This window comes from Sulfurovum aggregans (assembly GCF_055385215.1).
In genome coordinates, this window is sequence record NZ_AP042387.1 from 2,241,722 (window position 1) to 2,299,392 (window position 57,671).

Genomic DNA, 57,671 nt, shown 5'->3' on the forward strand with positions numbered 1-57,671 from the left:
CAGATGTTACACATCCTATATTACATGGAGCATACGATAAAGTACCCAATATTCCAGAAAAATATACCAAAGCAGTTTTTGCAAAAAATCATAGAAGATATTTGGATTGGTTAGACTGGATCAAGCCTGAAGCTTGGGAGTTTGAGCACAATATTATGCACCACTATCATTTAGGTGAACTTGATGACCCTGATAATGTAGAGCATAATGTCAAGTGGCTGACCGAGTCTAAAACACCTATGTGGCTTCGTTATGTCATCATGTATCTTTTTGCAGGGACTTGGAAGTTTACTTATTATGCACCCAATACGCTTAAAATTCTGGAAAATAAAGAGCGTAGAAAAGCCGGACTTGAGGAGATAGGTGGTCAAGTATGGAGTCCCAAGAAGAAGAATGGGCTTGTTTTATGGATGGATTATCTCTTACCGTATGCTATCATTAAATTCATTGCTATTCCTGCACTCTTTTTACCTTTGGGAACAGAAGCGGTATTCAATGCCTTTATCATTATACTTATGGCAGAATTCTTTGCCAATTTACACTCATTCCTGGTGATCGTACCCAACCACTCAGCAGAAGATATCTATATGTTCAATGAACCTCATAAGAGTACGGGAGAGTTTTATCTTAGACAGATCATGGGAAGTGTGAATTACAATACAGGCTCAGATTTTAAAGATTTTTTACATGGATTCTTAAATTACCAGATAGAACATCATCTTTTCCCTAATATGCCACATAGCTTTTATCAAAAGCTGCAGCCTATCGTCAAAGATATTTGTAAAAAGCATAATCTTGAGTATAGACAGGAGTCTGTGTTTAAACGTATAGGGATGTCAATAGACCTTATGGTAGGAAAAACCAAACTGCTTAGAGTGGATGGTATCTAGTTATACGTCTATCTTTGTTATAATCTCTTTATGTTAAATGATAAACGTATTCTAAGCATCAAGTGTTTTCAATATTTTTTTACCTTTTTTTATCTGTAGAGAGATGATCTCAAGTTCTTCTTTCAACTCTCTTCTCTCTTTTTTATCCAGTTTTTTCTTCGGTACTTTAGAGAGAATTTCTTTTCTCTCTTCCAGTTTTTTTAAAAGACGTTTAATGGCTTTCTTTTTTCCTGTTTGTTCAAACTTATCCAAGTTTAAAGATTTTTTTACACTCTCTATAAATTTTTGAATACTCATGAATGTTCCTTTTTATTTACAAGTAGATCGACTTCTTCCTCACTGATACCCATTTCTTCGTTCAGTCTTTTCAAGTCACTGTTGATGTCAATGAAAAGGATCTCAGCCATAGCAATAAGATTTTTACTGATACTGTAGGCATAATCACTGTCATTCATCAGAGAAGTTGCCATTTGATTGTTAATAAGACCTTTCCTGATCAATTTGTCCAGTGTACCGTTTGTGATGATGTCATAGCGTTGAGCATGTACTTTAGCTTTGGAAAGCAACAGGATAATGACATCTTCTTCCTCTGTTGTCGCGATGGTATTAAGTGTTCTCAACAGTTCAGCCAGTCCTTTTCTGATATCATTATACTGCTCTCTGATATGTTCATTTCTGCTGGAGGTATATTTGATCAGATTCTTTTGCAGATGTTTGGTTCCCTTGACTGCTTCAACGATATCCCGGCAGGCTAGTTTGAGTTTGTACAACTCTTCTATATATTCTGAAGGCATATTGGTCTGGGCCCTGGTAGTAAAATCAATAATCTCCCCATAGATCCCTTTGATCCAGTGACGATAAAAATCATCTATATCGATGGTTTTATAGGTATAGAGGTCTTTGACCACATCGTCAAGATCCATGGATGAAAGGATATTTTTCTTTTTCAGGTTCAATCCCCTTGCGATGATATCAAAGGCATTCTCATATAAATGTTTTGTCTCCATCATAATGGCTGCAAGTGCTGTGGAAGGAAGTACCAGAACAGAGTCATCCAAATATTTTACTTTACCTTTATTCTGCCCTTTGGATATGAATAAAGTATTTAGGAATTTTACTAAAACATTGGTAAAGGGGGAAACTGTCAAAACACCTATAACATTAAAAAGTGTATGGAACAGAGCAAGCTTCATGGCATAGTTCTCTATACCGATACCAAGAGTCACAGCCAAATGATCCACAAGCTCAGTAAGCTGATAAATAAAAGCAATAGCAATGATACCGGTAACAATATTGAATATAAAATGGGCAACAGCAAGCCGTTTGCCGTTTTCATTGGATTTCAAAGCTGCCAGGACAGCAGTGACCGTTGTACCGATATTGGCACCGATCGCCAGGGCCAGAGCATTTGCATAATCGATCTGCCCTGTGACCAATGCAGTAATAATGATCGCCATTGTGGTACTGCTTGACTGTATGATCACTGTAACCGCTATACCGACCAGGACGTAAACAAAAATACCGGAATATCCGGCCATTGCGTATTGGGAAAGGTCGATCCCTTCTTTTAGAGTTTCAAATCCCTCTTTCATATATCCGATACCAAGAAATATGATGCCCAGACCTATAAAGATGGAGGCAATACCTTTCCAACTGCTTTCTTTAAAGAAGAGAGGAATAAAGATACCGACAATAAGCATGGGCATAGCATAAACAGAGATCTTGACTTTTAGACCAAAAGTAGAAACCAGCCATGCTGTTGCAGTTGTACCGATATTTGAACCAAAGATGACTCCTATAGCAGAAGTCAAAGTGATCAGTTCTGCTGATAAAAAGGAGATGACAATAATAGAGATCAAACTTGAACTTTGAACAATAGCTGTAGCAAGAAAGCCGGTAGTGATCGCTTTGGGAGTGGTATCGGTGGATTTTTCCAATACTTTTTCAAGGAAGCCGCCACTGAATACTTTGAAACCGCCTTCCATATATTCCATACCAATAAGAAAGAGGGCAATGCCTCCGAAAATCGTACTGATATTGGAGTAGTGCCCCAAAAGAAATAATGCTCCGAGTAATAAGAGCAGGATAATAGGACTTAAAAAGTTCTTATAGCCATGAAGCATCATTGTCATAGAGTGCACTATGCCTCATCAAATGTATTATAGGATCGGTCACCTGCATCTCCCAGTCCGGGGAGAATGAATTTATCTTCATTCAGCTTTTCATCGATCTGTGCAATATAGAGTTCTATATCCGGATGTTTTTGTTTTACAATGGCAAGCCCTTCAGGAGAGCCGATAAGATTGAGAGAGAGGATCTTTTTCGGTGATTTTGCTTTGATGACTGCTATAGCATCACAGAGTGAGCCGCCGGTTGCCACCATGGGATCGACAATGATCACTGTTTTACCTTTGCATGGAGGTATACGGTCATAATAGAGTACACTCTGATGGGTCGTTTCATCACGTTTCATTGCTAAAAATCCGGAAGAGGCTTCTGGAAAAAGGGCTGTGACAGATTCTATCATGGGGAGTCCGGCACGCAGTATGGAGACAAAAAGGAGATCTTCTTCTTTGATAAATCCAAAGGAGTGTTCTCCCTGCCATGTTCTGATCTGTCGGGATTCAAGCGGTTCGGATTTCAGGGCTTCATAAGTAAGCAGACGCGCCAACTCCTGAACAATATGCCGAAATCTCAAGGCATCTGTTTCTGTCTCCCGCAAGTGGTTCAGTAACGTTTTTACAACAGGATTGGATAACTCATGTATCATTATGTACCTCTTTCAGATGGAATAGTTTATTATACCTAAACTCATAGAAGTAATTCATCATACAGATATACAAACGATACGCTATATGTCAGATTTGAGAGAAGGAGTTATGCTAGAATTAGATAAAGGTATCTCTAAAACCTCATAAAGGATAGATATGGCAACAAAAAATGTAAAAAATGCTCCCAAAATATATCAATCGAAGATCAGTTTTGATGATGTCGTTGGACATAAACAGATAAAAGAGCGTCTTAAAGCAATTATAAAGATCATAAAAAAACCGGAAATGCTTAAACGGTTTGATACAGCCATACCTAAAGGTTTACTTCTTTATGGGCCTGTAAGTGTAGGGAAAAGCATGCTTGCAAAGGCTTTTGCACATGAGGTAGGATTTCCCTATCTAGAGATATCCGGCTCTAAACTTTTTGAACTTTCTTATATTAAAGAGGTTTATGAAACGGCCTCCAAACATGCTCCCTGTATTGTGCTTTTGGAGGATATTGATATCAAAGGGATCCTGCAAGGTGCTATTACCAACGTTTCCTTTTCTGATATTTCAAAAGTATTGGAATCTACAGATGCAATGGTATTTACGATAGCAACATCTGAAACACTTGAGTCCGTTGACCCGGTCCTGACTGCTCCTCAAAAGCTTGATTTTTTATTGGAAGTCTCTAAATTGGATAAAGATGCCAGAAGGTTTTTTATTGAAAAGATCATGGAAAAACCGCATGATCCAAAGATAGACATTGAACGTATTGTTCGTTACATTACCGGTATGAGTGCTATGGAGCTTGAGAGACTTGGACGTATGGCTGTATTGAATGTTGTGGAAGAGGGAAAAAAGAGGATCACTGAAGAGATTCTGATAGAGCAGATCAATATTATCAAATACGGACACAAGGTCGATAAGGAGATGGTTAAAAACCTTGAAGAAGAACTTAAAATGACAGCCTATCATGAGGCTGCCCATGCGGTACTTTCCTCTCTTCTTTTACCGCATATCAAGATTGAGCAGGTCACTATTGCTCCAAGAAGCAGAACACTCGGTTTTGTGTCCTACAATGCAGAGGATCAGATGTCCAATGTTACAAAAAAAGAGCTTTTTTATGATGTTTGTGTATTGCTTGCCGGACGTATTTCAAAGATGAAAAAAGCAGGGAACGATCATATGGATAGTGGAGCGGTGGACGACCTTTCCCAGGCTTCATTTCAAGTCTATGCCGCGATCACCAACCTTGGTATGGACAGTGAACTGGGGTTGATCAATATTGATACGATATCTCCGATTAATGATACTTTTCTTAAAGACAAGATAGAAGAAAGATTTTTGTTTTGGTTGGATTCAGCTCGTAAGCATACGCAAAAACTTGTAGATCAGCATTGGAATATCATAGAAAAACTGGCTGCAAGACTTATAGATAAAGAGATCGTAGAGAGTGATGAGCTCTTGAAACTTGTGGGTAAGAAAAAGGCTGCTTTTAAGATACCCAAGACTCTGTAACAGTTGACTTTACTAATAAGTTACTTGTTATCTACCTCTTATTCCAATTTTTTATAGTTGGAATGAGGAATTTTTTTCATTTGCTTCCTCGTACTATAACGGCTGGACTAAGCTCTAGTAAGCCGGATTTCCGGAGGGTGGCACGTTCATTACCCAGTGCCCTGTTCGGCTTCCTTCTTGCGTATTCTTTCAATTGCTTCCTGCACTTCGGGCGTTTTCGAGGAAATCTGCGTTGCCGCTCCTTTCTTAAAGCGGAAATCGCAATGGTGACAGCCGTCGGCAAGCGTTTGCGTACGGATAAGGCCCCATCCCATGGCATCACTCAACACAATGTCTGACATGCATACATATGGGGCGAACTCGTCTCCTCCATGTCTTTTCAAAAAGGTAAGATGGCCGCACTGAAGGTAATTGACGCCAAAATCGAATTCGTCTCCCTCGCCAATGAGATACTCAACCTCAAAGTCGCCGAAACGGACCTTTTGCTGTCGCCGGGCTCGCCTCGCCACAACCTTCCTTACAAGGCGAGAAAACATGAAACGTTTCATGAGCCATCGCTTCCATTGCGGAATCTCCGCCATTCTGAGGCGAAGTGCCTCGTGGCATAATTCCCATGCCTCTTCAGGTGTCTTCCCGTGTTTCTGCATTGCTTTATAGGTCACGAGCTCTTGGGCGGTGATGAGAAGAAAGCTATTGAAGAGTCTTGCGCGAAACCCTTTAATATAAGGAATCTCCGGGATGAGTTTCTCATATTCCTGGCGGCTCTCTCTTTGCAGCGTACCGGCGAGTTCTTTGCCGTAGCGTGCGACAAGCGAAGCTTTCATCAGCGAAGAGGTATTGTCAAAGTCATTCAGGAGCTTCTCTTTGCTTGTGCTGTAGTACCCTATTATTTGACTTGACATTTCATCCACCTCGAATTTGTCGCGTCCCTTATGAGGATTGGCGAATCCTCCTTCTATCTTGGAAGCGAACTATTTATTCACTATATCACAAATACCCATAAAAAATCAAAATAAACGGATATATGTATAGCTGAATAGGGGGAGTATTCAGAGAAGTTTCTATTATGAAACTGCTTCTGTAACCCTCTTGCAAAAGAGTTCAAATGAAGGTAATTGAAGATCACTCTCTCTTTGTTTTGTTCCCCACATAGGTTCAGGAAAGAAAGAGTCTTCTTTAAAACGTGCCATAATGTGCCAGTGTACATGCGGTACATAGTTTCCAAAAGAGGCGATGTTGATCTTGGTAGGGGTGTAGTAGGCTATCATCTCTTTTTCTATGATATCCAGAAAATAGTAAATATCAAACTTTATATCGGCAGGTACTTCGCTCATCTCTCTGTAGGGATGCTGTGTAAAGATCTTCAACCAGGGGATCTCACTCTCTTCTGTTTCTATCCTGATATTTTCATTTTCATAGATAACTGGCATTAACGAATCCTTTTTATAGTGTAGTTTCCTAATTTATAGATGTTCGAAGCTTGTTTGCTCTCTTTGAGCGGTGTAACGATGACATCCGCAGTCTCTTTTGCAAATGCTTCATCATAAGGAGCATTGGAAAGGTTTGCAGAGGTTGTGTATGCCCATTTGAGACGATCCAAGAGTAGTAAGTGATGTTTGTCTCTTACCACACGGTAAGAGTGTCCATCCGGCATGATAAAGGTGGTTTTCTTAGCTCTTCTTACTCTGTTTTTATGGGAAGAGGGTACACGTGTAAATGTTTTAAGTGTTTGCAGTGAATTGACAGCTTTAATATAATATTTGTGAGGAGGACGTTGCTTTATTTGTGTGAGTTTCTGAGTATTTTGTGAAACAAAACCGATAGTAGTATCGGTCTGAGTAAGGAAGACTTTGTCTTTTAGCATTTTTCTCTTCTTATCTGTGGATTGATGTATCATTTTTTTATTTTAAACGTTAGTGAATTTTATCTAAGAGATGGTTATGTTTTTCTTGTAAGTTGCCATTCAATTGCTTGTTCTTTATTGTTAAATATTGCCATTGCTGTATTCATTTGATCAAATCCTATTTTTGAATAAAATTCTTCTTTTCCCGGATATGAATATAAAATTATTTTATTATATCCTTGTGAAAATTCAATAAGTTTTTTAACTATATCTTTTCCAATACCTTTATTTTGAAAATCTGGATGTATAGCTATATCACATATGTATGAACAATCTAATCCATCTGCTAATGCTCTTCCAGCACCAATTAACGTTTTGTCTGAATAGACAAAACATTTGTACATACTATTTGAAAAAACGGTTTTTAAATCATTTGGTTTTTTATCTCCAAGTGGTGCTATTTTATATAAATTTGATAATTCATCCCAATCAGTATTATCACAGTTGTATATCCATTGTAAATTCAATTTATTCCTTTCCTCGTCCCCAAGCTCCAGCTTGGTGATGCATACTTGATTCCTGCATCACCAAAACCTCTCTATTTCAAGTAATCCCTCAACACCTTCATAGTCCCTGGAAGAACTATATCTCCAATGCCCAGCTTCATCTACATACCCTCTTTTTACAGGGTTTTCATGTATATATTGTATCTTATTTATCATCATAGCATCTGTTTGCATCAGCTGAGGATGAAATCCTTCTTCCCATATCTGATAAGAGGTATGGTCTTTATGTGCTTTTTTGTAGAAAGCAAACTGATCCAACAATGTTTTTATATTTTGCTTTTCCAAGAGTTTAATAAGTTCATAGGCAGTAAAGGCTTTGAACTTTTGCATACTTTTAGATATATCATTACTTTGTGCTATTAGATGCAGATGGTTTTCCAGTATTACATAGGCGTATATTTTGAGATCATCACTCTTTTGCAGGTGGGTTAGGCTATCTAGGAGAATTTGAACACTTTTTTTGTTGGTAAATAGTGGTAGCCAATGCAAGACTGTGCATGTTAAGAAGTGTGGATGTGTTGGTTCGTATATCTTATATCTATTTCTTCCCATAGATGAAGTGTATCATTTTTTTATTTCATTATGAGCTTTTTTGGGATGCTTCAGTCACATATGCATCCCCAAGCTGGAGCTTGGGGACGAGGAAATTTATTCTTAGTGGCTAACGGGGGCGCGGGTGAGCAACACCCACGGAAGAAAGCTTGCTTTCAGGAGGGGGTGTTTGCTCCTCCCGCTTGTTGCCTGGCGCTTTGCGCCGGGCGACCAGCGGGTGTTCAGCCCGCGCCCCCGTTGCCTCGGTAAGCGAAGCGTCCGAGGCAACTATTTATTCAAGGAACAACGTGTCCTTTTATTACGATATTTAGGTATTGATAGTATATCAAAAATGTCTTATTAATGATAAAAATAAGCCAAACAAGGATGTTTGATAAAATTTTGGAGCATTATAATCTTTACTAATGTCCTTTTAGCCCGGAAATAACCGTTATTTGGACAAAGTGTTCCGTTTTCCTCGTTACTAAGCTCCAGCTTAGTAATGCATATCTTAGTTTAGCATTCTTTTTGAATTATTGATTTTTTTGAGTTGTATGAGTTGTATGAGTTAGGTATTGTATTCCCAAGCAGGAGCTTGGGAAGAAAGGGTGGTAGTATGGTGGGCTTATGCCAAATAATCCTGCAATGCTTTAGGCTCAAGCTCTCCACCTGCCGCTTTAAGCTCTTTAATGGCAAGTGCAGTTGCTTTAGCCGCAGCAAGAGTAGTGAAATAGGCAACATGGTTTGTAAGTACTGATTGACGGATGATCTTGGCATCACTTTTACTTGCTTTGTTGTCTGAAGTATTGATCGCAAGGGCTATCTCTTCATTTTTGATCATATCATCGATATTTGGACGACCCTCAGAGATCTTGAGTACTTTTGTTGAGGCTACACCTGCTGCTTCGAGTGCTGCATGTGTTCCTGAAGTGGCTACGATCTCAAAACCAAGGTCGGTGAACATTTTACCTACTTCACCAGCATTTGGTTTATCTGTTTCTGTAAGAGAGAGGAATACTTTACCTTCAAGCGGAATGTTGTTCTTAGAAGCGAACTGAGACTTGGCAAAAGACATACCGAAGTTGTCTGATATACCCATAACTTCACCTGTAGACTTCATCTCAGGCCCTAAGATAAGGTCTGAACCAGGTAACTTGTTGAATGGGAATACAGCCTCTTTCACGGCAACATGCCCTTTAAGGTTAGGCTCCATGATCTTCTTGTCAAAGTTCACTACTTTAAAGGTATCGTAGTACTTAAGTGCTTCTTTGAGGTCACCCTGTATCATGACTCTTGTAGCTACTTTTGCAAGAGGTACACCAGTTGCTTTACTAACAAATGGAACTGTTCTAGAGGCTCTAGGGTTTACTTCAATGAGGTAGATCTCGCCTTTATGGATGGCATATTGGATATTCATCAGACCAACTACACCTAAACCAAGGGCTATCTTGGCGGTTTGCTCTTTGACTTCTTCCTGAAGTTCAGTTGAGATGGACATAGGAGGAAGTGAACATGCAGAGTCACCAGAGTGGATACCTGCTTCTTCAATGTGTTGCATGACTGAACCGATGTAAACATCTTTACCGTCACAAATGGCATCCACATCAAGCTCTATGGCATTGTCAAGGAATTTGTCTATGAGTACCGGAGCATCATTCGATACACTTACAGCTTCATCCATATACTCTCTAAGTTCTGCATCGTTATAAACTGTTCTCATTCCACGACCACCCAATACGAAACTAGGGCGAACAAGTACAGGGTAGCCGATACGGTTGGCTACTACCATTGCTTCATCTTTAGAGAAAACTGTACCATTTGCCGGTTGTTTAAGTCCCAGCTCGTTAATGAATGTAGAGAAAAGTTCTCTGTCTTCTGCAAGGTCGATCACTTTTGCCGTGGTTCCGGAGATCTTCGCACCTATAGCTGTAAGATTTTTCGCCAGTTTCAATGGTGTTTGTCCACCAAAGTGAACGATGACACCGTCCGGTTTTTCAAGTTCGATGACATTTCTTACATGTTCAAAGTCAATAGGTTCAAAGTAGAGGATATCAGACGTATCATAGTCTGTAGAAACCGTCTCAGGGTTACAGTTATACATGATAGACTTGATACCCATATCTTCCAGTGCAAAAGCAGCATGAACACAACAGTAGTCAAACTCGATCCCCTGACCGATACGGTTAGGTCCTCCACCGATAACCAGTACTTTTCTGTCATTACTTTCTTCTCTTGGCGGTTGCGGCAGTTTAGTGATATTTGTTGTTGAGTACAAATAAGGTGTGAGTGCCTTGAACTCTGCTGCACAGGTATCTACTTCATTGTATTCAAGAGTGATACCGAGTTTCTCTCTTGCGTTATAGATGTCATTCTCTGTAAGGTTAAGACCCTCTTTAGCGTTGATCACTTCAGCGATCATCGCATCTGAGAAACCTTCAGATTTAACTTGGCGTAATCTTGTAGCATCTGAGAGCAGTGCAATGTCCATCTCTTTTTCTCTTTGTGCAAGTTCTTCAAGCTGATAGAGGAACCATCTGTCGATCTTACAAAGATCAAAGATGGCATCTACGGTCATACCGCGTCTCAACCCTTCAAATACATAGAGCATACGACTTTCATTTGGACGGCGTATTTCTCTTACGAGCGTCTCTCCGTCACATTTGACAGGGTTGAAACCTGTAAGACCGGTTTCAAGTGAACAGAGTGCTTTTTGGAATGACTCTTTGAAGGTCCGGCCTATGGACATCGCTTCACCTACAGATTTCATAGCTGTAGTGAGTGTAGAGTTCGCAAGAGGGAACTTCTCGAAAGTAAATCTTGGAAGCTTTGTTACAATGTAGTCGATAACAGGCTCAAATGATGCAGGTGTTCCGGTAATATCATTTGTGATCTCATCCAGTGTAAATCCGACAGCCAGAAGTGTTGCTACCTTAGCGATAGGGTAACCGGTTGCTTTTGATGCAAGTGCAGAAGATCGGCTTACTCTCGGGTTCATTTCGATGACGATCATACGGCCTGTTTCCGGGTTGATAGAGAATTGAACGTTCGATCCTCCGGTATCGACACCTACTTCACGCAGGATCTTGAAAGAGGCATCTCTCATGTTCTGGTACTCTTTGTCTGTGAGTGTAAGGGCAGGAGCTATGGTAATAGAGTCTCCCGTATGTACACCCATAGGGTCAAAGTTTTCGATGGAACATACGATGATACAGTTATCTGCTCTGTCACGGATCACTTCCATCTCGTACTCTTTCCAGCCAAGAAGAGATTCTTCAATGAGGATCTCTGAGATAGGAGAGGCTTCAAGACCACCTCTGACGATCTCTTTATACTCATCCATATTGTAAGCAACACCGGAACCCCCGCCTGCCATGGTAAATGATGCACGGATGATAAGTGGGAAACCGATCTTTTTCGCAGCATCAAGTGCTTCATCCATATTGTAGGCATATTGAGAGATAGGAAGATCCATGCCGATCTTGATCATCGCTTCTTTAAATTCCTGTCTATCTTCACCTTTTTTGATAGCGGCAGGATTTGCTCCCAAGAACTTTACATCTTTGAGCATACCGGCTTCGTGCATATCCATCGCTACATTGAGTGCTGTCTGTCCACCCATCGTCGGTAAGATAGCATCTACATTTTCTTTTTCAATGATCTTGGAGATCACTTCCGGAGTGATAGGTTCGACGTACGTTCTGTCTGCAAACTCAGGATCCGTCATGATTGTAGCAGGGTTGGAGTTGATCAACACTACTCTGTAACCAAGCTCTTTAAGTGTTTTTGCTGCTTGTGTACCGGAGTAGTCGAATTCACAGGCTTGACCGATAACGATAGGTCCTGAACCAATAAGTAAAATAGTTTTGATGTCTTCGCGTTTTGGCATGGAGAAATACCCTTAATTTTTAGTTTAAGATTATACTGTATCGGGGCAAAAAATGCCCTTAAAAAAGGGCAGGAAATTAAGGAGTATAGAGGAGTTTGTCCGACTTATGCCTGATCAGCTGTAAAATTCAATCTGATGTGTCGGGCAGACTCCTAGAAGAGATCCAAACTTTCAGGTTTGTATTTTTTCTTTTTAAATTTTTTTGACTTTTTGACTTTTTTAGGGGATTCCACTTTTTCCAGAGGTGTTTCCGGTTCAATGATATCTTCCTGGGTCTGGTCTATTCTGTTGGGGATACTTGAAATGATCGGCAGGGTCTGATTATGTTCCACTGCAGTGATATCAGATCGGTTATCTTCCCTGTTTTCTTCTATAGTAGAAGGAATGGCCAAATGTGTAGCATTGCTGTCAAAATCCTGGACAAGTGTTGCTTTTGCATCATTGATGAGGAAAAATGTTTTAGGATGAAAAATATCGCTGTATGTTTTGATATGTGCTACTTTATATGAGCTTTGAACTTCTACTTTGGTTACTATTCCTACCGGGATATCGGCAAAGAAAATATCATCCAATCCGGAAGTAACTACTTTGTCACCTACCTGTATTTTATGCCATTTCGGGATAAATTTGATGATCATTTTATTTTTTTCCATACCTATGGCAATACCGGGGGCTTTTTCTTTTCCCAGAAAAACAGAAAAACGGCATTTATTATCAGAGGTAAGGTAGCCATAGAGTTGATTATTGCGTATTTGTGCTATGCCTGCTACTATAGTTCCCTGTATAAGTCCATAAAGCTTGTTTTCAATGAGTGCTTTGGGCTTGGTAAGGATGATCTGTGAAAAGCTGTTAAGCTTTACATAAGAGATTGTTTCTGTGATCGAGATGTTGTGAACAGGCAGTCTGCTGAGTTTGGGAAGGACATCATAGATATTCTTTACCTGTTTGATATAGTGGGTTTGTTCAAGAAGACGTTTACGCAGAATGCGGTTTTCCCTGCTGAGTTTTTCAATAGATTCTTTCTGGAAGATATAACTATGACTTTTATCTTCTAGATTTTGTGTGATATTTTTATAGTTTTGTTTGATAGGGTTGATGATACCCAGAAGCGTATCGGTGATACGCTCATCATTTCTTGTTAATAATACTGTCAGGACCAATAACAGTATAACAATAATAATCAGTCTAGTCTTCATATGCCATTTGCTGGAGTATATCTATTTCATCCAGGGCTTTACCAGTACCTTTTGCTACTGCAAGTAATGGGTCTTCGGCAATATATACCGGTAGTTTTACAATATCCGAAATGATATTTGTCCAAACCTCTGATAAGTGCACCGCCGCCTGTAAGTACGATACCGTTCTCCACGATATCACCTGCAAGCTCCGGAGGAGTCTGTTCCAAAACATCTTTCAGTGCATCTGCGATCTCTTCAAGTGAATCTTTCATTGCAGATCTGATATGTTCAGAAGTGATCTCAATAGAAGCCAGACTTCCTTCTACCTGATCTCTACCGCGTACAGTAGTGATGAGTTCTTCTTCCAGAGGTACGGCAGTACCTATTTTGATCTTGAGCTCTTCTGCAATACGGTCACCGATAAGAAGATTGAAATTCTTTTTAACATAATCTACAATGGCCTGATCAATGTTGTCTCCGGCAATACGGATGGATTTGCTGATCACAAGTCCTCCAAGGGATGTTACACCGATCTCAGTAGTACCTCCACCGATATCTACTACAAGGTTACCGTTCGGATCTTTGACTGGTATACCGGCACCGATGGCAGCTGCCATCGGTTCTTCTATAAGATACACATATCTTGCTCCGGCATTTTCGGCAGAATCTTTCACGGCACGTCTCTCTACCTGTGTCAAGCCATAAGGTACACAGATAATGATGCGGGGAGAAAAGAATCCTTTTCGTTTGTGTGCCTTTTTCAATGAAATAACGGATCATCATTTCAGTAACTTCAAAGTCTGCGATAACACCGTCTTTCATAGGACGGATCGCTTTAATGTTCCCCGGTGTTTTACCCACCATGTCTTTTGCTTCCTGTCCTACAGCCAGGATACGTTGTTGACCATGTTTATCATATTGGATAGCAACAACAGATGGTTCATTGATACAGATACCTTGCCCTTTGACAAGAACAAGTGTATTTGCTGTTCCTAGGTCGATAGCCAAATCGTTGGAAAACATTCCTAATAATTTTTTAAACATCTATTTATCCTTTTCTGCTGATAGTGTAATTACGCAGTTTTTTTATTTTTTATATAAAGAGGTTTTGCCCCTGTTTCAACTACTTCATTGGTGATGATCACTTCATAACCTTCAAGTTCCGGTAACTCATACATGATATCAAGCAGTATATCTTCAAGTATGGAACGCAGTCCTCTTGCCCCGGTTTTTCTATCTATGGCCTTTTGTGCGATCGAAGAGAGTGCATCTTCTTCAAAACTGAGCTTCACATCATCTATCTCAAAAAGTTTCTGATACTGTCTGACCAATGAGTTCTTAGGTTCTATCAAAATACGTACCATATCTTCTTTACTTATTTCACCCAGTGTAGCAAGTATATGGAGGCGTCCTATAAGCTCGGGAATGAGACCAAAAGAGACCAGATCATCCGACTCTACAAGATGAAGAAGGTTCTCTTCCTCTTTTTTGCTGCGCTTGGTCTGACCAAATCCCAGGGTATTGCTCCCAAGTCTTCTTTTCAGTATACCATCAAGACCGTCAAAAGCTCCACCGCAGATGAAGAGAATATTGGATGTGTCTATCTGTATAAAGTCCTGGTTAGGATGTTTTCTTCCGCCTTTTGGCGGAATATTCACTACGGAACCTTCGATCAGTTTAAGCAGGGCCTGCTGTACACCTTCACCGGAAACATCCCGTGTGATGGAACGGTTCTCACCCATTCTGGCGATCTTGTCTATTTCATCTATAAAGACAATACCCTGTTCTGCACGTTTCGGGTCACCATCTGCAGCCATAAGCAGTTTTGTAAGGATGTTCTCTACATCTTCACCTACATATCCGGCTTCTGTAAGGTTAGTCGCATCTGCGATGGCAATAGGTACATTTAAAAATCTGGCGATCGTTTGAGCTAAGAGTGTTTTACCTGAACCTGTTGGACCTATAAGAAGTACATTTGACTTAGAGATTTGGGTATCATCTTCAACATTGTCTCTGAAAATACGTTTATAGTGATTGTAAACAGCAACGGAAAGTGTTTTTTTTGCATTTTCCTGACCAATGATATACTCATCAAGAAGGGCATTGATCTCTTTAGGTGTGTAAAGTGTTTGTGTTCCAAAGTCTGTTTCTGTCTCTTCTTGTTCTTCTTCTCCAAAGAGAATTTTATAGGCAGAGATCACACAGTTTGAACAGATGTATGCACTTTCTCCGGCAATGAGAGGATTCTCTTCACTCTCAGTGGCAGAACAAAAGCTACATTCTTTAATTGACATTTTTAATCCTCATATTTTTTCTATTTTTATTCTATTTTCTGGTAAAAGGGATGCCTCTTTTTGAGGTCTTTATGAATTCACAAAGTGATTTTACTTTTTCAGAAGTGGTTGTTTCAAAGAGTGTTTGAGCTACCTCTTGCAAAGGGTTGCCTTGCTCAAAGAGTTCTCTATAGGCAATTTTAAGTGCATTGATCTCTTCACGGTCTATCTGTCTTCTCAGTCCGGTAAGGTTCAAGCCGCGCAGACTTGCACGGTTTCCTTCAGCCAGACAGAAAGGAGGGATATCTTGTGCCAATGCACTGGCTCCGCCTATCATGGCATAGTCACCGATATGTACAAACTGATGCACAGGTGTAAGCCCGCCGATAACCACATGGTTACCCAATTCAACATGTCCAGCCAGTGTGGCTCCATTTGCCAAGATACAGTTATCTCCCATGATCACATCATGTCCTAAATGTACATACCCCATGAGAAGGTTCCCGTTACCTATTTTTGTAACAGAACCTCCACCTTTTGTACCAGGGTTGAGCAGGGTAAACTCTCTGATGATATTATTGTCACCAATGATAAGCTGTACATCTTCTCCATCATACTTTAGATCTTGAGGGATGGTTCCTATGGCTGTATGAGAGAAGATACGGTTATGTTTACCGATGGTTGTATCGCCCTCAATGACAGCATGCGAAGCTATGGTTGTGTTATCACCTATTTTCACTTTGGGACCGATATAGGCAAAAGGGCCGACAGAGACATTGCTACCTAAAACAGCACCTTCTTCTATAACAGCACTTGGATGGATTAAGGACATTTTGAAACCTACTTTTTATTTATCTACGATCATAGCTTTAAGTTCAGCTTGTGCAACCACTTTGTCATCTACATACGCTTTTGCATCAAGTTGCCATACAGCACCTTTGTTTTTGATCACAGAGATCTTATATACAAGCTGGTCTCCTGGAGTTACAGGGGCACGGAATTTCGCTTTATCGATGCTCATGAAGTAAACGACTTTATTTTCGATCTCTTCCTGTGTTGCATTATCCATACTTTTGAACGCAAGTACACCACCTGCTTGAGCCATACCTTCGATGATCATTACACCAGGGTAGATAGGATGATCAGGAAAATGCCCTTGGAAAACAGGCTCAGAGATAGAGATGTTTTTATATCCCTCTATGTACTCACCTTGTGTAAGATCAGTAATTCTGTCTACAAGTAAAAATGGGTATCTATGAGGTAATATTTTTTGAATTTCGACAACGTTATAAAGCACTAGCAAACCTTTAGGTAAAAATTTGATATATTCTAGCGCAAAATTGGTAAAAAAGTGATAAAAATATCAAAGCGCTATCAGCACCTCTTTGACATCACTGTAGGTTTTGCTTTGACAGAGTATTTCTATTTTATTTGCAGGTATCTCTTCCACTACCAGTATCGCCGAAAGATCATAAGGAATGATGCCCAGTTTTGCACGTAATTCTACCTCTTTCTTAAACAGTGGCGGGTTAAAGATGAGTTCTGTAACACTTTGATAATTGGTTTGGGCAAGTCTGTTATAGTCTGCAAGGGTAATGAACTTTACTTCATCACGATTCATATGATGCACACTCTCTATGCTATAGTCTATCTTCCCTCTGCTGTACTCACCTTTGAGTGTAGAGTAGGGTAAAAAGTGTGCAGGTACTACCTCTTTTCGTACACGTAACAGTCCCATAGTTAAACGCCAGTTCAAGAAGCGTTGTTTGATGATCTTATGAGGTACTTCTTCCTCTTCAAGCTTCCAACGCTTCTCATACATCTCTATACGTTCTTCTATGGATTCCGGTTGTACTTGCCCTGAAATAGGTACAAAAAGTTCATCGGCAAGTTTCTCTTGTTGATCACGCTGAATGTTAAGCCCGAACATACACCCGCAGTAGTCTTGCCGGTAAAGTGAGTCCTCTTTGGCTAAAATGTTCTGCTCCTGTGTTCCGGATGCTTTACGATAGTCCGGAGCAATAAACGCTATGCCATATTTTTCCCCCAATGCATCTCCTGCAACTTGAAGTTGTTTGAGTGATTTTTTGGGAGAAGTGAGCAGGGTGGAGGTAAACATCTTTTCTCCTAATTCAGAGGCTTTTTTTGCAGAGATCTCAAAACGTCTGTCAAAACAGACCGAACAACGGGAACCCTTTTCAGGTTCATGCTCCAATCCACGCACAGCCTCAAGCCAGTTCTCTACATCATATTCCCCTTCTATGAGGTCAATGCCAAGCATTTTACAGCTTCGTTTTACATCCAGTAGACGTAAGTAGTACTCACTGTATGGGTGGATATTCGGGTCATAAAAGAACCCTGTAAGTTTCTCTTCCGGGTACTCTGTTTGGAGCTTTTGTAAAAAGTAGTGACTGTCAACAGAACAGCAGATGTGGACTAACAAATTGTCTCCTTTGGAGACAAAGTGAAGAGTGAAGAGTGAAGAGTGAAGAGTGTTGGTATGCATTGCTTTGCAATGCTTTTATTATTTAATTTCTGAACGCTGAACATTTCAATATTTCTCCATAATAATCTTAGCCACATTTTCGCTGCTTCCGTGTTCAAGGTACTCTCGTAACTCTTCAGCTTTGTCTGCGAAGATTTTTCGGTCGGTATTGTAGTACTCTTCAAGTAGATTGTCAACCGTTACTTTTTCCTGGAGTATTTCATTATGCAAGGTTGTGTTATTGTAATGCGTAAGGATGATATTTGCCAGTCCTACCTGTTTGATGCCCAGTAGTTTAGTACCTATGAAAAAGTCTACTTTTTTAGCAATGTAACTTAGCGTAAAGGGAGTACCTATAAGAGCAGCTTCAAGGGTGGCTGTACCGGAGCAGATGAAAGCGAATTCTGAGTCTGCTAAAGCCGTATGGGTATCTCTGCTTATCTCAAACATAGAGATGTCCCCATACCATGAAGCGATCTTCTCTTCTGAAAAGCTTGCAGGAATAATGAGCAGGGCTTTTTTCTCGGAGAGTTTTTTGCGTACCTCTTTAAAGATGGGCAGAAGTCTGCTTATCTCACTCTTTCTGCTTCCTGGCATAAAGGCAATGGTATTGGAAGTGGCATCATGGGTCACTGTTATTTCATCAAGGAGTGGATGACCGATATACTCTGCTTTTCCTTGCGGATAGTATGTCACTTCAAAGGGAAGTATGCCAAGGAGTTTGTCACAGTATAGTTCTAGCTTCAAAGCCCGTTTAGGTCTACTAGCCCATATCTGAGGGAGAATGTAGTAGATGATCTCTTTGTTGGGGTACTTCTCTTTGAGTTTTTTAGCCAGAGGCAGGTTAAAGCCCGAAGAGTCCATCAGCAGGACTTTGTCGGCATCTTTGGCAAGTGCCACCATCTCATCTGCCACTTTGAAGAACCAGCGAAGCTTCTTGATGGCATCCACCACACCCATGATCGCCATTTCACTGATATCATAGAGCGGATCACCCAGTGACTTGTCAAAAATACCCAGGAGTTCTACATCTTTAGTGTATTTGAGTACCTCTTTGAGGTGTAGGTTTGAGGAGGGTTCTAGGGCTGAGACGAGGAGTTTCATTTGAGTTTTTGTATTCCTGATTTTATTTGATGTATTTTAACATAATTTATTGTTGAAAATATGATGTGTTCGTAGGGTGCGTTTGCCAACGCACTTTATGATAGAAATTGAATATATATATGCATGATGAAAATTTTGTAGGGGCAATCCCTTGTGGTTGCCCATTTATTTTTGATGGGCAACCACAAGGGATTGCCCCTACGGTGTTTTCTCCTCGTTACGTCTCTCTGAGGCATAAATGGATATTGAGATATGGGTTTATGATAGCCATCTAGCGATGGATTTTGATTTATATTTGTTATGTATTGAAGTAGGCATGACACCTCAGGAGAGACTGTGAAAGAACCCATGGAAGTGGAGACTTCAGTCCCACCAAAAAGCTTTTTTGCCTAAAAAAGTTTGTATTTAATGGAAAATATTGCTTTTTCTGTCAAAATAATCTAAAAATATGCAAATATTTGGGTGAGGCTGAAGCCTTCACTTCCGGGGTACCTAGTTCTTTCACAGTCTCAGGAGAGACTGTGAAAGAACCTAAAATTCACCCGTCTCAAACCCCTAAAACAGTATAATAGATATACACAAGAAGCATAAATTGGGTATATCTATGAGCAATATCTATAAACAAGGTCTTAACCGTAAACAACAACAATTTTTTCCACCAAGCATCGATGAGTATGTCAGCCAAGATAATCCAGTAAGAGCGATAGAGGATTATGTAGAGCTATTGGATATGGTAGAGCTTGGATTTACCAAAGCTGCACTTGGTAGTGCTGATGGGCAACCAGCCTATCATCCAAAACTCCTTCTAAAAATCTATATCTATGGTTACCTCAATAAAATAAGAAGCTCCAGAAAACTAGAGAGTGAGATAAAAAGAAATATAGAGATAATGTGGCTGTGTGCAGGGCTTACTCCAAGTTATAAGACTATAGCTGATTTCAGAAAAGAGAATGCTAAAGCATTAAAAAAAGTCTTTAGAGAATTTGTACTACTGCTTAAAGAGTTAGACCTTATTACAGGTAAAGTTGTAGCTGTAGATGGAGCATTTCTTAGAGCCAATGCATCTAAAAATCAACTTCTACTAAAAAAGAATCTGCAAAAAGATATTGAAGCAATAGATAGTAAAATAGAGAGCTATTTAAAAAATTTGGAGTTTGAAGATGCAAAAGAGAAGAGAGAGCAAATACTCAAACCTCTCTCCAAAGATAAACTTCAGACAATGAGAGAGAAAAAATCTAAACTTGATAAAGATTTGGCTCTGCTTGAAGAGATGGGAGTTACACAATACAATAGAACAGACCCTGATGCAAGACTCATGAGAAAACCAGCCCATAACCTAATGGCATACAATTCTCAGATCGTAGTAGATAACAGTTTTAAATTTATTGTTGCTACAGATGTAAGTTCAGAAAATAATGACTATGGAAAGCTACACGCTATGGCACTGCAAACAAAAGAGATAACCCAACAAGATGATCTTACTATTATTGCAGATACAGGATACTACAGTGCTAAAGAGTTATCTAAATGTAAAGATGATAAGATAAAAACATGTGTAGCTATCCCAAACAAACAAAGCAAAGCTAAAAAGGATGGTTACTTTACTCAAGATGATTTTACATACAATGAAGCCAAAGATTGCTTTATCTGTCCAAACAATAGAGAGTTACACAAAAGCCCATCATTCAATACTAAAAAAGATGGCACTAAATACTACTTCTATAGAGCAGGAAGTAAAACATGTAATAGCTGTCCACTAAGAGATAACTGTATCCCACCAAAAACAGCATATAAAAGGGTTTCTGCCTCTGAGTATTTTAAAATCATACATGAGCATAAACAGATGATGCAAACCAACAAAGCCAAAGAGCAGATGAAGCTAAGAGCTTCATTAGCAGAGCATCCCTTTGGCACTATCAAACAAACATTGGGTTGGAGTCACTATCTTCTAAGAGGTCAAGAGAAAGTTTCTAGTGAGAATGCTCTGATCATGTTTACCTATAACTTTAAAAGATTACTCAATCTCATAGGGATAACTCTGTTTAAAAAACTTATTATTGCCATAAAAGAAAGAAATATAGCAGCTATAAGAGCAGAAATAGAAGAGTATATCGCTCATTTTAGGCTTAAATTGGTCTATTTTTTAAATTTTAGAGGATTAGATTGGTTAAAGCCGAAAGGCTTGAAAATATTGGCTTGATTGAGAAGTCTGAAAGAGAGGTTCTTTCACAGTCTCAGGAGAGACTGTGAAAGAACCTAAAATTCACCCGTCTCAAACCCCTAAAACAGTATAATAGATATACACAAGAAGCATAAATTGGGTATATCTATGAGCAATATCTATAAACAAGGTCTTAACCGTAAACAACAACAATTTTTTCCACCAAGCATCGATGAGTATGTCAGCCAAGATAATCCAGTAAGAGCGATAGAGGATTATGTAGAGCTATTGGATATGGTAGAGCTTGGATTTACCAAAGCTGCACTTGGTAGTGCTGATGGGCAACCAGCCTATCATCCAAAACTCCTTCTAAAAATCTATATCTATGGTTACCTCAATAAAATAAGAAGCTCCAGAAAACTAGAGAGTGAGATAAAAAGAAATATAGAGATAATGTGGCTGTGTGCAGGGCTTACTCCAAGTTATAAGACTATAGCTGATTTCAGAAAAGAGAATGCTAAAGCATTAAAAAAAGTCTTTAGAGAATTTGTACTACTGCTTAAAGAGTTAGACCTTATTACAGGTAAAGTTGTAGCTGTAGATGGAGCATTTCTTAGAGCCAATGCATCTAAAAATCAACTTCTACTAAAAAAGAATCTGCAAAAAGATATTGAAGCAATAGATAGTAAAATAGAGAGCTATTTAAAAAATTTGGAGTTTGAAGATGCAAAAGAGAAGAGAGAGCAAATACTCAAACCTCTCTCCAAAGATAAACTTCAGACAATGAGAGAGAAAAAATCTAAACTTGATAAAGATTTGGCTCTGCTTGAAGAGATGGGAGTTACACAATACAATAGAACAGACCCTGATGCAAGACTCATGAGAAAACCAGCCCATAACCTAATGGCATACAATTCTCAGATCGTAGTAGATAACAGTTTTAAATTTATTGTTGCTACAGATGTAAGTTCAGAAAATAATGACTATGGAAAGCTACACGCTATGGCACTGCAAACAAAAGAGATAACCCAACAAGATGATCTTACTATTATTGCAGATACAGGATACTACAGTGCTAAAGAGTTATCTAAATGTAAAGATGATAAGATAAAAACATGTGTAGCTATCCCAAACAAACAAAGCAAAGCTAAAAAGGATGGTTACTTTACTCAAGATGATTTTACATACAATGAAGCCAAAGATTGCTTTATCTGTCCAAACAATAGAGAGTTACACAAAAGCCCATCATTCAATACTAAAAAAGATGGCACTAAATACTACTTCTATAGAGCAGGAAGTAAAACATGTAATAGCTGTCCACTAAGAGATAACTGTATCCCACCAAAAACAGCATATAAAAGGGTTTCTGCCTCTGAGTATTTTAAAATCATACATGAGCATAAACAGATGATGCAAACCAACAAAGCCAAAGAGCAGATGAAGCTAAGAGCTTCATTAGCAGAGCATCCCTTTGGCACTATCAAACAAACATTGGGTTGGAGTCACTATCTTCTAAGAGGTCAAGAGAAAGTTTCTAGTGAGAATGCTCTGATCATGTTTACCTATAACTTTAAAAGATTACTCAATCTCATAGGGATAACTCTGTTTAAAAAACTTATTATTGCCATAAAAGAAAGAAATATAGCAGCTATAAGAGCAGAAATAGAAGAGTATATCGCTCATTTTAGGCTTAAATTGGTCTATTTTTTAAATTTTAGAGGATTAGATTGGTTAAAGCCGAAAGGCTTGAAAATATTGGCTTGATTGAGAAGTCTGAAAGAGAGGTTCTTTCACAGTCTCAGGAGAGGTGTAACGAGTTAAGAGTAATGAGTAAAATTCATTTATACCGTCAGCCACCCGGTAACCAAAAACGCCACAGAAGCCAAAGCTCCACCGATCAAAGCATATGGCAACTGTGTCCTCACATGCTCCACATGGTCACATCCTGCTGCCATAGAGGAGATAATGGTGGTGTCGGAGATGGGGGAGGCGTGGTCGCCAAATATCCCTCCGCTTATGACCGCTGCAATGACCAGAGGGATGTCCAGACCCATGGTTGCACCCAGTGCCAAGCCTATGGGCATCATGATGGAGAATGTTCCCCAGCTTGTTCCTGTAGAAAATGCAGTGATGCTGGCGACTATAAAGATGAGAAGTGGCATAAGTACAGGGGAGATGTTGCCACTAAGCAAATGGGCCAGGTATTTGGCTGTTCCCAGGTCACCAATGACTTTACCAATGAAAAGTGCAAAAAGCAGTATCATCACAACGGGTATCATCTCTCCCAAACCTTCGTAGAATCCTTTAAAATAGTTTTTGTGAGAGAGCATTTTGGTACTGACATAGTAAACGTACATAAAGAGCAGGGTAATGATGACAGCGTAGTAGACAGAGGTAGAACCGCTCCCTTTAAAGATATCTCCTTTTCCTGTAAGGTAAAGCCCGGCAGGGACGGCCAGGACCATTACTGCAAGAGGTAGCAGCATAGGAAAGGGTGTAGATTTTCCTTTATGTTTAATATAGTCTTCATGGTAGCTTTGAGGTATGGCATCTTTCATAGGTCCTATATTAATATTTAAAAATATAACAACCAGTACAATTGCTAATGTTATAAGTGAATAAAAGTTGTAAGGAATGGATGCAATAAGCAATGAGACACCGTCCCCGGTAATGACATTTGAGTCAATAGCCGTGACAATAAGCCCCAGGAGTAATGCTCCCCAGGCATTCAGAGGGATGAGTGAACAGATGGGAGCAGAGGTGGAGTCACAGATATAAGCCAGTTTCTCTCTGCTGACCCCATTCTTGTCACAAAGCGGTTTGGCTACGGTCCCGGCTACAAGAGAAGTGATGGATGACTCTATAAAGATGACCACACCTATAACGTAAGCCAAAAGCATTGCACCTTTTGGCGAGTCTATCTTTTCTGCCTTTGTACTCAAATAGGTGACGAAACGGTTGACTGCCCCGGAGAGGGTAAGCAGTTTTATGATCGCACCGATCATGAGTGCAAAAAGAAGTGTTTTCGCTATCCACCCTTCTGATAAAAGCTCAATGACTCCGTCAAAAAGAGAAACAAATGCTGTAAGAGGGTTGTACCCGTTTAAAACAAGTAATCCTGCAAAGATACCGCCCAGGAGAGAAACGATGACATCTTTTGTTATAATAGCCAAAATGATTGTTAGCAGCGGAATTGCTATTGATAATATTCCATATTCCATCATAAGTACCTAATTAATATATTGATTCAAAGGATTATAACACAATGAAAAAGATTTTACTTGGATGTATATTTACACTGATATCTTTAAATGCCCAAATACCGGATACGAAACAACTTTTAGTAGTAACAACAAAAAACTGGTCTACACCAAATGGTTTGTTGCAACGCTATGAGAAAGAGGGAAAGAATTGGCATAAAGCAGGCAAAGCGATCAATATCAAACTGGGAAGAAATGGATTAGGCTGGGGAAGAGGCCTGCATACCATCCCTAAAGATGCAAAATACATCAAAAAAGAGGGAGACGGAAAAGCTCCGGCAGGTATTTTTACACTTAAACAGGCATTTGGCTATCAGCCTTTTGACGTGAAATATCCTTATGAAGTTTACAGAACCACAGACCATTGTGTGGATGATGTCAATTCAAGGTTTTACAACAAGATCGTAGACAGTACCAGGGTCAGAGCTGATTATAAAAGTTTTGAGCATATGAAGTTTCCTAAAGACTACTACAAGTACGGCATTGTGGTAAATCATAACCATATAGATGAAGAAGGGGCCATCAAAGGTGCAGGTTCATGTATCTTCATACATATCAAGAAAGTACCTACCGCTGGCTGTACAGTAATGAGTGAAAGTGAAATGAAGGAGATCATTAAGTGGCTGGATGCTGAGAAAGAGCCTTTACTGATACAGGGGACGGAAGATGCTGTGGAGAACTTGAGGAAAGAGATCAGATAATTTTTCTGCATTATGGTAGAATGTACTATATGCATGGAAGGATAATCTATGAAATATCTATTATTATTTTTAACCCTGATATCTCTACTCACAGCCCAGGATTACAAAAAGATAAAATTTCCTTCTAAAGACGGTTTACCTATTTCTGCACATCTTTATAGTGATGATAATAAAAGTAAGCCTTTTATATTGTTACTCCATCAAGCCAATTACAGTAAAGGTGAATACCTTGAGATCGCACCAAAACTAATGCAAATGGGCTTTAATGTCATGGCAGTAGATCTACGTAGTGGAGATACTGTAAACAATATAGTAAATGAAATATCAGACATAGCACTTGAAAAAAACCTGGATATTTCATACCTTGCGACTATCCCTGATATCGAAGCTTCATTGGCATATAGTAAAAAGCATTTAAGTCAAGGAAAATTGCTCCTTTGGGGTAGCTCTTACTCCTCAAGTTTAGCACTCTACCTGGCTAGTGCAGATGAAAGAATAGATGGGGTTCTTGCATTTTCACCAGGAGAGTACTATAGGAAAAGAGGTAAGAAGTTCATAGAAAATCATGTAAAAGGGCTAAATATACCGGTTTTCATTACCTCTGCTAAAAATGAAAAAAAGTACTGGTGGAATATCTATAACGCTATACCGTCACAAGAGAAAACGTATTATCTCCCTCAGACTAAAGGGGTACATGGAGCAAAAGCACTCTGGAAGAACAATCCATCCCATGAGGGATACTGGAAAGCAGTCAATGATTTTTTACAGAAGTTCATAAAGATTTAGATGATTTAGTAAATACTGTACTGTACATAAAAAGTGATCTTCGTTTTACTCTTAGGTCGTGGATAATCCTTATACGCGATACGTATCACCTCTAAAGTATTTTGATCCAAAGCAGCGTAGCCTATGCGTCTTTTGAGTCTTAGTCCGGTAATGTCACCGTTGGGATGCAGGTAGAAGGTAACCACATTCGTACCCTGTTGCTTTGTTCTTACTGCAACATCCGGATAGCCGTTTACAGTAAGGGTACGCTGGGTGATCTGGTGAATGCGTCCCAGGTTGTTCTTGATGAATTTCTTTTGGCTTGGGCTGAAGGTATTGAACTCTTTCCCGTAGAGCTGTTTTATCATCTTTGTAACATAGCTGCCGGAGGATGCCGGTCGGCTTGCAGGGTACATGGAAGTACCCGCACCCATAAGAGCATTGGCAAGAGGGTCTTTTAATCTTCGCTGTTTTTTTCTCTTTTGTACTTTTGTAACTTTTGTACGTTTGATTACTCTTTTTTTTGTTTTTTTCTTCACAACCTTTTTCTTTAGCACTTTTTTGGGTTTCTTCTTGACCTTTTTTTTAACGATCTTTTCCTCTTTTTTAGGTACTGCTTTTGTAACATTGTTCTCTTCACTCTCTTTTTTTTCCACAACAAGGCGTTTTTTCTCATCTAAGATCTTTTTCTTGACTGGTGGTGTGGGTGGTATGACTTCTTTGGCAGGCTCTTTCTTGACAGGTTGGGGTACAGGAGGTTTAACGGGTACAGGTTCCGGCCGGGAAGGAGTCGCTGCAGATTTTGGTGCAGGTGGAGGTACAAACTGCGAGAGATGAAGGCTGATCTTTTGCTCTTTGCCGGCAGGAGGAGGGAAAACTACTTCCTTAAAGGTCACTACAAAAAGCAATATTATCAAAAGATGTAACAATACAGATAACAGTATCCCTTTAAATGTTCTGATAATCTACTCCTCTGTGTAGTCCTAAGTGCTGTTGTTGTATAATCACCGCAATTATAACAACTAAGTATTATTAAAGGGTTAACAGTATGGCATATGACAAAAGTATAGCGGCATTTGAGGAAGCATATAAAGTGATACCAGGGGCATTGGCTCACCTGTAAGAGCATTTTCCGGAGTAGAGGGTACACCACCGTCCATTGAAAGAGGTGAGGGTGGATACCTTTTTGATATCGATGGGAACAAATATATCAACAAAGAGTTAAATAGAGTGAAAACTCTAATAGACCCATCATTTATGGAAGAGAGATTTAAAATGGCATGTTTTAGAAAAGAGGATAGATGAGAGTTGTTGTAAATGGTAAAAAAAGAGATATAAAATCATCTACTATTTTAGAATTATTAAATGAGTTAAATTTGTCAAATAAAGTTATGGCAGTAGCTATAAATATGGAAGTAATTAAAAAAGATGAATGGAAAGATTTTTTAATAAAAGAGAGTGATAAGATAGAGTTAGTACAATTTGTTGGTGGAGGGTAGCTTCAAATTTTTTTAAGTTTATAGTAGTAGAATTCCAACTACTTACAATTGTCTGTGGGGGTGCTAAATATTGGCTGAGATCATACCCCGGTGAATCCAATAATATGGATTCCGTGAACCTGATTCCGATAATGCGGACGTAGGAAATAAGGAGATACCATTGAGTACAATACTACTGAGTACAATACTACAAAATTTAGATGATATAGACTCCTCTTATATAGAGAATTTTCCAAATTCAAAAAAGATATATATACGAGGAAGCAAGGATGATATTCAAGTTCCCATAAGAGAGATTACTCTTACTCCAACCAAACCATAAGTTATCAAGTAAAGATAATGTAGAAATTCTGTCTACTTTTTTAGAGGGAGTATCTTTGCCTATAGTTTTAGATACTTCTTTGATATCAAGTAGTGGGCAAAAGCTTTTAAATGATGATGCTAAAAGAAGTTTTATAGATAAACTTATACCAAAAGTAACACTTTTGACCCCAAATATACCTGAAATCATAGAGTTTGTTGGATATGAGATAAAGAATTTAGAGGATATGAAAAGAGCTTCTCTAAATATATATAAGCTTGGGTGTAGTGCTATTTTGTTAAAAGGTGGACATTTAGGTGGAGATGCTATAGATTTGCTTTATGATGGAGAGAGTTTTACTCTATTTTCAAAAGAGAGAATTAACTCAAATAATACTCATGAAACAGGCTGTACTCTCTCTTCATCAATTACAGCAAATTTAGCTAAAGGATTAGATTTAAAAGGCTCTGTTTATTTGGCAAAAGAGTTTACATTTAGTGCTATAAAAAGAGGTTTTTTTATAGGAAAAGTTAACCATTTTAAGGATGAAATAGATGAGTGATGTATTGAAGATAGGTGATATAGAGTTTAGCAATAGACTTTTTACAGGAACAGGAAAATTTCCAGACAAAAATGTTATACCAAAAATCTTAAAAGAGAGTGGCTCAAAGATGATAACAGTAGCCCTAAGGAGAGTTGATCTTTTGATGCCTGAGGAGAATATACTAAATTTCATCCCAAAAGATGTAGTATTGCTTCCAAATACTTCAGGGGCTAGAGATGCAAAAGAGGCTGTGATGTTAGCAAAACTTGCAAGAGAGGCTGGATGTGGAAATTTTGTCAAGATAGAAGTTATAAATGATATGAAGTATCTATTTCCTGACAATGAAGAAACTATAAAAGCTACAGAGATTTTAGCTAAAGATGGATTTATAGTCCTTCCATATATGATGCCAGACCTTATAAGTGCAAAAAAACTAGAAGATGTGGGGGCAGCAGCTGTTATGCCACTTGGGTCTCCCATTGGTTCAAATCAGGGTTTGCAAACAAGAGATATGATTAAAATTTTGATAGAAAATATCAAAGTGCCTATTATCGTTGATGCCGGGATTGGTAAACCATCACATGCTAGTGAAGCTATGGAGTTAGGAGCTGATGGGGTTTTGGTAAACTCTGCTATAGCAAATGCAGGAGAGCCTGAAGTGATGGCTAGAGCATTTTCTCTATCAGTTGAGGCAGGGCGAATGGCTTATCTGGCGAAGATGGCAGAAGAGTCAGCTTTTGCAAATGCTTCCTCTCCTTTGACTGGTTTTTTACATGAGTGATTTGAAAAGATATGACTCTTTTGGAGAGATTTTAACAGAGTTTGAGAGTTTTGATTTTAATGAGTATTTTGAAAAAGTTACCTATATAGATATAGAAAAGAGTCTAAATAAAGAGAGTTTGAATGAATTTGATTTCTTAAATCTTCTGAGTCCAAAGGCTAGTAAATACTTAGAGAATATGGCAGTTATAGCTAAAAAAAATAGAATGAGGCATTTTGGTAGGGTTGTTCAGCTATATCTTCCTATATATGTATCAAACTACTGTAGTAGTAATTGTGAGTATTGTGGATTTAGCAAAAGAAATAGGATAAAAAGAAAACATTTAACTAAAGATGAGATGGAAAAAGAGGCAAAAACCATAGCAAAAACAGGTATAAAACATATACTGTTACTAACAGGAGAGGCTAGGGCTATAGCTGATTTAGAGTATCTTAAAATGGCAGTTAGCGTTCTAAAAAACTACTTTAGTTCTATCTTTATAGAGGTATATCCTATGGAAGTAAAAGAGTATATGGAACTAAAAAAAGAGGGAGTTGATGGCTTAACTGTATATCAAGAAGTTTATGATAAAGAGATATATCAGCAAGTACATACTTCAGGTGAGAAAACAAATTATAGTTATAGATTAGATACTCCTGAGAGAGGTGCTAAAGCTGGTTTTAGAGCTATAAATATAGGAGCACTATTTGGACTGGGAGAGATAAAAAAAGAGGCATTTTTTAGTGGGATTCATGCTAAGTATCTGATGGATAAATATATAGATACTGAAGTCTCCATATCTCTACCTCGTATAAATAGAGCTGATGGGGATTTTAAACCTTTAGATGTACTAGATGATAAGAGATTTGTTCAGTTTATGTTAGCTTACAGAGTCTATATGCCAATGATCGGCATAAATATCTCAACTAGGGAGAGAGACTCTTTTAGAGATAATCTTATAGATATAGGTGCGACAAAGTTTTCAGCTGGGTCTAAAACAGATGTTGGAGGTTATAGCGATATAGACAGTTCAACACCTCAATTTGATATATCAGATAATAGAAGTGTGGGAAAGATAGTAAAAATGATAAAATCAAAAGGGTATCAACCACTTTTTAAAGATTGGGAGTCAATAGCCTGAAAAAGAGATTACCTGATGGGCTATATGGTATCCTTTAAATGTTCTGATAATCTACTCCTCTGTGTAGTCCTAAGTACTGTTATTGTATAATCACCGCAATTATAACAACTAAGTATTATTAAAGGGTTAACAGTATGGCATATGACAAAAGTATAGCAGCATTTGAGGAAGCATATAAAGTGATACCGGGAGGTGTTGACTCACCGGTAAGAGCATTTTCCGGAGTAGAGGGTACACCACCATTTATTGAAAGAGGTGAGGGTGGATACCTTTTTGATATCGATGGAAACAAATACATCGATTATGTACAGAGTTGGGGACCACTTATCTTCGGTCACTGTGATGCAGAGATAGAATCTTCTGTCATAGAAGCGGTTAAAAGAGGTCTTAGCTTTGGTGCACCTACAACAGTGGAAACAGAATTGGCTGAAGAGATCGTTACACTTTTTGACAGTATCGACAAAGTACGTTTCGTAAGTTCGGGAACAGAAGCGGTTATGTCTGCCATCCGTTTGGCTCGTGGCGTAACGGGTAGAGACAACATTTTGAAATTTACAGGATGTTATCATGGACACTCTGACTCACTGCTTGTTCAGGCAGGTTCAGGTCTGGCAACTTTTGGAGCACCTTCAAGCCCGGGAGTACCGGCTGATCTTACGAAACATACACTGCTTGCTACTTATAATGACATCGAAAGTGTACAAAAATGTTTTGCAGACTCTCCGGATGACATTGCATGTGTGATCATCGAACCTATTGCAGGGAATATGGGACTTGTACCTGCAGATGAAGAGTTTTTGAAGCAGCTTAGAACGATCTGTACAGAGCATGGAACACTGCTTATCTTTGATGAAGTGATGAGTGGATTCAGGGCATCGCTCAAAGGTGCTCAGGGCATCTCTGCTGTTAAACCGGATATGGTGACACTTGGTAAGGTGATCGGGGCAGGTATGCCTGTGGGCGCCTTTGGTGCAAGTGCGAACATCATGGCACATCTTTCACCGGAAGGTCCGGTCTATCAGGCAGGAACACTCAGTGGTAACCCTGTAGCCATGGCAGCAGGTCTTAGCAGTCTTAGAAAACTCAAAGCAAACCCAAGCATTTATGTGGAACTTGGCAACAAAGCCAAAAAACTGATGGATGGTTTCAAAAAAGCAGCGGATGCTGTCAGCGTACCGATGGTGACAGATGTAAGAGGATCTATGTTCGGATTCTTCTTTTCAGACAAGCCGGTAAAAAACTTCGATGATGCTTTGGCAAACGATACTGAACTTTTTGCAAAGTTCCACAAAGGTATGCTTGACCGCGGTGTGTATCTTGCATGTTCATCGTATGAAACAGGGTTCATCTGTGCAGCCACAACAGATGAGATGATAGAAGAGAGTATTAAAGCGGCGTATGAGACGTTGGCGGAGATCAAAGCCTAATCATTCCAGACTGCAAGTGAGATTTCCTCTTGCTTTTTAGAAAAGTGCCCAATGGAAATGCCTTTGGGGTAAAGTAAAATCATCATAGCTCTCGATGAAATCCCGTAGGAACGAGGACAATCGCCTCGCTTTTCTGGGACTAAATCCCGATACCCTTCGTCGCTAAAGCGTAAGTGGGGGTGCAATGGCATTTACTATGAGATGATAGAATAAGAAAATAATTTAAGTGAATTTCTCTTCGCAAGGCGAAAGCTTTAGTGAGAGGAATTTAAAAGGAGCTTTGCTTCTTTTAAAGGAGATATATGATGAATAGGAATGAAGAACCTAAACTCAAAAAAGTAGTAGATGCAGCTGATGGGTTAAGCCTTGGTATCTCTATGGTGGTTGCTGTACTCATCGGTGTGGGGATCGGTCTCGGGCTGCGTAGTCTTACAGGGGCAGGGTGGACACTCTGGATCGGTGTATTCATCGGTGTCGGTGCAGCGATCCTGAATGTTTATAAAGCCTATGCAAAGCAGAAAAAGTCCTTGGATGAACTTGCAAAAGATCCAAGATACAACTATAAGAACAGACAGAAAGATGACAAGTATTAATATGAAAATACTTAAAACACTCGTTGCAGTCGATATTTTAATTATACTTCTCTCTGTGATATTTTTTGATATTAAAGTACTTTTGAATACCCAGATAGGCTTTTTTTCCGCCTTTTTGGTGATGTTCGCTTCCATGAGAAGTTACCGCCGAATGGTAGATGCCAGAGTAGAGCACAACATCATTACTGTAGATGACAGCAAGGATGTCATAGACAAACTTGAAGATCCGTATGACCTCTACAGTGAAGAGGTCGTAGAAGAGGAAGAGAAACCTCTGGTAGAAGTGGTCAAAGAGGAACGTAAAAAGCTCAAAGCAAACCGCCGTTCACTGGGACAAACCCTTAAAGATACCAAAGCAGCACTCTCTATCTACCGTTTGGGAGCATATGTAGTACTCATTTTGGGGTTCATGTATTTAAACCGTCATGGTCTGCTTCATATTCCCAGTTATATTTTGGCATTGAGTGTACCTATGGTGGTTGTTGTGTATATACTTTTAGAAAACAAAGAAAAACAAACCCAAGATTAGATAAAATAAGTCCAGGTAACACTTAGGACTTATTTATGATAAAAATATTTTTACTTTCACTTTCACTTTTCACGCTTCTCTTATCCAACGAACCTCAAATCCTTAAAATTATTGATAAACCCATAGACTTCGGTAAAGAGCGTATCGCTATGACGAAAGAGTACATCAAAACCCATTATGGTAAAACAGTGGATAACATTACCATCATTCCTAAGATCATTGTGCTTCACTGGACGGCTGAGATGGGTTTTGACAAGTCTTTTAAACGTCTTCAGCCTCAAAGACTGCTCACAGACAGAAAAGACATTGCCAAAGCATCTCTGCTTAATGTCTCTTCACACTTCATGGTAGCACGTGACGGGACTATCTACAGGTTAATGCCTGAGAACTGGATGGCACGTCATGTTATAGGGCTTAATTATTCAAGTATCGGTGTAGAGAATATAGGAGGGAAGGGAAACAAGGCGGAAGATCTTACTCCGGCACAACTTAAAGCCAACATTGCTTTAGTACGTTATCTCAAAGCAAAGTACCCGAGTATAGAGTATATGATAGGGCATTATGAATATACACAAATGGAAAATACAGCACTCTGGCTGGAAAAGGATAAAGGCTACCGGACGATCAAAGCAGATCCGGGTCCTAAGTTCATGCATGATGTACGTACTGCAGTAAAAGAACTGCATCTTAAAATGCCGCCAAAAGGCTTATAATGAACTCTGCTTTTACAATGCTGGACTGGGGTGTCTTTGCCGCATATTTTTTAGTATTAACTCTTACATCCGTCATCTTGAGTCAAACAAAGGTGAAAAGTACACGTGACTATTTTGTAGGCGGGAACACGGTGCCTATGTTTGCCGTGGCTATCTCTGTACTTGCTACTTCCCAGTCTGCGGCTACATTTTTGGGAGGTCCTGAATATTCGTATGGCAAAGATCTTACGTTTATAGGCTTTTACCTCTCTGCCTTTTTGGCAGTCATATTCGTAGCCAAAGTACTCATCCCCCGTTTTTATGCTATCAATGCTGTAACAGTTTATGAACTGCTTGAAAAACGCTATGGTACGTCAGCCAAAAAACAAGCAGGTGTGATGTTTCTCATCGGTCGTCTTTTTGCGAGCGGGGCGAGGCTCTACATAGGTGCACTTGCCATCTCGATGATACTCTTTTTAGACATCTCTGCCTCCCATGTGGCTATCTCCATCACTATTTTGATGCTTGGGGCGTTGGCATATGCGTATTTTGGTGGTGTAAAGTCAATCATTTTTTCGGACATCCTTCAGGCAGTGACTTACATAGGAGCCGGGTTGGCTGTTCTGGTTTACCTCTATATGGCGATCAATGCAGACTTCTCTACTATCGTCTCTACACTGGGTGCAGATCATAAACTCACATTCATGGACTTTTCAATGGGCGGTGGCTTTAGTATCTGGGCATTGCTTGGTGGCTGGTTACTTCTAAATATCGCAGCCTACGGACTGGATCAGGATATGACACAACGTGCTTTAGCCTGCAAAGATGCCAAAGAAGCACAACGCTCACTCATCTTTTCCATTGTACTGACGATCCCTGTTGCCATCTTGTTCTTGCTTATCGGTTTACTTCTCTACCTTTATTACCGGCACCCGGAAATGTCAGGACTCAGTACAGAAGTCATACAGAAGTTTGACGGAGAGAAGATCACCATATTTATGTACTACATCCTACACGAGATGCCGGAAGGTATGCGTGGACTTGTAACGGTAGGAGCCATAGCAGCAGCACTCTCCAGCTCGAACTCTGTACTTGGCGCGATGTCATCGGTTGCCATAGAAGACCTCTATAAACCTTGGAAACTGGCTAAAGACAAAAGTATGGATGAGATGCATTTTGTCAGAGCAGGACGTAATGCGGTACTTTTCTTTGCTGTAGCACTCTCTTTGATGGCAATGCTCTCCTACTACTGGCAAAAAGAGACTGAACTTCCTCTGCTCAGCTTTGCCCTTGGTGTGATGGCGTTTGCCTACACAGGGCTTTTGGGAGTCTACACAGCGGCTATCTTTACGAACAGAGGAAATGCCACGACGGTACTGCTCTCACTTATCGGTGGCTTTACAACGGTACTCTTGCTTCAGCCGTATGTTTTGGGTGCTGTGTTTGACGTTAAACTGGGCTTTGCCTGGCAGATACTTGTGGGGACACTAGTAGCATTCGGGATCATGATGACAGGTAAGAGCGAAAATAATAATAGTAAAACACACTCTGCAAATGAAGTTTTTCAAGAGTTTGGTGTATGAAAATGGAACGTTACATAGGTATCATGTCGGGAACATCACTTGATGGAGTGGATGTTGTTTTGTGTGAACTGGACGCAACCGGATGTGTGCTTGTCAGCTCTTTGGAGTACCCTATATCCTTGGAATTCAAGTCGGACATTTTAACGATGATAGAGGGTAAAAGTACTCTGGCGGAAATAGGGCAGATAGACCATCGTTTGGGACATCTGTTTACGCAGGCAGTAGGTGCATTGCTTATACGTGAGAATATAGATGCAAACAGCATCAAAGCTATAGGACTGCATGGACAGACAGTGTGGCATCAGCCTCAGGGTGAGTATCCTTTCTCTATGCAACTTGGAGACCCTAACATCCTGGCTGCCGAGACCGGTATAGCTGTTGTGGCAGACTTCAGACGTAAAGATGTGGCACTTGGTGGGCAGGGTGCACCTTTTGCTCCGGCTTTTCACGCGTTCCTGTTCGGTGACGTGGAAGCTTCTGTAAGTGTTGTGAACATTGGTGGTATGGCAAACATCACCGTATTGGCAAATACCGTCAATGATAGGCTTATAGGCTATGACACAGGCTGTGGAAACGTACTTATGGATATGTGGATAGTAGAGCATCAGGGAAGCTCATACGACAAAGACGGTGAGTGGGCAAGAACGGGGTCTGTGGATTATGCACTTTTAGATGCTATGATGTCAGATGACTACTTTGAACAGCCATATCCTAAAAGTACGGGTAGGGAAAAGTTTAACAAAGCTTGGTTGCAAGGGTATCTTTCCGGTAAAACCCATAATCCGGAGGACGTACAGAGAACGCTTCTTGAACTTACAGCTATGAGCATTAGCAACGAAGTACTACGTTTTAATCGAGATGTGGTACTTCTTTGTGGCGGAGGAGCTAAAAACAGCTTCCTGGTAGAACGTATCAAAGCATTCATGCCAAATGTAGAAGTAGCCATAGCCCAAAATGCAGACATGATAGAAGCCATGACATTTGCATGGCTGGCATACAAGCGAGTGCATAAAGAAGAGGTCAATCTGAAGGATGTTACTGGAGCCAGTGACAATGCTGTTTTGGGAGCTTTATATGAATAGGTTTTTATTTTGTAGCAAAATGGCATATCACATCAAATTGCAAGTGTGTACTCTCTTCATTTTTTTAAAAAAAACGAAGCAAAAAATCGTCGTGGCTCTCGAATCGCTTCGCTTTCAAGGGCGTTCACCACGACAAAATTTATTAATTATTAAGAGTGAAAGATGTATAAAGGAGTAACTAATATATCAATCAATTCGAGAATGGAATATTGGTTGGAAAGTACAGGTTGGGGCGACTGGTGTGTAGCAGTTGCTTCAGCAGATGCCAGTTTTAGAAGTTATTATAGACTTACAAAAGAAGATGAGACTTATATCCTCATGGATTCATCATTAATGCTTGAAAGTCTGCCTTCATTTGTAGAAATGAATGAGAGACTATCTTCAGTTAAAGTGCGGGTACCACGAATCATAGTAAAAAATATGGAATTAGGATACCTCATACTTGAGGACTTTGGAAGTATGCATTATTTAGACATTTTAGATGCTGGGAACTATCAAGAACTTCACAAAAAAGCCATCTATGAAATTATCAAAATGCAAAAGGCAGATACATCAGATTTACCCCCGTACGACAAAGACTTTTTACTATTTGAAATGGAGTTGATGCAAGAGTGGTATTTGGAAAAATATCTGAATGTTACACTCACAGAAGAACAGAAAAATATCATAGATACTATATTGGAAAAAATAGCTCATGTTGTACTTGAACAACCCCAGGGTGTTTTTGTGCACAGGGACTACCATTCACGAAACATCATGCTTACTCCCAAAGGTGATATAGGCATCATAGATTTTCAGGATGCAAGAGCAGGGGCTGTAACTTATGATCTGGTATCATTACTGAAGGATTGTTACATTGAGTGGGACAAAGACGAGGTAAACAGGCTGGCTTTGTATTACCGTGACTCTGTAGGACTGGAGGTGGATGATGCTACATTCATCAAGTGGTTTGATTTTATGGGATTGCAGCGGCATATCAAGGTATTGGGGATCTTTTCTCGCCTTAGTCTCCGTGACGGGAAGAATGGATATCTCAAAGATATTCCGCTTACGTTACAATATGTTTTGGAAACGGGTTCCAAGTACCCTGAGACTCAGGATTTGGTTAAAATATTGAAGACTTTACATGGGTGATAAAATCAACTATTTGTGTTGGTTTATTTAAATTACCCTATAATTTGTATTATGGTGTTGTTTCTCTTTCATTTTTTTTAGATGAGAAACGTTAAGTAAACGACAACTGCTTGTCGTTTATAGTTTTAGAACCGAAACGGTCGAAGCGAAGTGTAGCCGTGTAGGAAGAAACAAAAAAATCGTCTCTGTTCTCGAATCGCTTTGCTTTCAAGATCGTTCACAGAGACAGGCATACTTCGTGTGATTAATTATTGTAGGGTGCGTTTGCCAACGCACCAATGATATATTGGTTTGTTTGAAGAGATTTAAAACCCCAGACTGCAAGTGTGTTCTCCTCTTACTTTTCTAGAAAAGTAAGCAAAAGTCGTCGTGGCTCTCGAATCGCTTTGCTTTCAAGGTCGTTCACAGAGACAGGCATACTTCGTGTGATAAATTATTGTAGGGTGCGTTTGCCAACGCACCGGAAAAGGAATATTGATGAAAGCTATGATTTTAGCCGCAGGGCTTGGTACTCGTATGAGACCACTCACAGACCACACACCAAAACCACTCCTTAAAGTAGGAGGCATCCCTCTCATCCTCTGGCACATCGAACGCCTGGCTCATGACGGTTTCAAAGAGATTGTCATCAACATTGCTCACTTAGGCTACCAGATACCTGAAGCTTTGGGTGATGGTTCAGAGTGGGGGGTGAACATCTTTTACTCTGATGAGCAGGAAGAGGGTGGCTTGGAAAGTGCAGGGGGCATCATCAAGGCTTTGCCTTTGTTTGGAGATGAACCATTTTTAGTAGTGAATGGCGATATCTTCACAGACTACGATTTCGAGTATGAAAAGATGTTACCGGAGGGTATACTGGCCCACTTGATCCTCGTACCCAACCCGGAGCATAACTCTGAAGGAGATTTCGCTTTAGATGGGCAAAGAGTAGTGGATAGTAAACAATATACTTTCTCAGGCATAGGCTACTACTCTCCAAAACTCTTTGAAGGTGTTCCCTACGGTAAAAGTGCTTTAGCGCCTTTGCTTAGAGCTGCAATGAAAGAGGGGAAGGTGACAGGTGAACTCTATGAAGGGGAATGGCTTGACATAGGTACACCACAGAGACTTGAGCTTTTGAATGCTGAGTTGATGAATAGGTATTAGGTTTGGGGCTAAACTGGTTTAGAGAGCTAAAGAAAAGTATTACGGTCTTTTTTTCAGTCTAAAAGCGCATAAAAATCTTTAGGAGCATCTATTTCAAAAGTTAAATGTTTTTTGCTTACAGGATGAATAATGCTTAGTTTTTTTGAGTGAAGCCCCATTCTTCCGCCTTTTTTCCCATAACGTTCATCTCCGATGATACTATGTCCCAACCAGGCTAAATGTGCCCGTATTTGATGCTGTCTTCCTGTTTCTATATTTACTTCAAGCAAAGCTCTCTTAGTCATAGTCTCTTTAACTACATAATGCGTAACGGCACTTTTCGCATCGGGATGTTTCCCTACATGCATACGATACTCTTTGTCATCTAATCTTAAAGGCTGATCTATGGTGCCTTTTTTCTCTTTTGGAGAAGCTTGTACTATGGCTAAATATATTTTTTCAAACATACCCCATTTAGCCATGACTGCTTCTCTCACTTCTTTGGATGTTGCAAAGAGCAGAATGCCTGATGTATCTCTATCTAATCGATGCACAGGCCAGAGTTTAACTTGGTTTTTTCCACGTGAGAGTTGATTTCTGAGTAGTGCGAGTACATGCTGTTTATTTTCTTTCGTTGTTCCGACAGATAAAAGACCGGCAGGTTTATTGATGGCTATTAAATCTTTGTCCTGATAGATGATCTCTAATTTATTTAATAATTGTACCACAGCTTTTTTGACCACTCCAACTTCTATCAAGTCATTGACATTTAAAATAAAATCATGTTTTGTAACAGATTCACCATTTACAGCAACACTTGCACCTTGTAAACGCTGCTTTATTGTCTTTTTGGACCAGCCTGTAAGATGGGCAAAAAGAAACTCTAGAAGTTTACTTTTTTCTTTAACTTTGAATGTTTCTGCCATCTGTTATTTTTCTTCTTTGTATCTTGCTTTTTCTTCTTTTGGGCTGCGTAGGTGTATTTTCTTTTTTTATCGTAGTCGATAAAGCCTTTTTTCTCACGCAGTGACTTCTTGCGTGGTCTTGCCTGGCGAGGCTGTTTGTCTGTCAGTTCAAACCTTTCATAGGTTTCTCTTTTGATGTTCAGCTTCAGGTCTTTCTCTATTTTCGAAAAGGCGTTGTAGTCATGGATGGTCAGTAGGGTGATCACTGCACCTTTATGGTTTGCTCTCCCTGTTCTTCCTACCCTGTGTGTAAAGTCGTCTGTACTTTCAGGCAGGTCATAGTTTATCACTAAAGGCAGTTCTTTGATGTCTATGCCGCGTGCTGCAATGTCAGTGGCTACCAGCACTTGCGTTTTACCGCTTTTCAGCAGTGTCAGTGCTTTGGCACGTCCGCCTCTTTTGATGTCACCGTGTATGATGGAAGTCCAGATGTCCTGACTTTTCAAATATTCATACACCGCATTGGCAGACTCTTTTGTACCGGCAAACAGCAATACTTGCTCTATGCCCATATCTTTCACAAGTCTGGCTGCGAGTTCAGCTTTTCGTTTTTTGTCTACTTTGTAGGCTCTGTGCTTGATGAAATTTACTATATCACGTCTGTTATGCACTTCGACTATGGCAGGGTCACGTAAAAACTCTTTTGCCAGTTTTTTGATGTTCTGTGAAATGGTTGCTGAGAAAAGCATCGTTTGTCTTGGTTGTTTGCAGTGCTTTAAAATGGCTTTGATCTCTCCGAGAAAACCCAGTTCGAGCATGGTATCGGCTTCATCGAGAATGACGGTATTGACATTCTCCAGGTTGATCTTCCTGTTGTTGATGAAGTCCTGCAAACGTCCGGGTGTTGCTACAACGATGTCCGTACCTCTTTTCAGCCTCTCTATCTGCTCACTCTTATGGGATCCACCCTGAACCTTCACATTGTTCAAATCCAAATATTTCCCAAAAGCATTCAAAGAACGGGAAACCTGATCTGCAAGCTCGATGGTCGGCACAATGATCAAAGCTCTTACCACTTTATGCTCATCTTTAGCGATCTTCTGGAGTCTGTTAAGCAGGGGAAGTACATAGGCAGCCGTTTTACCCGTACCCGACTTTGATGCACCTAAAATGTCCACACCTTTCAGGGCGAGGGGGATGACTTTGTTCTGTATAGCAGTTGCCTGTGTGAATTTTTCACTGGCTATGGCTTTGATGATGTCTGGATGTAAGTTCAGTTTTTCAAATGATTTGATGGTGGTTCCTTTGGATAATTCGCGAGGGCATATCTGTAATAATGTGTATTATAGCGTAATTTATGCATGCTTCTTATTCCCAAATCCCGAAATAGAAAAACAAAAGAATAAGTGAAGATGCCGTAAAATACGAAGAAAGCCAGAGAAAAAGCCCACTCAACGCTTTCACCCAATGGGTGAGCTTTTTCCAGGAGGATAAAAGTATGGCACAAAGTGTTTTAAATTTCACTGTAGAGAGCACCGAAGAGAGACTGACACCCAGAGCAGGAGAGGCAGTCTTTGGAGAGTTTTTAAAAGCAATCAAGCTTGATCGGTTATGCAACCGATATCTTCCTTTACCTAAAAGTAACCGAGGCTACGATCCTTATACCTTTATCCATTCACTTGTTCTAATGTTACACAGTGGAGGCAGATATCTGGAGGATATCCGCACCCTTCAGTCCGATCACGCACTCCAAGAACTACTTGGGATAAAGCATATTCCCACAGCAGACAGTATCGGCAAATGGCTCAAACGCTCCGGCAAAGTCAAGATGTCGGGGATGGAAAAACTCAACCGTACCTTGCTACAACGCTATCTTCGCAGAATAGATGAACCTTTGGTGCTTGATATTGATGCAACCGTGATAGAAAGCCATAAATCTATTGCGTTTACCACCTATAAAATGTTCCCGGGATTTACTCCCATCATTGGGCATCTTAATGGCGGCTATGTGATTCATCAGGAGTTTAGAGCCGGTAATGTAGCACCTGCTGATCATAATCTTGCATTCGTCAAACAGTGTGAAGCACAACTTCCCAAACATCGAAAACTCTCCTATCTGAGAGCCGATAGCGCTTCGTATCAGTCATCACTGTTCAATTATTGCAATAATCGTAATATCATCTATGTGGTAGGCGGGCATCTTGACAGGAGTGTACTGACAAACATTGAAACAATTGATTCCTGGGAACCCCTTAGAACAATAAAAGGTACCGCACATCATCTCAAAGAAGAGGTAGCAGAATTTTACCACACGATGCAGAATACCGATCATGCCTTTCGTATGATTGTGATTAAAAAAACCACCACCCCATTGCTGCATGGCATGGAGGCGTTTCTAAGCCAGGAAGAGAAGCTGGCACTCGCTTCTGAACGTTACAGTGTGATTGCCACCAATGACTTGGAGAAAACAGCTGAAGAGATTGTACGCTTTTACCGACAACGGGGTGATACCAGTGAAAACCGAATCAAAGAACTGAAAAACGGGTTCAATCTGAAGTACCTGCCAACTTCAGACTTTCAAGCCAATGCGCTCTACTTTCATATCGGTACATTGGCATACAACCTGTTCATACTCTTTAAACGTATATTACATGTCAGCTGGCAAAAACACACCATTCAAACCATTCGCTATAAACTGTATCATATTGCAGGTAAAGTAGTCCATCATGCTCGCCAAATCGTGCTTAAAGTCAATGAAGCGTTTGTGGATATCCTCAATCACATACGGCATCAATGCTATTTGCTCAGTTTAGAGTAGCAACTTCACCACTGCGGCATTCCCTTTATCATTTCTTCTTCAGACAAAGTGACAGGATAGCTATGTCAAAAAATCAGGAAAATGGCTTTAAAAAGAGTATTTGACGCACCACTTTGTTGACATAGGGATACAAAGAGCTCTTTTAAGCACACTTTTTTACAGTTCGGAGACAAAAACGGGTTATAGTCTCTCAATTTTTATGAAATGAATTTTCTATTTCGGGATTTGGGTTATTTGTTGGGTATACCGTCCCATATCTCTATATCATCTATCCATTGATGTTTAAAGAATGAGCTAAATTAAGATATGATATCAGTATGAAAAAAATCATATTGGTATTTATCCAAACATTCTTATTTGCTGCAGTACCTGATCCGAGATTGCAAAGCTACCAGGAGAGATACAGTCTCTGTCATGGGAAAAACGATTATCAGATCGCGCAATGTCTGTTGAACGGCGATCTGAACTATGCCAGATTCAGAGGAGACAGAAACGCCTACAGGAAGATCAGCAGAAGCAAAATACAAGAAGCCGTGCGTACCGGTCACATTTATGACTTTATCATGAACCATCTCCCCAGGACAAAAAGATATACTGCTTTAAAGGTGTATATCGATCATCTCTATTCTATACGCAGAGCGTATACTCCACCGAAATTTAAAGGGAATGGGGCAGATGATATCGTAAAGATCAAAAGAGTGTTCAATCTGCTTCAATTTGCAGAATTGGATGAAACACCGGAACGTACGCCGGAGTTCGAAGCAGCATTGCTGGAATATCAGAGAAGACACGGTTTGACTGTAGATGGAGAAATAGGCCCCAATACAAAAAGAGCACTCAAACAATCTATACACAGTATTATCACCAAGGTCAAAAAGAATTTAGTACTTGAAAGTATTTCAAGGGAAAAGGGTTCCAATTACGTTCTAGTGAATATCCCTGAATTCAAAATGCACTATTATGAAAATGGTGAACCGGTATTGAATATGAAGATCATTGTGGGGAAACCCAAGATGAGAACCCCTGTATTTAACAGAAACATGCAATATATTGTGGAAAATCCAAGGTGGAACGTGCCGCCGTCTATCTACCGAAAAGAGTATGCAGGAAAGTCAGAAGCGTATTTGAGAAAAAGAGGATTTGCCTATGACAGTGAAGGTAAGCTCTATCAGAAAGGGGGAAGCAGAAATGCTTTGGGCCTCGTGAAGTTCCTCTTTCCCAACAGATTCAATGTCTATATGCATGACACACCTGCCAAATCGCTTTTCAACAGAACAGTCAGGGCTTATTCCCATGGCTGCATCCGACTGGAGAAACCTTTCGCACTGTTACATGAATTGGGATACAACTATCATAGAGGCAAAACCAAATGGATCACTTTAAAAAAGCAAATACCTGTTTATGTAGAATATCATACGGTCTGGGTGGATGATGAAGGGATAGTTCAGTTCAGGAAGGATATCTACGGCTATGAAAAGAAATTATTTAGGTAGCCAAGTTTATGTGCTTTCTCCCATAGTATATAGCAGGTATGTGCAACATTTAAACTCATCAATATGAAATCCGTGTGCAGAGATTTGTTAACTGTTGCTTTTAACTTTCGTTCTCCATTTCAGAGTATACCATCCTAAAATATTACTTGAACATCACTAAAAAAAGCTGGTACTGAAAAACAATGTATCCCAAGTGAACTATTCTCTAACATTAAACTGACCTGCCGCGGCAACAACTTTTCCAAAAATTGAACACGCAGATTTGTGGTCGGGTTGATCGGCCTGTGATGTTTTCCTGTGAGCACTACGCAGTCAGGATTTGCCAGCGGTGTCTTCCAACATAGTTTCTAATGGCACCGGTTTTCCAAAATAATACCCTTGGGCATAATCAACACCAAGTCGTTCCAGTTCTGCGACGATCTTTTCATTTTCTGAATATTCCGCGATAATTTCCAGACCACGGGATTTTGCTGAATTTATCATGCCTTGGACATCTGTTCTCAATTGGCTGTCTTTTAAGATCTTCTGTATGTAGCTGCCATCGATTTTAACAATGTCTACAGGCAGGCGTGAAAAACTCTGATAGTTGGAGTACCCGATACCAAAGTCGTCAAATGCAATTTTACACCCCATTTCTTTTAACCTGACAACCAGGGTCATAGCCGTCTCATTGTCTTGAATCTCATGTGTTTCAGTCACTTCAAAACAGAGTTTTACAGGGTCGATCCTGCTTTTGGATAATTGATCCTCAATAAACTGAAGCATTTGTTCATTCGAGACAGATACTCCGGAGAGGTTAATGGAACAAAGGGACAGAGATTCTACATGATCAGGGTTGTTCTGTAAAAAAGCCAGAGTATGTTCTATGACATACATATCAATTTTTAAGGCGAGTCCAAGTTTTTCAGCTGCCGGGATGAATACCGTTGGAGATATGGTCTTACCTTGTGTATCTTCCATCCGAGACAATATTTCATAATGGTCTCGGTGTCTGTCGATTGATTTTGCATCCGGACTGATGGCAACGATCTTCTGTGCGTACAGTTTCAGCCGTTGGCTCTGAAGTGCTTCTCTAATGACGGATTCCATATTCAGGTGATGTCTCTCTTCTTCCTGTACGACCTTGATCTTATCTCTGCCTTTTTCTTTGGCTAACCGGCATGCACTTGAAGCATCTGAAATTGCGTTGTGTACTTTGGTATGGGAAGTGAGCTTTGCAATGCCGATACTGACAGTAGAAAAAAAAGGGCGTTCTGTTGTCCGTAAGTTCAGTTCCCGGAATTCTGATTTGAGACAATTGGCCAGTGCTATTGCACTATTGAGATCCATACCCGGCAGATATAAAACGAATTCATCACCGATAAAGCGTGAAACCACAATCCCCGAATCTTGTCCTTCTTTTTGAGATGTTTGATTTAACAGCCAGTTGGCGACCTTCTGGATTGCATAATCCCCTACACGTGGTGACGGGTAAGTGATTGTTTTAAAATAATCAATATCCAGATACAAAATGGAGGCATGGTAGGTTGTATCTTTTTCAAGTAAGTCTTCTTTTTCCTCATCAATTCTGCGTATGAATTCCTGCCAGTTGATCAGCCCTGTCATCGTGTCATATTTTGCCCGATACTCCAGTGCCTGCTGTTGATCATACTGTTCTGTATTATCCCGAATAATTGCAATAAAACCTACTAACTCATTAGAATCTGATCGCACTTCATTGATCGTTAATGTGATGGGTATTTCATGCTGATTACTGTTTATTGCTGAAAAGCATTTTATTTCACCTTTCTGAGTCGTAATGCTTGCCGGGAATATGCGTTGATTACCAACAAGACTTGATTTGTAGTCTTTTTCTTTTGACCTGAAATAGTTGGAAAATATAGATCTGTGCAGTTTTCTGACATCAAGAGGTAATAGCGTTTCGACCGGCTTGCCAATAATCTCATGGGAGCTATAGCCAAAAAGCTTTGTTACACCTCTGTTGATATTGCGTATGATGCCTTCAGTGTCTACAAAGATCAGTGCATTGGTATCGAGCTCACTCAGGGCACGCCAGATATATTCATTTTCAATCATTTTTAAGCCCCCTCCAATCTCGATTTATTCTAGTGTTGTTTATCAAACCCGAATATAACGGGGCATGGCTGTTAATTCGAGACAACTATTTATTCAAGAAATATAATAGCACAAATAAATGAAAATAAAAGGAGATAAAAAATATCTTTTACCTTCTCCTGCGCCCTCTATACCCGCTACGACTACCGGTAGAACCTGAACCTCTTTTGCCGCTGGAGTGACAGGTGTCACAAATGGAAAAACGGTAAGAAAAGTCCAATACTTTCCCGCATCTTCGGCATTTCTTTGTGAAGTGTCCTTTGCGTAATGAGTTTTCTATGAAATTGTTGAGTCTTACTCTGGCTTCAATGGCTTTCTGGGTATCCTGGAAAATATCCGGAAATTTAAAAGAGAGCCAGAGATAGAGTGATATCTCTCTCACTCTGTCTTCTGCATTGAGCAGCATATCGTTGGTCTGTGCAAAGGCAGGGAGATCACGAGGCGGGATGTAGAGTACTTTGCCTCCGGCTTCTATCTGACGGATGTAACGGTGGAATACTGACTCAATGTATGGAGATGAGATGCTTGCAGGTGCACAGGAGAGGAAATAACGGGTTTTGAGATCCAGATTGTACTCATCGACGATGGCAGCTATCTCAAGCATGGAGTCAATATTTGCCGCCATAAAAGGTCCGTCAAACTCCATGTTGTCTGCAAAAAAGCCTAAAATAGTCGTGATATTCTCTGTTTCGAGTATCTCACCTATAAGCATGACATGTTCCAGACTTGCCATGACTGAGACAGGCAGTTCTATATCAGGCAGAGGAGAATGAAAGATTTTATCTATGGTTTGCAAAGCATTTTCATCCAGTGCACCTATATATCCTTTCTCTTCAAACCCATAACGCCCGGCACGCCCGGAGATCTGTACGACTTCAGTAGGCAGAAGCTCACGACGACGTAAGCCGTCAAACTTGTTATCTTTGGCAAAAAGGATAGTTTTTATAGGGAGGTTAAGCCCCATAGCTATGGCATCAGTAGCCACAAGTATTTCACTTTCACCTTCCCTGAATCGTCTTGCTTCTTCACGTCTGACTTCCGGTGAGAGGTTACCGTAGACAACAGAAACACGGTACTTCTCTGAGAGTTGTTGCTTGAGTGAAAGTACCTCTCTTCGTGAAAATGCCACGATGGCTGTTTGCGGCTCTATCTTTCTCGTGGAAGTAGGGTACTTCATCATCTCGAGCTCATTTTTACGCTCAAACTCAATGATTTCAAGCTCTTCACCCAGGTACTCACATAGTTCTTTAACGGCGGGTAGAGCATTACTGGAGCCGGTGAGTATGACTTTTTTCGCAGGAGCACCTATGAGTGCATTTGCCCACGCCCAGCCTCTGTCACGGTCACTGATCATCTGTATTTCATCTATGACACAGACATCAACATCGACCGAACTGTTCATCATCTCTATGGTTGAAGAGATATGTGTGGACTCTTCATCTATGATCTCCTCTTCCCCTGTGATGAGAGAGACCGCCACTCCTTCTTTTTTGAGATTCTCATAGCCCTCAAGTGCTAGCAGACGCAGTGGAGCAAGGTAGTAACCTGTCGTTCCCTCTTTCAGGGCTTTAAGTGCCTGGTAGGTTTTACCTGAGTTGGTAGGTCCTACATGAAAGATGATCTTGCGTTTCAGCCCACGGGCAATAGGGAAGAGATTCTTAAAGTCACGAATGGTCTTGGCCAGAAGCTCTTCCCGTTTTTGTTTTGCAAGCAGGGGTTTGATGTACTCTCCGAAGTGAAAAAGTATGCGTCGTTTGCTTTTTTCTTTAAATTTCAGCGTTTTGGAACTCTCTATTTGAGGTGCTGCAAAACGTACGATGAACTCATGCAGTGTCAACTCTTCTATGTCCAGCTTTTCACTCAAAAATCTCATTTCATCAAGCAGGTCATCTACTGCCACTCTGAAGTGTGCAAGCAGGTCATCATTGACCCGGTTGATATCTTCTTTGACAGGGGGTTCTTCACCTCTCCAAACAAGATTGTAAAAGAAAGGTTTTTCGTATGATACAGAAGTCTTATAGTGGAGTACAGTACCAAAGAGATCATGGTTCTTCTCTTTCTCTATGATGATGTGGTCCGTACTCTCAAATACTTCATATTTGTCACTAATATTATTTAATATTCTTTCAATGATCTCTATCTTGAGAGGTGCATGATAGAGTAAAGATTCGGGAGGCATCTTTTTAAGTGCCGCACTTACTTCTTCTTCATTTAAGTAGGGATGTCCTTGCCCATGAATATGTTCCAAAAAGGTTTGGATTTCTGTAGTTTTAGTTTCTATGGTCTCTTTTTTGATCGCTTGTAGTTCAGTGATGATCTCATCATCATTCAATTGCCAAAGTTCATCCATAGGCAAAGGATTTGTGGTACAAAGAAGCAGCTTGTTGAAGTCAAAGCTTTTTAGTGCAAAAGTGAAGCTGTGGTAAAACTCCATTTCATTCAGTGCATTGAACTCCACTTCAAGAGATTTTTCAAACAAAGAGAGTCTCTCTATCATGCGAAGATAGTGTAGTTTATTGATTACTTTTTCAGGTGTGATCTTAGAACTTTTAACATCAATAAATGCGTCAAGAAGCAAGTTCTCTTCATGTTTTGTATGTTCTACATCTTCTAAGAGTTGAAGGATCTTCTCTACTTTATCCAGTGGTCGTTTGATTTTACCACTGTAAGGAACAGATTTGTAACTCTGCGTAAGGTAAGAGACGATCATTTCACGACTTACTGCTTCTCCCTCACTCCAAATGCGTCTTAGTGTACGTATCATCTCCTCACGTGTATGCGAGGGAAGAGTGAGTTCAAGAAGCATGATTAGTTCTATAAGCTTCTCATCATCCAATGTAGCCACACCTTCATCAAAAGGGAGTCCGTTAAAATAGTTTCGTATTTTGTTGTTCAGTTTTATAAGATATTTTTTCTTTTTCTTTGCCATCTATGTTCTTAAATATTATTTTTCACTAAGTATAGCATGAAAAGTCTAGTCAATGGTCAGAATATCAACCAATTCTACACCGTCACACTCTTTTTTAATACGTTTATGTTTCCGTGCATCTTCTTCTGCAAGTTCAAGTAAGTCTGCAAAATCATTTTTACTTACAGTGAATTCAAAAACCTCTTTTTGTGTTTTCAAAAAGATCTCTGTCTCATCCCTGTATGATAGAACAAGGTTTCTCAAGCTCTTGGCAAATTCTCCTTTAATGGCTTTTGCCACTTTTTCATTAGCCAGTATGTCAGCTAAACCTATCTTTTTGCTTACATCGTTTTTACACATAACCGTGTAACTTACTTTTATCATGCCTTCCACCTTTGTACCTCCTGTTCTGTATCTATTTATAATGGGTATTTCTCATATATTATAGTCTTTTTATAGATGCTGTCAAAAATATGTCATATTGTCATATTTTTGGCATAGGATTCACTTTCGGTTCATATTTTAGAGTTATGATCTGTTACATAAAGAAATTTTAGTCTACTACGGTAAAGTATAAGTAAAATCTGAAGGAGATAGAATGTGGAAATATCCGGGAGAATTGACTTTAATTGAAAAATTTGGAAAGTATGCACAAACAGCAGGTATCATATTTATGATCCTGGGAGCAATAGGTGCGATATTCCCTGTATTTACCTCTTATGCTACGGTAATACTGATTGCATGGCTGATGTTGCTGGCCGGGTTTCTGGCTGCGTACTTTACTTATATGACAGACAGCGGTGATTGGGCCGGCTGGCTTAAGAGTATCATACTCGTAGGTGTTGCTCTTTATATGATCCTTTCGCCATTGGGTGGCATAGCGACCTTGGGTCTGCTGTTCTCCATCTACTTTTTCATGGACGCTTTCAGTGGTCTTATGGTGGCATCTTCCCTGTATCCGAATAGAGGTTGGGGGCTTTGGTCGATCAATGCAATATTGTCACTGTTGATCGCTGTGATCTTTATCGTGGGTTGGCCATTTACTTCTCTGTACCTTATCGGACTGCTGGTCGGTTTCAGTCTGTTCTTTGATGGTTTGGCGCTTTTAATGGGTAGCAGATTTTTACAGGATATGACAAAAAATGAAGAGTGATACAAAAGCTTTCGGATTATGGAGTGCCGTTTTCTTAGGGATCGGCTCCATGGTAGGTGCCGGAATTTTTGTACTTCTTGGTGAAGCGGGTGCCATTGCCGGAAATTTGGTATGGATCTCTTTTGTGTTTGGTGGTATTATTGCACTCTTGAGTGGTTATTCTCTGGCAAAACTTGCAATAGCCTATCCCAGTCGTGGAGGCATCGTTGAATATCTGGTACAATGTTACGGAGAAGGGATATTCTCAGGTTCCGTCTCAGTACTCTTTTATCTTGCAGCTATGATCGCCATTGCCATGGTGGCAAAAACATTCGGTACTTATGCTTCTATGATGATAGGTAACGATACCGATGTATCATTATGGACAAATATATATGCATCCGGCATCCTTATAGTGTTCATGCTTATCAATCTTGCAGGAAGCTCATTAATTGCAAAAAGTGAAAATATTATTGTTATAATAAAATTGTCGATCATTATTCTTTTTACTGTGATTGTATTTTTTTATATTAAACCGGAACTTTTATCTTTTAAAGATGCACCGCCGGTCATGAATGTATTTTCTTCCATAGCTCTTACTTTTTTTGCCTATGAGGGATTCCGGGTTATTACAAACACTGCAGAAGACATGGATGATCCAGCTAAGACCATGCTTCGTGCAATGGTTATTGCCATTATCCTGGTCATGCTTTTATATGTGGCTGTCACCTTTGCCGTATTTGGAAATTTGCCTCTTCCTGAGATCATAAAAGCACAGGATTATGCTTTGGCAGAAGCAGCAAAGCCTGCTTTCGGACAGGCAGGTTTTACCATCATGGCTGTTGCTGCACTGATCTCCACCGCATCCTCCATCAATGCAAATCTCTATGCAGTTACCAATGTAACTTACCAGATGGCAAGAAACGGAGAACTTCCTGAGGTGTATGAAAGAAATGTATGGCACAGCAGTGAAGGCTTAGTGGTCAGTACGGCTATACTTATCATTTTTGTACTCTTTTTCAATCTTAATGAGATCGCAGCTATAGGTTCTATTTCCATTCTCTTTATACATATTATGGTACATATAGGACATCTTCTGAAGATCAATGAAACAAAAGCTTCAAAGCTGCTGATCGTACTTGCTATCCTGACAATTGCTGTAGCTATCGTATTAGCACTGAGCTATACAGCTAAACATATTCCTAATGTCGGTTACTTTATTGCCGGTGGATTTGCACTTGCATTTACTATAGAAATAGGGCTTAGACTTCTGACAAAAAGGGTTGTCAGCAAACAGATACATAATAATATATTTCAGAAATTAGAAGATGAAATAAAAGAATTGATAGGAGAATAATGATGAAAAACAATGATCAGAGAATAGTAATAAATGGAATTGATATTCCTTTTATGGATTTAGTGCTTTTATTAATAAAATTAGCTTTTGCATCTATACCTGCAATGATAGTTATATTTACAGTTTTTGGACTTTTGTCCGCATTGTTCGGAGGGGTATTTCATATGTTCATGTTTAGAATATAACAAGAAGTCATAAATGAAAAATATAATACATGCAATGATATTCGGATTTAAAAAAATACTGAATTGGAACACTTCAACTTTATCCCTGTCCTTAATATTTTTGGTCCATATTTTGGAGAGATAACAATGTTCCATTATTTAAAAAATGTAACGAAATACTACAAAAATATCCTCTTATAAAACTCTTTTGGTTACAATAACTGAAACTGATGAATAAGAGGAAAACAGACCAATGATCGGTAAACTTATAATAGCCGCTATACTTACCGGTCTGATCAGTGGTTTTTTTATTACTTTTTATGAATTGCTGATCACTTTCATGACCCGTATTATTTTCATGGGTGATCCGTTTAAAACCATTCCTGCATTGCCTGTATGGTATCTCTATCTTGTCCCAACCGTAGCGATCTTCGTTGTGAATTATTTAGCTTCAAAAGACAGTGATATCAGAGAATACGGGATCAATGAAATTGCCGAATCCATTACGCAAAACAAAATGACTTTAAAAGTCAAGACACTGTTCCTGAAAGTAGTCGCTTCTGCACTTTCATTGTCCAGTGGTTTTTCTGTGGGAACAGAAGGTCCAAGTGCAGGTATCGGGGCGATGATCGCCTATCAGATCCACAAGGTATTCAAACTTCCTACTATGCTGATCAAGATGATGATCAGTGTAGGGGCGAGCAGCGGGATCGCTGCGATCTTTGTCTCTCCTATTACAGGAATAGCTTTTGCCATTGAAAATATAGCCTACCAGTTCATTAAGCAGTACATTACCTATCTTATCCTGGCTTCGGTGATCGCTTTTGCTATCAGTATCAATTTTTTGGAACCTATTGTGTTCAAACACTCACTTGGACGTAGTATCGATAATGAATACATCATTGCCAATTTGATCTTTGTACCGTTCATTACACTCTTTATTTACTTCTATCTCTTCTTAAAAAAGAAATTACTGCACTTCATTGACCTTGAGATATTTAAAAACTTTTCCAAATACCGTAATCATATCTTTGCACTTATCGGGGGAAGTGTGGTAGGTACTATTTTGCTTATAGAACCTCATGCTGCTTTTTCGGGTAAAGCGATCGTTATGAACCTTATCAATCAGGAGAGCCATATCCCTTTATTGTTTATTTTCGGTATTATTCTTCTGCGTATCATAGGAACAACGGTTTCCATCTATTCTAATGCAGTGGGTGGGATATTTTTACCTCTAATGAGTATTGGAGCATTAATCGGTTACGGATTTGGAGAGTTGTTGAATCTTTATCATTTCCCGGTTGAACCTTTTTATTTTGCAGCGATCGGTGCTTCAGTGTTTATGGGAGTTATTATGAAACTCCCACTTACAGCAGTGGTACTTGCTATAGAGACGACATTTGACTATAACGTTGTGATCGCTACAGGGATAAGTGTAGTTCTGGTTGAATATTTTTCAAACCTCTATTTTGATATCAAGAAGAAGTATGTTACCAAGGCGGATAAGATGGAAAAAATAAGATGAATTTATTTGACAGAGTTCATACTAAGTTGATATTTGAATAGTATAATCTTTCAACTAAGACAAGGGAAGAATATGAATAAGAATCTTTTACTCCTTTCTCTGCTTTTTACATGTGGAGTTTATGCTAAAACACTTACTATGCACGAAAGCATTACTAAGACCCTCGCACACCATCCTGACATTAGATCATTCATGCTTAAGATTGAACACTCAAAAAAAAGCTACAAGTCAGCATATGCAGACTACCTTCCTCAAGTGAATGCTCAAGCAGACTATAATTCCGTTCAGACCTTTGCTCTTCCCGTTAACGGTATCTTCCATACAGTAGATGATGACAGTTGGAATGTAGGAGTTAGTCTTAAACAGAAGATATGGGATTTCTCTCAGACAGCAGCCAAAGTAGAGGCTTCTATGGTTGATAAGGATATCTCTATACTCTCATTGGAAGAGGCAAAAGTACTTTTAGCCTATAAAGTGAAATCACTCTATAAGCTGATGGTGGTACAAAAAGAAGCCATTACTGTTCGACAAAAAGATCTCCAGGTAAAACAGGCTTACTACAAACAGGCACAGGCACTGGTGAAACAGGGGCTTAAAACCAAAGCGGATGAAAGTCGTTTTCTTTCAGAAGTCTATGTAGCCAAAGATAATCTTGCTCAGGCAAAAGCAGCTTATGAGAAAGCAAAAACATCTCTTTCTCTCTATATGGGAGAGCCCATACCCAAGTATGTGAAGTTACAGAGAAACATGATCAAGCAGAGGGCACATTTTGGTAAAAATCTTCAAAAAGAGGTTCTGGCAAATAACTTTCAAGTAAAAATAGATGCTTTGAATATTGAAAAGAACCGATTGCTTCATAAGTCAGCTAAAGCTTCTCATTACGGTTCCATAGATCTGTCAGCTTCTTACAACCGCATAGATACACTCAACAGTTATAACAGCAAATTTGTAGGGGTCAGTCTGAATGTACCCCTTTACAGTGGAGGAAGAATGAGTGCTGAGGAGCAAAAAGCAAAAATAGGTATACAGATCGCCCGGGAAGTACAGGCTTCAAAGGTACTTACTCTGAAAGAGGAACTCTCTTCACTGCTGATAGATATTCAACGCTATAATCAAAGTATTACTGCAAAAAAAGTACAGCTTAAAGCAGCTAAAAATACCAGAAAAGTATTGGAAGCCAGATATAAAGAGGGGTTAACAACCTACATAGAACTGCTGGATGCTACAGCTCAAGTACTAGGCAGCAGGTTGGGGATACTTGAAGCATATTACTCCAAAAGTCTGACCATTGACCGAATTGAATATTTAAAAGGGAAAATATAATGGATAAATTCATAAAATATCTTATCATACTGGCTGTTACAGCATTAGGCGGATTTCTATTTTACAATAAAGTCTATATTCCAAAGACGACTTATGAGAGTCTCTCTCCCAGAGTAGGAGAACTCAAGGTCCACGTCTTTGGCATTGGCAATGTAGGCGCGAAAGATACGTATATGATCAATGCTCAAACAGGAGGAAGAGTACTCTCCCTTTTAACGGATGAGGGAGAGTGGGTCAAAAAAGGTGACCTTATTGTGACCATAGACAGTGTTGATATACCACAACTTTTGGAAGAAGCCAGGATCGCTGTAGAGAAAGCGAACTCCGAGCTTATTGCTTCACAAAAAGAGTTACAGAGTCTTATGGTACAAAAAAGTTTGGCACTGCTAACTTACAACCGTTATGCCAAACTGCAAAAGCAATCTTTTGCTTCCAAGGCAGAGTATGACAAAGCAAAAGCAGATCTCGATGCGATCAAAGCACAGATAGAAGCAACAGAAGCACACATAAATTCTGCCAAGGCAGAAGTAGATAGAGCAAAAAAAGGTGTTGAATCCCTTGAGATCAAACTCTCCAGATATAAGATATTTTCACCTGTTGACGGCTATGTCATCTCTAAAGATGTACAGGCAGACCAAACGGTTGTACCTTCTCAAAGTATTCTAAAGATCGTTGATCCCAAAACGGTCTGGATCAAAGCGTATATCGATGAGAAGTTAAGTGGTCAGGTAGCAGTAGGACAGAAGGCATCGATCACTCTGCGTTCTCAGCCGCATAAAAATTTTTCAGGTGTCGTAAAACGCATTGTTGCCCAAAGTGATGCCGTTACCCAAGAGAGAGAGGTTAATGTTGCTTTTGAGAAGCTTCCTATTCCTTTTTATATCAATGAACAAGCAGAGATCATGATTGATACTAAAACATATGAAAAAGTACTCAAAATCCCTTCCCGGGTCATTACCTACTATGAAGGTAAGGCAGGTGTTTGGGTAGATGAAGATAAAAAAGCATATTTCAAAACCATTAAAATTATCGCCAGAGGAGAGAAAGAGGTTGCAGTCTCAGGGTTAGATGAAAAGAGTAAGATCCTTATAGAGTCTCCTAAGAAGAAGAGTTTAAAAGAGGGAATGAGTATACACTAATGATCAACTTGGCACAAAAAGATATAGCACATACGCTTGGTAAGTTCATCGTTACAGCTATGGGTGTGGGGATGCTGCTTGGTATCGTACTTATTATGATAGGGGTTTACCGTGGGATGATCGTAGATGCTGAAGTACTGCTGGGTGATCTGGATGTTGATATCTGGGTAGTTCAGGAAGATACACTCGGACCCTTTGCTGAGTCCTCACGCATCCATGAAGACCTCAAAGACACCATCCGTGTGATCGACGGTATCGATAAAGCAGAAGCTTTGACCTTTCAGAATATTCAGCTTCCGGCTGCTAGCAAACCTGTAAGGGTTGTCGCCGTAGGATTTCATCCATTTGGGAATTTTAATCCTATCAATCCCGCTCGTATCGTTGAGGGAAGAACACTCGATCGTAACCACTATGAGATCGTTGTTTCTGATAATACCGGGTTTAAACTGGGAGAGAGTATCCCCTTGGGTCGAAATAATTATAAAGTAGTGGGAGTCACACATGGAACTGTCTCTTCAGGGGGTGATCCTCTTGTCTATATTAGCTTGAAAGATGCACAGGAATTACAGTTCTCCTATACGAATACACGCATAAGAAATGATAGAGCAAGAGGTACGAAAGGCACGAGTGATCCTATGGTCAATACCGTTGTTGCTACCATTAAACCGGGGTACTCTATAGATAATGTTGCTATGGAGATCAAAAAGTCAAAACATAAAAGTGTCTATACCAGAGATGAACAAAAAACGATCTTGACAAAGAATCTTATAGAGAGAGCTTCTAAACAGATCGGCCTTTTTACTGCTATTTTGGTAGTCGTTTCTACGATCATCATTGCTTTGATCATCTATACAATGACGTTGGAGAAGATGAAAGAGATCTCCATTATGAAACTTATTGGGATTCCAAACAGTATGATCATTAAAATGATCGTTCAGGAGACACTGCTTTTAGGCTTTTTAGCCTTTATCTTTGGTAATCTCTTTTCCCATATGATCTACAGCAGATTCCCAAAACGGGTCGTACTGGAGATCCCTGATGCATGGATGCTCTTTATTGTAGTGATCCTTGTTTCGATCTTTGCTTCATTCATAGGGGTTAAAAAAGTGATCAGTGCTGACCCCGCAGCAGCTATAGGAGGATAATAAGATGGGGCAACAAGCTATTAGAGTAGAAAATCTTGTAAAACACTTTGGAAAAGATGAGAGTCTTGTGCGTGTCATAGAGGGGGCTGATTTTCAAGTAGACAAAGGTGAGCTGGTTGCACTTATTGCACCAAGCGGAGCAGGGAAGACCACACTGCTTATGATGATAGGCTGTGTGGAAGAACCCACAAGCGGAAGCATCTACCTTGGTGATGAAAAGGTGTATGAGAATAAATGGCTCACAAAAGAGACCAGAAAGATAAGAAGGGAGAAAATAGGTTTCATCTTTCAGGCACACTATCTCATCCCTTTTTTAAATGTCATGGAAAATGTCACTTTGGTACCTCAGACCAATGGTGTACCGCCTAAAGAAGCAAATGCTTTTGCTATGGAGCTTCTAGAGTATTTTGATATTGCAGACAAGGCATACAATATGTCCTCTGAACTCTCAGGTGGGCAGAACCAAAGGGTTGCCATTGCCAGGGCCTTGGCAAACAAGCCACAGATCATCCTTGCTGATGAGCCTACCGCTGCACTCGATATAGATCGGTCTGTCAGCGTTGTAAAGATGCTTAAAAAGATAGCCCTGGATCAAAATGTGGCGATCATTATGGTTACGCATGATGAAGCAATGCTTCCATTTTGCGACAGGATCCTGAAAATAGAAGATAAAAAAGTGGTTTCATATGCTGTACCTGAAAGTACGGAGATGATCTAGCAGATTAGAGTTATTTTCATTATAGAGATAAAAAAGGTTGTGTGGATATTACTATAAAATAGTAGATATTGGTATCCCCACGAGGACTCGAACCTCGAGCTAGGCCTTAGGAGGGCCCTGCTTTATCCAGTTAAGCGATGAGGACATATATCGGAATGGCGGATTATAACAAAAGATACATAAGAATTTTTAGTTGTAAACCTAATAAGCTATAATAGCAAAAAAAATATAGGAAATAACAGATGGCAATATATATATTTGGTCATACGACACCGGATTCAGACTCAATTATAGGTGCGATATCACTTTCATACCTTAAAAACCGACTTGGTGAAGATACTGTTCCGACAAGACAGGGAGAGATCAATCCTGAGACTGCATGGATACTTGAAAAATTCGGATATGAAGCTCCGGAATTAAAAACAGAAGTGGCAGGTGAAGATGTTTATCTTGTAGACTTTTCAGATCTTGCACAGGCGCCAAAAGACATTAAAGAAGCAAATATACTTGGTATAGTGGATCATCATAAACTCGGGGATATTACGACAGATGCCCCGCTTGAATGTTGGATCAGACCGATAGGGTGTTCAAATACAGTCATT

Annotated in this window: 51 protein-coding genes, 1 tRNA gene, 2 pseudogenes and 1 riboswitch (2 of these 55 running past the window's edge); of the genes and pseudogenes, 30 read left to right on the forward strand and 24 right to left on the reverse strand. The window is 39.8% G+C overall.

The genetic code is table 11. The features are described from left to right. Positions 1 to 890 carry the 3' portion of a fatty acid desaturase family protein gene (locus ACZ48W_RS11370; protein ID WP_464828637.1) on the forward strand. It extends 367 nt beyond the left edge of the window, so only the last 890 of its 1,257 coding nucleotides appear in the window; its start codon lies beyond the left edge, outside the window; its stop codon occupies positions 888 to 890. A gap of 51 nt (positions 891 to 941) precedes the next feature. On the opposite strand, the gene ACZ48W_RS11375 is transcribed toward ACZ48W_RS11370, so the two are convergent. Genes ACZ48W_RS11375 through upp form a run of 3 tightly spaced genes read right to left on the reverse strand, consistent with a single transcriptional unit; the run spans position 942 to position 3,660 of the window. Beyond that, complete coding sequence (locus tag ACZ48W_RS11375) at positions 942 to 1,187, reverse strand: hypothetical protein (RefSeq protein ID WP_464828638.1); 246 nt, start codon at positions 1,185 to 1,187, stop codon at positions 942 to 944. Further along, entirely contained in the window at positions 1,184 to 3,022 is a 1,839-nt protein-coding gene (locus ACZ48W_RS11380) for a Na/Pi cotransporter family protein (protein ID WP_464828639.1), read from the reverse strand. Before ACZ48W_RS11380 ends, ACZ48W_RS11375 begins: the two co-directional genes overlap by 4 nt. 8 nt (positions 3,023 to 3,030) lie before the next feature. After that, entirely contained in the window at positions 3,031 to 3,660 is a 630-nt protein-coding gene (gene upp, locus ACZ48W_RS11385) for a uracil phosphoribosyltransferase (protein WP_464828640.1), read from the reverse strand. A 157-nt stretch (positions 3,661 to 3,817) separates the two neighbouring features. On the opposite strand from upp, the gene ACZ48W_RS11390 reads away from it, so the two are divergent. Continuing rightward, on the forward strand, positions 3,818 to 5,164 hold the full coding sequence (locus ACZ48W_RS11390) for an AAA family ATPase (RefSeq protein ID WP_464828641.1): 1,347 nt from the start codon (positions 3,818 to 3,820) through the stop codon (positions 5,162 to 5,164). A 149-nt stretch (positions 5,165 to 5,313) separates the two neighbouring features. Here ACZ48W_RS11390 and ACZ48W_RS11395 read toward each other — a convergent pair whose 3' ends face one another. The 13 genes and pseudogenes from ACZ48W_RS11395 to lpxB all read right to left on the reverse strand — a co-directional run bounded on the left by ACZ48W_RS11395 (position 5,314) and on the right by lpxB (position 19,030). Beyond that, a complete protein-coding gene (locus tag ACZ48W_RS11395; protein WP_464828642.1) occupies positions 5,314 to 6,066 on the reverse strand; it encodes an L-2-amino-thiazoline-4-carboxylic acid hydrolase in 753 nt (250 codons plus the stop codon). A 162-nt stretch (positions 6,067 to 6,228) separates the two neighbouring features. Then, positions 6,229 to 6,594, reverse strand: a complete 366-nt coding sequence (locus tag ACZ48W_RS11400; protein ID WP_464828643.1) for an HIT family protein — start codon at positions 6,592 to 6,594, stop codon at positions 6,229 to 6,231. Then, complete coding sequence (locus tag ACZ48W_RS11405) at positions 6,594 to 7,061, reverse strand: Sua5/YciO/YrdC/YwlC family protein (protein ID WP_464828644.1); 468 nt, start codon at positions 7,059 to 7,061, stop codon at positions 6,594 to 6,596. Before ACZ48W_RS11405 ends, ACZ48W_RS11400 begins: the two co-directional genes overlap by 1 nt. Positions 7,062 to 7,102: 41 nt before the next feature. Beyond that, a complete protein-coding gene (locus ACZ48W_RS11410) occupies positions 7,103 to 7,534 on the reverse strand; it encodes a GNAT family N-acetyltransferase (protein ID WP_464828645.1) in 432 nt (143 codons plus the stop codon). A 57-nt stretch (positions 7,535 to 7,591) separates the two neighbouring features. Then, positions 7,592 to 8,125 carry an REP-associated tyrosine transposase gene (locus tag ACZ48W_RS11415; protein WP_464828646.1) on the reverse strand — a complete coding sequence of 178 codons (534 nt, stop codon included), beginning with the start codon at positions 8,123 to 8,125 and terminating at the stop codon, positions 7,592 to 7,594. A gap of 604 nt (positions 8,126 to 8,729) precedes the next feature. Then, a complete protein-coding gene (gene carB / locus ACZ48W_RS11420) occupies positions 8,730 to 11,990 on the reverse strand; it encodes a carbamoyl-phosphate synthase large subunit (protein ID WP_464828647.1) in 3,261 nt (1,086 codons plus the stop codon). Positions 11,991 to 12,142: 152 nt separating this feature from the next. Continuing rightward, positions 12,143 to 13,186: a rod shape-determining protein MreC gene (gene mreC, locus ACZ48W_RS11425; protein WP_464828648.1), complete on the reverse strand. Its 1,044-nt coding sequence runs from the start codon at positions 13,184 to 13,186 to the stop codon at positions 12,143 to 12,145. Positions 13,187 to 13,224: 38 nt separating this feature from the next. Beyond that, positions 13,225 to 14,212, reverse strand: a pseudogene (locus ACZ48W_RS11430) (rod shape-determining protein). Between the two features lie 29 nt (positions 14,213 to 14,241). Then, complete coding sequence (gene clpX, locus ACZ48W_RS11435; RefSeq protein WP_464828649.1) at positions 14,242 to 15,462, reverse strand: ATP-dependent Clp protease ATP-binding subunit ClpX; 1,221 nt, start codon at positions 15,460 to 15,462, stop codon at positions 14,242 to 14,244. Positions 15,463 to 15,493: 31 nt separating this feature from the next. Further along, positions 15,494 to 16,273, reverse strand: coding sequence for an acyl-ACP--UDP-N-acetylglucosamine O-acyltransferase (gene lpxA / locus ACZ48W_RS11440; RefSeq protein ID WP_464828650.1), 780 nt, complete (start codon positions 16,271 to 16,273; stop codon positions 15,494 to 15,496). 15 nt (positions 16,274 to 16,288) lie between these two features. Next, positions 16,289 to 16,738, reverse strand: a complete 450-nt coding sequence (gene fabZ, locus ACZ48W_RS11445; protein WP_464828651.1) for a 3-hydroxyacyl-ACP dehydratase FabZ — start codon at positions 16,736 to 16,738, stop codon at positions 16,289 to 16,291. A 66-nt stretch (positions 16,739 to 16,804) separates the two neighbouring features. Then, positions 16,805 to 17,884, reverse strand: a complete 1,080-nt coding sequence (locus tag ACZ48W_RS11450) for an epoxyqueuosine reductase QueH (protein ID WP_464828652.1) — start codon at positions 17,882 to 17,884, stop codon at positions 16,805 to 16,807. Positions 17,885 to 17,992: 108 nt separating this feature from the next. After that, on the reverse strand, positions 17,993 to 19,030 hold the full coding sequence (gene lpxB / locus ACZ48W_RS11455; protein ID WP_464828653.1) for a lipid-A-disaccharide synthase: 1,038 nt from the start codon (positions 19,028 to 19,030) through the stop codon (positions 17,993 to 17,995). A 604-nt stretch (positions 19,031 to 19,634) separates the two neighbouring features. On the opposite strand from lpxB, the gene ACZ48W_RS11460 reads away from it, so the two are divergent. Continuing rightward, positions 19,635 to 21,230, forward strand: coding sequence for an IS1182 family transposase (locus ACZ48W_RS11460; protein WP_464828216.1), 1,596 nt, complete (start codon positions 19,635 to 19,637; stop codon positions 21,228 to 21,230). Between the two features lie 129 nt (positions 21,231 to 21,359). Continuing rightward, a complete protein-coding gene (locus ACZ48W_RS11465; protein ID WP_464828216.1) occupies positions 21,360 to 22,955 on the forward strand; it encodes an IS1182 family transposase in 1,596 nt (531 codons plus the stop codon). Between the two features lie 77 nt (positions 22,956 to 23,032). Here ACZ48W_RS11465 and ACZ48W_RS11470 read toward each other — a convergent pair whose 3' ends face one another. Then, positions 23,033 to 24,364, reverse strand: coding sequence for a Na+/H+ antiporter NhaC family protein (locus ACZ48W_RS11470; RefSeq protein WP_464828654.1), 1,332 nt, complete (start codon positions 24,362 to 24,364; stop codon positions 23,033 to 23,035). Positions 24,365 to 24,456: 92 nt separating this feature from the next. On the opposite strand from ACZ48W_RS11470, the gene ACZ48W_RS11475 reads away from it, so the two are divergent. Together ACZ48W_RS11475 and ACZ48W_RS11480 are read left to right on the forward strand one after the other, a co-directional pair. Further along, the gene (locus tag ACZ48W_RS11475; protein WP_464828655.1) at positions 24,457 to 25,152 is read left to right on the forward strand and encodes a L,D-transpeptidase family protein; all 696 of its coding nucleotides are present in this window, start codon (positions 24,457 to 24,459) and stop codon (positions 25,150 to 25,152) included. Positions 25,153 to 25,200: 48 nt separating this feature from the next. Beyond that, positions 25,201 to 25,938 (forward strand): dienelactone hydrolase family protein, encoded by a 738-nt coding sequence (locus ACZ48W_RS11480; protein ID WP_464828656.1) that lies wholly within the window; start codon positions 25,201 to 25,203, stop codon positions 25,936 to 25,938. Positions 25,939 to 25,943: 5 nt separating this feature from the next. On the opposite strand, the gene ACZ48W_RS11485 is transcribed toward ACZ48W_RS11480, so the two are convergent. Continuing rightward, positions 25,944 to 26,834: an energy transducer TonB gene (locus ACZ48W_RS11485; RefSeq protein WP_464828657.1), complete on the reverse strand. Its 891-nt coding sequence runs from the start codon at positions 26,832 to 26,834 to the stop codon at positions 25,944 to 25,946. A 384-nt stretch (positions 26,835 to 27,218) separates the two neighbouring features. Between ACZ48W_RS11485 and thiS the strand changes: the two genes are divergently transcribed. The 13 genes and pseudogenes from thiS (at position 27,219) to murU (ending at position 38,348) form a co-directional block, all read left to right on the forward strand. After that, on the forward strand, positions 27,219 to 27,416 hold the full coding sequence (gene thiS, locus ACZ48W_RS11490; RefSeq protein WP_464828658.1) for a sulfur carrier protein ThiS: 198 nt from the start codon (positions 27,219 to 27,221) through the stop codon (positions 27,414 to 27,416). 46 nt (positions 27,417 to 27,462) lie between these two features. Next, a riboswitch (TPP riboswitch) is annotated at positions 27,463 to 27,579 on the forward strand. Then, a complete protein-coding gene (locus ACZ48W_RS11495) occupies positions 27,577 to 27,738 on the forward strand; it encodes a hypothetical protein (protein WP_464828659.1) in 162 nt (53 codons plus the stop codon). (Overlaps the previous riboswitch by 3 nt.) A gap of 13 nt (positions 27,739 to 27,751) precedes the next feature. Then, positions 27,752 to 28,279: pseudogene (locus ACZ48W_RS11500) on the forward strand (hydroxymethylpyrimidine/phosphomethylpyrimidine kinase family protein); the annotation flags it as partial. Next, a complete protein-coding gene (locus ACZ48W_RS11505; RefSeq protein ID WP_464828660.1) occupies positions 28,272 to 29,042 on the forward strand; it encodes a thiazole synthase in 771 nt (256 codons plus the stop codon). The pseudogene ACZ48W_RS11500 and the gene ACZ48W_RS11505, both read left to right, overlap by 8 nt. Then, complete coding sequence (gene thiH, locus ACZ48W_RS11510; protein ID WP_464828661.1) at positions 29,035 to 30,162, forward strand: 2-iminoacetate synthase ThiH; 1,128 nt, start codon at positions 29,035 to 29,037, stop codon at positions 30,160 to 30,162. Before ACZ48W_RS11505 ends, thiH begins: the two co-directional genes overlap by 8 nt. 134 nt (positions 30,163 to 30,296) lie before the next feature. After that, entirely contained in the window at positions 30,297 to 31,589 is a 1,293-nt protein-coding gene (gene hemL / locus ACZ48W_RS11515; protein WP_464828662.1) for a glutamate-1-semialdehyde 2,1-aminomutase, read from the forward strand. A gap of 302 nt (positions 31,590 to 31,891) precedes the next feature. Beyond that, positions 31,892 to 32,182 (forward strand): AtpZ/AtpI family protein, encoded by a 291-nt coding sequence (locus ACZ48W_RS11520; protein WP_464828663.1) that lies wholly within the window; start codon positions 31,892 to 31,894, stop codon positions 32,180 to 32,182. Further along, positions 32,169 to 32,711, forward strand: a complete 543-nt coding sequence (locus ACZ48W_RS11525) for a hypothetical protein (protein ID WP_464828664.1) — start codon at positions 32,169 to 32,171, stop codon at positions 32,709 to 32,711. The genes ACZ48W_RS11520 and ACZ48W_RS11525 overlap by 14 nt, the downstream gene beginning before the upstream one ends. A 35-nt stretch (positions 32,712 to 32,746) precedes the next feature. After that, on the forward strand, positions 32,747 to 33,424 hold the full coding sequence (locus ACZ48W_RS11530) for a peptidoglycan recognition protein family protein (RefSeq protein WP_464828665.1): 678 nt from the start codon (positions 32,747 to 32,749) through the stop codon (positions 33,422 to 33,424). Next, positions 33,424 to 34,986 carry a sodium:solute symporter gene (locus tag ACZ48W_RS11535; RefSeq protein ID WP_464828666.1) on the forward strand — a complete coding sequence of 521 codons (1,563 nt, stop codon included), beginning with the start codon at positions 33,424 to 33,426 and terminating at the stop codon, positions 34,984 to 34,986. The genes ACZ48W_RS11530 and ACZ48W_RS11535 overlap by 1 nt, the downstream gene beginning before the upstream one ends. Beyond that, positions 34,983 to 36,068: an anhydro-N-acetylmuramic acid kinase gene (locus ACZ48W_RS11540; RefSeq protein WP_464828667.1), complete on the forward strand. Its 1,086-nt coding sequence runs from the start codon at positions 34,983 to 34,985 to the stop codon at positions 36,066 to 36,068. Before ACZ48W_RS11535 ends, ACZ48W_RS11540 begins: the two co-directional genes overlap by 4 nt. A 201-nt stretch (positions 36,069 to 36,269) precedes the next feature. Continuing rightward, a complete protein-coding gene (locus ACZ48W_RS11545; RefSeq protein WP_464828668.1) occupies positions 36,270 to 37,202 on the forward strand; it encodes an aminoglycoside phosphotransferase family protein in 933 nt (310 codons plus the stop codon). Between the two features lie 477 nt (positions 37,203 to 37,679). Beyond that, the gene (gene murU, locus ACZ48W_RS11550; protein ID WP_464828669.1) at positions 37,680 to 38,348 is read left to right on the forward strand and encodes an N-acetylmuramate alpha-1-phosphate uridylyltransferase MurU; all 669 of its coding nucleotides are present in this window, start codon (positions 37,680 to 37,682) and stop codon (positions 38,346 to 38,348) included. A gap of 53 nt (positions 38,349 to 38,401) precedes the next feature. Here the strand turns inward: murU and ACZ48W_RS11555 are convergent, their stop codons facing one another. Continuing rightward, entirely contained in the window at positions 38,402 to 39,253 is an 852-nt protein-coding gene (locus ACZ48W_RS11555) for an RluA family pseudouridine synthase (RefSeq protein WP_464828670.1), read from the reverse strand. Next, positions 39,211 to 40,560, reverse strand: a complete 1,350-nt coding sequence (locus tag ACZ48W_RS11560) for a DEAD/DEAH box helicase (RefSeq protein WP_464830509.1) — start codon at positions 40,558 to 40,560, stop codon at positions 39,211 to 39,213. The genes ACZ48W_RS11555 and ACZ48W_RS11560 overlap by 43 nt, the downstream gene beginning before the upstream one ends. Positions 40,561 to 40,730: 170 nt before the next feature. Here ACZ48W_RS11560 and ACZ48W_RS11565 point away from each other — a divergent pair, with 170 nt between their 5' ends. Continuing rightward, complete coding sequence (locus ACZ48W_RS11565) at positions 40,731 to 42,050, forward strand: IS1380 family transposase (protein WP_464827689.1); 1,320 nt, start codon at positions 40,731 to 40,733, stop codon at positions 42,048 to 42,050. Positions 42,051 to 42,367: 317 nt separating this feature from the next. Further along, a complete protein-coding gene (locus ACZ48W_RS11570; RefSeq protein ID WP_464828671.1) occupies positions 42,368 to 43,543 on the forward strand; it encodes a L,D-transpeptidase family protein in 1,176 nt (391 codons plus the stop codon). Positions 43,544 to 43,855: 312 nt separating this feature from the next. On the opposite strand, the gene ACZ48W_RS11575 is transcribed toward ACZ48W_RS11570, so the two are convergent. The 3 genes from ACZ48W_RS11575 to ACZ48W_RS11585 all read right to left on the reverse strand — a co-directional run bounded on the left by ACZ48W_RS11575 (position 43,856) and on the right by ACZ48W_RS11585 (position 48,950). After that, positions 43,856 to 45,619 carry an EAL domain-containing protein gene (locus tag ACZ48W_RS11575; protein WP_464828672.1) on the reverse strand — a complete coding sequence of 588 codons (1,764 nt, stop codon included), beginning with the start codon at positions 45,617 to 45,619 and terminating at the stop codon, positions 43,856 to 43,858. A gap of 148 nt (positions 45,620 to 45,767) precedes the next feature. Beyond that, positions 45,768 to 48,587 (reverse strand): helicase-related protein, encoded by a 2,820-nt coding sequence (locus ACZ48W_RS11580; protein ID WP_464828673.1) that lies wholly within the window; start codon positions 48,585 to 48,587, stop codon positions 45,768 to 45,770. Between the two features lie 45 nt (positions 48,588 to 48,632). Further along, positions 48,633 to 48,950 (reverse strand): hypothetical protein, encoded by a 318-nt coding sequence (locus tag ACZ48W_RS11585; RefSeq protein ID WP_464828674.1) that lies wholly within the window; start codon positions 48,948 to 48,950, stop codon positions 48,633 to 48,635. A 214-nt stretch (positions 48,951 to 49,164) separates the two neighbouring features. On the opposite strand from ACZ48W_RS11585, the gene ACZ48W_RS11590 reads away from it, so the two are divergent. From ACZ48W_RS11590 to ACZ48W_RS11625, 8 genes are all read left to right on the forward strand, one after another. Continuing rightward, entirely contained in the window at positions 49,165 to 49,719 is a 555-nt protein-coding gene (locus ACZ48W_RS11590) for an HdeD family acid-resistance protein (protein WP_464828675.1), read from the forward strand. Continuing rightward, complete coding sequence (locus tag ACZ48W_RS11595) at positions 49,709 to 51,055, forward strand: APC family permease (protein ID WP_464828676.1); 1,347 nt, start codon at positions 49,709 to 49,711, stop codon at positions 51,053 to 51,055. The genes ACZ48W_RS11590 and ACZ48W_RS11595 overlap by 11 nt, the downstream gene beginning before the upstream one ends. After that, entirely contained in the window at positions 51,055 to 51,240 is a 186-nt protein-coding gene (locus ACZ48W_RS11600; protein ID WP_464828677.1) for a hypothetical protein, read from the forward strand. Before ACZ48W_RS11595 ends, ACZ48W_RS11600 begins: the two co-directional genes overlap by 1 nt. 232 nt (positions 51,241 to 51,472) lie before the next feature. Beyond that, the gene (locus tag ACZ48W_RS11605; RefSeq protein WP_464828678.1) at positions 51,473 to 52,744 is read left to right on the forward strand and encodes a chloride channel protein; all 1,272 of its coding nucleotides are present in this window, start codon (positions 51,473 to 51,475) and stop codon (positions 52,742 to 52,744) included. Positions 52,745 to 52,816: 72 nt separating this feature from the next. Next, a complete protein-coding gene (locus ACZ48W_RS11610) occupies positions 52,817 to 54,067 on the forward strand; it encodes a TolC family protein (RefSeq protein WP_464828679.1) in 1,251 nt (416 codons plus the stop codon). After that, the gene (locus ACZ48W_RS11615) at positions 54,067 to 55,206 is read left to right on the forward strand and encodes an efflux RND transporter periplasmic adaptor subunit (protein ID WP_464828680.1); all 1,140 of its coding nucleotides are present in this window, start codon (positions 54,067 to 54,069) and stop codon (positions 55,204 to 55,206) included. Before ACZ48W_RS11610 ends, ACZ48W_RS11615 begins: the two co-directional genes overlap by 1 nt. Continuing rightward, entirely contained in the window at positions 55,206 to 56,351 is a 1,146-nt protein-coding gene (locus tag ACZ48W_RS11620; RefSeq protein WP_464828681.1) for an ABC transporter permease, read from the forward strand. Before ACZ48W_RS11615 ends, ACZ48W_RS11620 begins: the two co-directional genes overlap by 1 nt. A gap of 4 nt (positions 56,352 to 56,355) precedes the next feature. Further along, positions 56,356 to 57,069, forward strand: coding sequence for an ABC transporter ATP-binding protein (locus ACZ48W_RS11625; protein WP_464828682.1), 714 nt, complete (start codon positions 56,356 to 56,358; stop codon positions 57,067 to 57,069). A gap of 69 nt (positions 57,070 to 57,138) precedes the next feature. Here ACZ48W_RS11625 and ACZ48W_RS11630 read toward each other — a convergent pair. Further along, positions 57,139 to 57,214: transfer RNA gene (locus tag ACZ48W_RS11630), tRNA-Arg, on the reverse strand. Positions 57,215 to 57,311: 97 nt separating this feature from the next. Between ACZ48W_RS11630 and ACZ48W_RS11635 the strand changes: the two genes are divergently transcribed. Further along, on the forward strand, positions 57,312 to 57,671 hold the beginning of the coding sequence (locus ACZ48W_RS11635; protein ID WP_464828683.1) for a manganese-dependent inorganic pyrophosphatase. 558 nt of this gene lie beyond the right edge of the window; 360 of the gene's 918 nt are visible here — the first part of the coding sequence; it begins with the start codon at positions 57,312 to 57,314; its stop codon lies beyond the right edge, outside the window.

Excerpts from the sequence above, each read along its gene's own strand:
- ACZ48W_RS11600 (WP_464828677.1), top strand. The coding sequence starts at position 51,055 with ATGATGAAAAACAATGATCAGAGAATAGTAATAAATGGAATTGATATT.
- clpX (WP_464828649.1), bottom strand. The coding sequence starts at position 15,462 with ATGTCAATTAAAGAATGTAGCTTTTGTTCTGCCACTGAGAGTGAAGAG.
- ACZ48W_RS11585 (WP_464828674.1), bottom strand. The coding sequence starts at position 48,950 with ATGATAAAAGTAAGTTACACGGTTATGTGTAAAAACGATGTAAGCAAA.
- ACZ48W_RS11395 (WP_464828642.1), bottom strand. The coding sequence starts at position 6,066 with ATGTCAAGTCAAATAATAGGGTACTACAGCACAAGCAAAGAGAAGCTC.
- ACZ48W_RS11605 (WP_464828678.1), top strand. The coding sequence starts at position 51,473 with ATGATCGGTAAACTTATAATAGCCGCTATACTTACCGGTCTGATCAGT.
- lpxB (WP_464828653.1), bottom strand. The coding sequence starts at position 19,030 with ATGAAACTCCTCGTCTCAGCCCTAGAACCCTCCTCAAACCTACACCTC.
- thiH (WP_464828661.1), top strand. The coding sequence starts at position 29,035 with ATGAGTGATTTGAAAAGATATGACTCTTTTGGAGAGATTTTAACAGAG.
- ACZ48W_RS11535 (WP_464828666.1), top strand. The coding sequence starts at position 33,424 with ATGAACTCTGCTTTTACAATGCTGGACTGGGGTGTCTTTGCCGCATAT.
- ACZ48W_RS11415 (WP_464828646.1), bottom strand. The coding sequence starts at position 8,125 with ATGGGAAGAAATAGATATAAGATATACGAACCAACACATCCACACTTC.
- ACZ48W_RS11505 (WP_464828660.1), top strand. The coding sequence starts at position 28,272 with ATGAGTGATGTATTGAAGATAGGTGATATAGAGTTTAGCAATAGACTT.
- thiS (WP_464828658.1), top strand. The coding sequence starts at position 27,219 with ATGAGAGTTGTTGTAAATGGTAAAAAAAGAGATATAAAATCATCTACT.
- ACZ48W_RS11590 (WP_464828675.1), top strand. The coding sequence starts at position 49,165 with ATGTGGAAATATCCGGGAGAATTGACTTTAATTGAAAAATTTGGAAAG.
- ACZ48W_RS11530 (WP_464828665.1), top strand. The coding sequence starts at position 32,747 with ATGATAAAAATATTTTTACTTTCACTTTCACTTTTCACGCTTCTCTTA.
- ACZ48W_RS11400 (WP_464828643.1), bottom strand. The coding sequence starts at position 6,594 with ATGCCAGTTATCTATGAAAATGAAAATATCAGGATAGAAACAGAAGAG.
- ACZ48W_RS11620 (WP_464828681.1), top strand. The coding sequence starts at position 55,206 with ATGATCAACTTGGCACAAAAAGATATAGCACATACGCTTGGTAAGTTC.
- mreC (WP_464828648.1), bottom strand. The coding sequence starts at position 13,186 with ATGAAGACTAGACTGATTATTATTGTTATACTGTTATTGGTCCTGACA.
- ACZ48W_RS11475 (WP_464828655.1), top strand. The coding sequence starts at position 24,457 with ATGAAAAAGATTTTACTTGGATGTATATTTACACTGATATCTTTAAAT.
- upp (WP_464828640.1), bottom strand. The coding sequence starts at position 3,660 with ATGATACATGAGTTATCCAATCCTGTTGTAAAAACGTTACTGAACCAC.
- ACZ48W_RS11615 (WP_464828680.1), top strand. The coding sequence starts at position 54,067 with ATGGATAAATTCATAAAATATCTTATCATACTGGCTGTTACAGCATTA.
- ACZ48W_RS11390 (WP_464828641.1), top strand. The coding sequence starts at position 3,818 with ATGGCAACAAAAAATGTAAAAAATGCTCCCAAAATATATCAATCGAAG.
- ACZ48W_RS11555 (WP_464828670.1), bottom strand. The coding sequence starts at position 39,253 with ATGGCAGAAACATTCAAAGTTAAAGAAAAAAGTAAACTTCTAGAGTTT.
- ACZ48W_RS11545 (WP_464828668.1), top strand. The coding sequence starts at position 36,270 with ATGGAATATTGGTTGGAAAGTACAGGTTGGGGCGACTGGTGTGTAGCA.
- hemL (WP_464828662.1), top strand. The coding sequence starts at position 30,297 with ATGGCATATGACAAAAGTATAGCAGCATTTGAGGAAGCATATAAAGTG.
- ACZ48W_RS11520 (WP_464828663.1), top strand. The coding sequence starts at position 31,892 with ATGATGAATAGGAATGAAGAACCTAAACTCAAAAAAGTAGTAGATGCA.
- ACZ48W_RS11380 (WP_464828639.1), bottom strand. The coding sequence starts at position 3,022 with ATGACAATGATGCTTCATGGCTATAAGAACTTTTTAAGTCCTATTATC.
- ACZ48W_RS11375 (WP_464828638.1), bottom strand. The coding sequence starts at position 1,187 with ATGAGTATTCAAAAATTTATAGAGAGTGTAAAAAAATCTTTAAACTTG.
- ACZ48W_RS11525 (WP_464828664.1), top strand. The coding sequence starts at position 32,169 with ATGACAAGTATTAATATGAAAATACTTAAAACACTCGTTGCAGTCGAT.
- ACZ48W_RS11460 (WP_464828216.1), top strand. The coding sequence starts at position 19,635 with ATGAGCAATATCTATAAACAAGGTCTTAACCGTAAACAACAACAATTT.
- ACZ48W_RS11580 (WP_464828673.1), bottom strand. The coding sequence starts at position 48,587 with ATGGCAAAGAAAAAGAAAAAATATCTTATAAAACTGAACAACAAAATA.
- ACZ48W_RS11540 (WP_464828667.1), top strand. The coding sequence starts at position 34,983 with ATGAAAATGGAACGTTACATAGGTATCATGTCGGGAACATCACTTGAT.
- carB (WP_464828647.1), bottom strand. The coding sequence starts at position 11,990 with ATGCCAAAACGCGAAGACATCAAAACTATTTTACTTATTGGTTCAGGA.
- ACZ48W_RS11570 (WP_464828671.1), top strand. The coding sequence starts at position 42,368 with ATGAAAAAAATCATATTGGTATTTATCCAAACATTCTTATTTGCTGCA.
- murU (WP_464828669.1), top strand. The coding sequence starts at position 37,680 with ATGAAAGCTATGATTTTAGCCGCAGGGCTTGGTACTCGTATGAGACCA.
- ACZ48W_RS11465 (WP_464828216.1), top strand. The coding sequence starts at position 21,360 with ATGAGCAATATCTATAAACAAGGTCTTAACCGTAAACAACAACAATTT.
- ACZ48W_RS11405 (WP_464828644.1), bottom strand. The coding sequence starts at position 7,061 with ATGATACATCAATCCACAGATAAGAAGAGAAAAATGCTAAAAGACAAA.
- ACZ48W_RS11480 (WP_464828656.1), top strand. The coding sequence starts at position 25,201 with ATGAAATATCTATTATTATTTTTAACCCTGATATCTCTACTCACAGCC.
- ACZ48W_RS11565 (WP_464827689.1), top strand. The coding sequence starts at position 40,731 with ATGGCACAAAGTGTTTTAAATTTCACTGTAGAGAGCACCGAAGAGAGA.
- ACZ48W_RS11575 (WP_464828672.1), bottom strand. The coding sequence starts at position 45,619 with ATGATTGAAAATGAATATATCTGGCGTGCCCTGAGTGAGCTCGATACC.
- ACZ48W_RS11625 (WP_464828682.1), top strand. The coding sequence starts at position 56,356 with ATGGGGCAACAAGCTATTAGAGTAGAAAATCTTGTAAAACACTTTGGA.
- ACZ48W_RS11610 (WP_464828679.1), top strand. The coding sequence starts at position 52,817 with ATGAATAAGAATCTTTTACTCCTTTCTCTGCTTTTTACATGTGGAGTT.
- lpxA (WP_464828650.1), bottom strand. The coding sequence starts at position 16,273 with ATGTCCTTAATCCATCCAAGTGCTGTTATAGAAGAAGGTGCTGTTTTA.
- ACZ48W_RS11595 (WP_464828676.1), top strand. The coding sequence starts at position 49,709 with ATGAAGAGTGATACAAAAGCTTTCGGATTATGGAGTGCCGTTTTCTTA.